This window comes from Kitasatospora sp. NPDC023385 (assembly GCF_055664045.1).
The window spans coordinates 169657-226845 of record NZ_JBVOOL010000008.1 but is presented as its reverse complement, the minus strand read 5'-3'; the positions used below and the strand labels follow the sequence as shown (position 1 = coordinate 226845).

48 protein-coding genes, 1 tRNA gene, 1 pseudogene and 1 riboswitch (2 of these 51 cut by a window edge) are annotated in these 57189 nt (G+C 72.9%); of the genes and pseudogenes, 25 read left to right on the top strand and 25 right to left on the bottom strand.

Annotation, left to right across the window (positions count from 1 at the left end; translation table 11 throughout):
- The 5 genes from AC0B61_RS15800 to AC0B61_RS15780 all read right to left on the bottom strand — a co-directional run.
- Nucleotides 1-1161, bottom strand: partial view of an extracellular solute-binding protein gene (locus AC0B61_RS15800; protein ID WP_471741227.1) — the 5' portion only. It extends 153 nt beyond the left edge of the window; 1161 of the gene's 1314 nt are visible here — the first part of the coding sequence; its start codon is at nt 1159-1161; the stop codon falls past the left edge of the window.
- A gap of 491 nt (nt 1162-1652) precedes the next feature.
- Nucleotides 1653-3206, bottom strand: a complete 1554-nt coding sequence (locus AC0B61_RS15795) for a glycoside hydrolase family 3 protein (RefSeq protein WP_471741226.1) — start codon at nt 3204-3206, stop codon at nt 1653-1655.
- Nucleotides 3207-3212: 6 nt separating this feature from the next.
- Complete coding sequence (locus AC0B61_RS15790) at nt 3213-4040, bottom strand: carbohydrate ABC transporter permease (protein ID WP_471741225.1); 828 nt, start codon at nt 4038-4040, stop codon at nt 3213-3215.
- A complete protein-coding gene (locus AC0B61_RS15785; RefSeq protein ID WP_471741224.1) occupies nt 4037-5065 on the bottom strand; it encodes a carbohydrate ABC transporter permease in 1029 nt (342 codons plus the stop codon). Before AC0B61_RS15785 ends, AC0B61_RS15790 begins: the two co-directional genes overlap by 4 nt.
- 90 nt (nt 5066-5155) lie before the next feature.
- On the bottom strand, nt 5156-6445 hold the full coding sequence (locus tag AC0B61_RS15780; RefSeq protein ID WP_471741223.1) for an extracellular solute-binding protein: 1290 nt from the start codon (nt 6443-6445) through the stop codon (nt 5156-5158).
- Between the two features lie 336 nt (nt 6446-6781).
- On the opposite strand from AC0B61_RS15780, the gene AC0B61_RS15775 reads away from it, so the two are divergent.
- The 4 genes from AC0B61_RS15775 (at nt 6782) to AC0B61_RS15760 (ending at nt 10759) form a co-directional block, all read left to right on the top strand.
- Complete coding sequence (locus AC0B61_RS15775; protein ID WP_471741222.1) at nt 6782-7573, top strand: GntR family transcriptional regulator; 792 nt, start codon at nt 6782-6784, stop codon at nt 7571-7573.
- A 300-nt stretch (nt 7574-7873) separates the two neighbouring features.
- Nucleotides 7874-8137, top strand: a complete 264-nt coding sequence (locus AC0B61_RS15770) for a DUF3311 domain-containing protein (protein WP_471741220.1) — start codon at nt 7874-7876, stop codon at nt 8135-8137.
- Nucleotides 8134-9747 carry a monocarboxylate uptake permease MctP gene (gene mctP, locus AC0B61_RS15765; protein ID WP_471741219.1) on the top strand — a complete coding sequence of 538 codons (1614 nt, stop codon included), beginning with the start codon at nt 8134-8136 and terminating at the stop codon, nt 9745-9747. The genes AC0B61_RS15770 and mctP overlap by 4 nt, the downstream gene beginning before the upstream one ends.
- A 154-nt stretch (nt 9748-9901) precedes the next feature.
- Complete coding sequence (locus AC0B61_RS15760; RefSeq protein WP_471741218.1) at nt 9902-10759, top strand: histidine phosphatase family protein; 858 nt, start codon at nt 9902-9904, stop codon at nt 10757-10759.
- Between the two features lie 7 nt (nt 10760-10766).
- On the opposite strand, the gene AC0B61_RS15755 is transcribed toward AC0B61_RS15760, so the two are convergent.
- Entirely contained in the window at nt 10767-11723 is a 957-nt protein-coding gene (locus AC0B61_RS15755) for a helix-turn-helix domain-containing protein (RefSeq protein ID WP_471741217.1), read from the bottom strand.
- A 398-nt stretch (nt 11724-12121) separates the two neighbouring features.
- On the opposite strand from AC0B61_RS15755, the gene AC0B61_RS15750 reads away from it, so the two are divergent.
- The 9 genes from AC0B61_RS15750 to AC0B61_RS15710 all read left to right on the top strand — a co-directional run bounded on the left by AC0B61_RS15750 (nt 12122) and on the right by AC0B61_RS15710 (nt 24520).
- Nucleotides 12122-12616, top strand: coding sequence for a GNAT family N-acetyltransferase (locus AC0B61_RS15750; RefSeq protein ID WP_471741216.1), 495 nt, complete (start codon nt 12122-12124; stop codon nt 12614-12616).
- A gap of 74 nt (nt 12617-12690) precedes the next feature.
- Nucleotides 12691-13788, top strand: coding sequence for a DUF2510 domain-containing protein (locus tag AC0B61_RS15745; protein WP_471741215.1), 1098 nt, complete (start codon nt 12691-12693; stop codon nt 13786-13788).
- Between the two features lie 253 nt (nt 13789-14041).
- Nucleotides 14042-16150 carry a glycosyltransferase family 2 protein gene (locus AC0B61_RS15740; protein WP_471741214.1) on the top strand — a complete coding sequence of 703 codons (2109 nt, stop codon included), beginning with the start codon at nt 14042-14044 and terminating at the stop codon, nt 16148-16150.
- Nucleotides 16150-17472, top strand: a complete 1323-nt coding sequence (locus AC0B61_RS15735; RefSeq protein ID WP_471741213.1) for a glycoside hydrolase family 26 protein — start codon at nt 16150-16152, stop codon at nt 17470-17472. Before AC0B61_RS15740 ends, AC0B61_RS15735 begins: the two co-directional genes overlap by 1 nt.
- 62 nt (nt 17473-17534) lie before the next feature.
- Nucleotides 17535-18839 carry a GH12 family glycosyl hydrolase domain-containing protein gene (locus tag AC0B61_RS15730; RefSeq protein ID WP_471741212.1) on the top strand — a complete coding sequence of 435 codons (1305 nt, stop codon included), beginning with the start codon at nt 17535-17537 and terminating at the stop codon, nt 18837-18839.
- Nucleotides 18840-18927: 88 nt separating this feature from the next.
- Nucleotides 18928-19057: riboswitch (cobalamin riboswitch) on the top strand.
- Nucleotides 19058-19246: 189 nt separating this feature from the next.
- Complete coding sequence (locus AC0B61_RS15725; protein ID WP_471741283.1) at nt 19247-21652, top strand: ribonucleoside-diphosphate reductase subunit alpha; 2406 nt, start codon at nt 19247-19249, stop codon at nt 21650-21652.
- A gap of 20 nt (nt 21653-21672) precedes the next feature.
- The gene (locus AC0B61_RS15720) at nt 21673-22668 is read left to right on the top strand and encodes a ribonucleotide-diphosphate reductase subunit beta (protein ID WP_471741282.1); all 996 of its coding nucleotides are present in this window, start codon (nt 21673-21675) and stop codon (nt 22666-22668) included.
- Nucleotides 22669-22794: 126 nt separating this feature from the next.
- Nucleotides 22795-23304 carry a hypothetical protein gene (locus tag AC0B61_RS15715; protein WP_471741211.1) on the top strand — a complete coding sequence of 170 codons (510 nt, stop codon included), beginning with the start codon at nt 22795-22797 and terminating at the stop codon, nt 23302-23304.
- A 160-nt stretch (nt 23305-23464) separates the two neighbouring features.
- Nucleotides 23465-24520, top strand: coding sequence for a ferritin-like domain-containing protein (locus tag AC0B61_RS15710; RefSeq protein ID WP_471741210.1), 1056 nt, complete (start codon nt 23465-23467; stop codon nt 24518-24520).
- Between the two features lie 42 nt (nt 24521-24562).
- Here AC0B61_RS15710 and AC0B61_RS15705 read toward each other — a convergent pair whose 3' ends face one another.
- From AC0B61_RS15705 to AC0B61_RS15665, 9 genes are all read right to left on the bottom strand, one after another.
- Nucleotides 24563-25060: a flavodoxin family protein gene (locus AC0B61_RS15705; RefSeq protein WP_471741209.1), complete on the bottom strand. Its 498-nt coding sequence runs from the start codon at nt 25058-25060 to the stop codon at nt 24563-24565.
- A gap of 136 nt (nt 25061-25196) precedes the next feature.
- Nucleotides 25197-25838, bottom strand: a complete 642-nt coding sequence (def, locus tag AC0B61_RS15700) for a peptide deformylase (RefSeq protein ID WP_471741208.1) — start codon at nt 25836-25838, stop codon at nt 25197-25199.
- Between the two features lie 57 nt (nt 25839-25895).
- Entirely contained in the window at nt 25896-26888 is a 993-nt protein-coding gene (locus AC0B61_RS15695; protein WP_471741207.1) for a tetratricopeptide repeat protein, read from the bottom strand.
- A gap of 289 nt (nt 26889-27177) precedes the next feature.
- Nucleotides 27178-28494, bottom strand: coding sequence for an HD-GYP domain-containing protein (locus AC0B61_RS15690; RefSeq protein ID WP_471741281.1), 1317 nt, complete (start codon nt 28492-28494; stop codon nt 27178-27180).
- Nucleotides 28495-28568: 74 nt separating this feature from the next.
- Nucleotides 28569-29990: an HD-GYP domain-containing protein gene (locus AC0B61_RS15685; protein WP_471741206.1), complete on the bottom strand. Its 1422-nt coding sequence runs from the start codon at nt 29988-29990 to the stop codon at nt 28569-28571.
- Between the two features lie 428 nt (nt 29991-30418).
- The gene (gene rsrA / locus AC0B61_RS15680; RefSeq protein WP_471741205.1) at nt 30419-30829 is read right to left on the bottom strand and encodes a mycothiol system anti-sigma-R factor; all 411 of its coding nucleotides are present in this window, start codon (nt 30827-30829) and stop codon (nt 30419-30421) included.
- Nucleotides 30826-31569, bottom strand: a complete 744-nt coding sequence (locus AC0B61_RS15675) for a sigma-70 family RNA polymerase sigma factor (RefSeq protein WP_030247025.1) — start codon at nt 31567-31569, stop codon at nt 30826-30828. The genes rsrA and AC0B61_RS15675 overlap by 4 nt, the downstream gene beginning before the upstream one ends.
- A gap of 291 nt (nt 31570-31860) precedes the next feature.
- Nucleotides 31861-32499, bottom strand: a complete 639-nt coding sequence (locus tag AC0B61_RS15670; RefSeq protein WP_471741204.1) for an alpha/beta hydrolase family protein — start codon at nt 32497-32499, stop codon at nt 31861-31863.
- 75 nt (nt 32500-32574) lie between these two features.
- Complete coding sequence (locus AC0B61_RS15665) at nt 32575-33327, bottom strand: SOS response-associated peptidase (protein WP_471741203.1); 753 nt, start codon at nt 33325-33327, stop codon at nt 32575-32577.
- 138 nt (nt 33328-33465) lie between these two features.
- On the opposite strand from AC0B61_RS15665, the gene AC0B61_RS15660 reads away from it, so the two are divergent.
- The 5 genes from AC0B61_RS15660 to hisN all read left to right on the top strand — a co-directional run bounded on the left by AC0B61_RS15660 (nt 33466) and on the right by hisN (nt 37967).
- Complete coding sequence (locus AC0B61_RS15660) at nt 33466-34191, top strand: M50 family metallopeptidase (RefSeq protein WP_471741202.1); 726 nt, start codon at nt 33466-33468, stop codon at nt 34189-34191.
- Between the two features lie 66 nt (nt 34192-34257).
- Nucleotides 34258-35589, top strand: coding sequence for a 3-phosphoshikimate 1-carboxyvinyltransferase (gene aroA / locus AC0B61_RS15655; RefSeq protein WP_471741201.1), 1332 nt, complete (start codon nt 34258-34260; stop codon nt 35587-35589).
- A 15-nt stretch (nt 35590-35604) separates the two neighbouring features.
- Entirely contained in the window at nt 35605-36660 is a 1056-nt protein-coding gene (gene rsgA, locus AC0B61_RS15650; RefSeq protein ID WP_471741200.1) for a ribosome small subunit-dependent GTPase A, read from the top strand.
- A gap of 118 nt (nt 36661-36778) precedes the next feature.
- Nucleotides 36779-37102, top strand: coding sequence for a DMT family transporter (locus AC0B61_RS15645; protein WP_471741199.1), 324 nt, complete (start codon nt 36779-36781; stop codon nt 37100-37102).
- Between the two features lie 67 nt (nt 37103-37169).
- Entirely contained in the window at nt 37170-37967 is a 798-nt protein-coding gene (hisN, locus tag AC0B61_RS15640; protein WP_471741198.1) for a histidinol-phosphatase, read from the top strand.
- 79 nt (nt 37968-38046) lie between these two features.
- On the opposite strand, the gene AC0B61_RS15635 is transcribed toward hisN, so the two are convergent.
- Complete coding sequence (locus AC0B61_RS15635; RefSeq protein WP_471741197.1) at nt 38047-39525, bottom strand: catalase; 1479 nt, start codon at nt 39523-39525, stop codon at nt 38047-38049.
- A 104-nt stretch (nt 39526-39629) separates the two neighbouring features.
- On the opposite strand from AC0B61_RS15635, the gene AC0B61_RS15630 reads away from it, so the two are divergent.
- Nucleotides 39630-40043: a Fur family transcriptional regulator gene (locus AC0B61_RS15630; RefSeq protein ID WP_471741196.1), complete on the top strand. Its 414-nt coding sequence runs from the start codon at nt 39630-39632 to the stop codon at nt 40041-40043.
- A 33-nt stretch (nt 40044-40076) separates the two neighbouring features.
- Here the strand turns inward: AC0B61_RS15630 and AC0B61_RS15625 are convergent, their stop codons facing one another.
- The 3 genes from AC0B61_RS15625 to AC0B61_RS15615 form a co-directional block, all read right to left on the bottom strand.
- Nucleotides 40077-42050, bottom strand: coding sequence for a tetratricopeptide repeat protein (locus tag AC0B61_RS15625; RefSeq protein ID WP_471741195.1), 1974 nt, complete (start codon nt 42048-42050; stop codon nt 40077-40079).
- 366 nt (nt 42051-42416) lie between these two features.
- Nucleotides 42417-42490: transfer RNA gene (locus AC0B61_RS15620), tRNA-Met, on the bottom strand.
- A gap of 100 nt (nt 42491-42590) precedes the next feature.
- Nucleotides 42591-45599: a UPF0182 family membrane protein gene (locus AC0B61_RS15615; protein ID WP_471741194.1), complete on the bottom strand. Its 3009-nt coding sequence runs from the start codon at nt 45597-45599 to the stop codon at nt 42591-42593.
- A 218-nt stretch (nt 45600-45817) separates the two neighbouring features.
- Here AC0B61_RS15615 and AC0B61_RS15610 point away from each other — a divergent pair, with 218 nt between their 5' ends.
- Entirely contained in the window at nt 45818-46390 is a 573-nt protein-coding gene (locus AC0B61_RS15610; RefSeq protein WP_471741193.1) for a PPA1309 family protein, read from the top strand.
- Between the two features lie 36 nt (nt 46391-46426).
- Here the strand turns inward: AC0B61_RS15610 and AC0B61_RS15605 are convergent, their stop codons facing one another.
- From AC0B61_RS15605 to AC0B61_RS15590, 4 genes are all read right to left on the bottom strand, one after another.
- Complete coding sequence (locus AC0B61_RS15605) at nt 46427-47539, bottom strand: YlbL family protein (protein WP_471741192.1); 1113 nt, start codon at nt 47537-47539, stop codon at nt 46427-46429.
- A 42-nt stretch (nt 47540-47581) separates the two neighbouring features.
- Entirely contained in the window at nt 47582-47773 is a 192-nt protein-coding gene (locus AC0B61_RS15600; protein WP_471741191.1) for a hypothetical protein, read from the bottom strand.
- A gap of 211 nt (nt 47774-47984) precedes the next feature.
- Nucleotides 47985-48425, bottom strand: a complete 441-nt coding sequence (locus AC0B61_RS15595) for a molybdenum cofactor biosynthesis protein MoaE (RefSeq protein WP_471741190.1) — start codon at nt 48423-48425, stop codon at nt 47985-47987.
- A 109-nt stretch (nt 48426-48534) separates the two neighbouring features.
- Entirely contained in the window at nt 48535-49683 is a 1149-nt protein-coding gene (locus tag AC0B61_RS15590) for an NAD-dependent epimerase/dehydratase family protein (RefSeq protein ID WP_471741189.1), read from the bottom strand.
- Nucleotides 49684-49883: 200 nt separating this feature from the next.
- Between AC0B61_RS15590 and AC0B61_RS15585 the strand changes: the two genes are divergently transcribed.
- The gene (locus tag AC0B61_RS15585; RefSeq protein WP_471741188.1) at nt 49884-51446 is read left to right on the top strand and encodes a zinc-dependent metalloprotease; all 1563 of its coding nucleotides are present in this window, start codon (nt 49884-49886) and stop codon (nt 51444-51446) included.
- Complete coding sequence (locus AC0B61_RS15580; protein ID WP_471741187.1) at nt 51443-52024, top strand: NUDIX hydrolase; 582 nt, start codon at nt 51443-51445, stop codon at nt 52022-52024. The genes AC0B61_RS15585 and AC0B61_RS15580 overlap by 4 nt, the downstream gene beginning before the upstream one ends.
- A 105-nt stretch (nt 52025-52129) precedes the next feature.
- Here the strand turns inward: AC0B61_RS15580 and AC0B61_RS15575 are convergent.
- Nucleotides 52130-52681, bottom strand: a pseudogene (locus AC0B61_RS15575) (M48 metallopeptidase family protein); the annotation flags it as partial.
- A gap of 432 nt (nt 52682-53113) precedes the next feature.
- Here AC0B61_RS15575 and AC0B61_RS15570 point away from each other — a divergent pair.
- The gene (locus AC0B61_RS15570) at nt 53114-54202 is read left to right on the top strand and encodes a TOMM precursor leader peptide-binding protein (RefSeq protein WP_471741186.1); all 1089 of its coding nucleotides are present in this window, start codon (nt 53114-53116) and stop codon (nt 54200-54202) included.
- A 293-nt stretch (nt 54203-54495) separates the two neighbouring features.
- On the opposite strand, the gene AC0B61_RS15565 is transcribed toward AC0B61_RS15570, so the two are convergent.
- Nucleotides 54496-56070 (bottom strand): MFS transporter, encoded by a 1575-nt coding sequence (locus AC0B61_RS15565; RefSeq protein WP_471741185.1) that lies wholly within the window; start codon nt 56068-56070, stop codon nt 54496-54498.
- 156 nt (nt 56071-56226) lie between these two features.
- Here AC0B61_RS15565 and AC0B61_RS15560 point away from each other — a divergent pair, with 156 nt between their 5' ends.
- Nucleotides 56227-56952 carry a TetR/AcrR family transcriptional regulator gene (locus AC0B61_RS15560; protein ID WP_471741184.1) on the top strand — a complete coding sequence of 242 codons (726 nt, stop codon included), beginning with the start codon at nt 56227-56229 and terminating at the stop codon, nt 56950-56952.
- A gap of 213 nt (nt 56953-57165) precedes the next feature.
- Nucleotides 57166-57189, top strand: partial view of an ABC1 kinase family protein gene (locus AC0B61_RS15555; protein ID WP_471741183.1) — the beginning only. 1344 nt of this gene lie beyond the right edge of the window; only the first 24 of its 1368 coding nucleotides appear in the window; it begins with the start codon at nt 57166-57168; its stop codon lies beyond the right edge, outside the window.

Genomic DNA, 57189 nt, shown 5'->3' with positions numbered 1-57189 from the left:
GGCGTCCGGGACGGCGTTGGCCGCGGCGGCGGTGGACGGCTTGCTCTTCAGCGGGTTCAGCTGGGTCAGGTTGTTCGGCAGGATGTCCTTGTCCGCCAGCGCCTGCTCGGACTTGGAGGCGGTGAACATCCGGACCCAGTCGGTCGCCGCCGCCACCGACGCGGACTTGGCGGTGACGGCGAGGTCGGAGCCGCCGATGAAGGTCGGCAGCGGCTTGCCGTCCGGGCCGGGCATGGTGGCCACCCTGACGGCGTCCTTGATGCTCGGGTCGCCGGTGACCGGCGCGGTGACGCTGGCCGCCTCGTAGCCGTTGCCGTAGAAGGACGCGGCGTGGCCGCGGGCCATCGACTCGAACTGGTTCTGCTCGTTGACCGCCAGGTCGCCCTTGTTGTACTTGCGCACCAGGTCGGCGAAGTGGCTGATGCCCTCCTGGGACCTGGCGTCGTGCAGGGTGCCGTGCCAGTTCCCGGCGCTGTCGAACTTGGCGATGCTGCCGCCGGACGCGGCGACGTAGCTCATCGCGGCGTACCAGTACGGGCCGGGCAGGTAGAGCGGCGAGAAGGTCCTGTCCGCCTTGTTCTTGTCCGCGATCCGGTCCAGGGCGGTCAGCAGCTCCGCCTCGGTCCTCGGGAACTCGGCGCTGCCGGTGGCCTGTTGGAAGGTCGAGGAGTTGTAGACGGCGACCCGGGCACCCGCGTAGTAGGGCACGCACCAGAGCTTGTCCTGGTAGGTGCAGGTGTTGGCGAGCGCCTTGATCCAGCTGTCGGCGTTGTCGAAGGTGGTCCGGTCCACCGGGGCCAGCGCGCCGGAGAGCACGTACTTCATGGTCTCGGTGTTGCCCAGTTCGACCACGTCGGGGGCGGTGCCGTCGGCGATCGCCCGGTCGAGCCTGCCGACCTTGTCCGCCCAGCCCTGGTAGGCGAGTTTGAGGGTGATGTTCGGGTACTTCGCCGCGAACTCGTCGTTGACCCGCTGGACCAGGTCCGGCCAGTTCTTCTGGGCGTCGTCCATCAGCCAGACGGTGACGGTGCCGGTGGCCGCCTTGGGGTCGGCGGGACCGTTCCTGCCGTCGCCCGCGGGCGAGCCCGACGAGGAGCAGGCCGTCAGGCCCACCGCCAGGGCCGTGATGACGAGCTTCGGGACGAGCTGACGCGTCTTCACGCCGTCCTCCGAGGGTGCTAGAGCCGTGATGCCCGCCGGCAGCGTGATTGGCGCCCGCCGCGGAGAGTCCGGACAGGGGGCGGCGAAGAGCTTCGGGGTGGGCCGATACCACATCCGGCGAGGTGAACGCTCGAACCGGATGACTGGACTCTGGCCTAGACCAATGGCGGTGTCAACGGCCAAAAGCGCCTGTACGCACGGCCGTTGCAGAGCCGTTGTACCGCGTGGCGATCAGTCGCCGCCCCGTCACCGTCAGTGGATCTTAAGGCGGATTTAAGCCCCACTTGAGGGAGCACGGTCACCCGGCGAATCCGCAGGTCGGCGCGGGGATGTGACGCGGGGAGAACGCGGGGAAAAGCGTGGGGAAATGACGAAGGGAAATGACGCAGGGAAAGGCGCGGGAAAACGAACGGGCCCGCCACGCGCCATGCGCATGACGAGCCCGTCGGCCGACGCCCCCGGACACCGCCGGTGACGGTCCGCCAGTCGGTTCAGCCGATCGCTCCCGGCTGCCCGGTGAGCACCTCCACGGCCGCCAGCCCGCAGACCCGGGCGGCGCCGTGGGTGGCGATGTACAGCGCGCCGACCGGCTCGGACTGGGGCAGGCCCATCTCGACCACGGCCGCGTCCGGCCGGGCCGCCACCAGGCGGCTCAGCACGGCGGACATCCACCCGTAGCGGTGCGCGTCCCGGACCACCAGCACCAGGCGACGGCCCTCGGCCTCGGCCGCCAGCCCGTCGACCAGGGCGTCCAGCAGCTCCGGGGTCGCCTCGGCTGCCGACACCTCCCGGGTGCGGGTGCCGGGGAAGCGGTCGGCCAGCATCCCGGCCACGCCCCACGGGGTGACGTCGCCGACGGCGATGTTCGGCTCGTCCGAGAACGAGGCCACGTACGGGCGTTCGCTCACCGGGGGCGTCACCCGGCCCGGCGCCCGGACCACCTTCAGGGCCCGGCGCGCGGCCCGCAGGCCCACCGCCAGGTCCGGCTGGGGGCGCTCGCCCTGCGCCGAGATCCGGCCCCAGCTGCCCAGCGCCCGGACCCGCGCGGCGGCGTCCGCCAGCCGCTCCTCGTCGAGCCCGCCGGCCCGCACGCCCGCGACGATGGCGTCGCGGAGCATCAGCACGGTCTCCTCGTCGGCCAGGCCGCCGCCGACGCAGATCGCGTCCGCGCCGGCCGCCAGGGCCAGCACGGTGCCCTCGCCCATCCCGAAGGTGTCGGCGATGGCGCCCATCTCGATCGCGTCGCTGACGATCAGGCCCTGGTAGCCGAGGCCGCCGTCGGCCGGGGCGGCGCGCAGCAGGTCGCGCAGCACGGTGGGGCTCAGGGTGGCCGGCAGCTTCGGGTCCAGCGCCGGGATCATGATGTGGGCGGTCATCACGGCCTTGGTGCCGGCCGCGATCGCCGCCTGGAACGGGATCAGGTCGCGGGCCCGCAGCACGTCCAGGTCGACGTCGATGACCGGCAGGCCGTGGTGCGAGTCGACCGCGGTGTCGCCGTGGCCGGGGAAGTGCTTGGAGCAGGCGGCCACGCCGGCCGACTGCAGGCCCTCGACCCAGGCGGCGGTGTGCCGGGCGCACAGCTCGGGGTCGGCGCCGAAGGAGCGGACGCCGATGACCGGGTTGCGCGGGTTGGAGTTGACGTCCGCGGTGGGCGCCCAGTTGTAGTTGACGCCGGCCGCGGCCAGCGCCCGGCCCAGCTCGCGGGCGACGTCCCGGGTCAGCGCCGGGTCGTCGATCGCGCCGAGGGCGAGGTTGCCGGGCCAGGACGAGCCGGAGCCCGCCTCCAGCCGGGTGACGTCGCCGCTCTCCTCGTCGATGGCGATCAGCAGGTCGGGGTTCTCGGCGCGCAGCGCCCGGGTGAGCGCGGCGAGCTGGTCGAGGTCGACCACGTTGCGGTCGAACAGCGCGACGGAGCCGAGCCCGGCGGCGAGGTGGCGCAGCAGCCACCGCGGCGGCTCGGTGCCGACGAAGCCGGGCTGCAGGACGGTCAGGGCATCGCGGTGCAGCTGGTCGCTGTCCGCGGCGGTGGGTACGAGGATGCTCACGGTGGCTCAGCCCTTCACGGCGCCGTCGGTCAGACCGCCGACCGCCTTGCGCTGCAGGAAGATGAACAGGATCAGCACGGGGACGGCGAACATCGTGGACGCGGCCATGGTGGCGCCCCAGTCGTTGCCGAAGGCGGTCTTGAAGGACGACAGCCACAGCGGGAGGGTCTTGCCCTCGTCCTTGTTGAGGATCAGGACGAGCGGGAACTCGTTCCACGCCGTGATGAAGCCGAACAGCGAGGTCGACATCAGGCCGGGGGCGAGCAGCGGGAAGATCACCCGGACGAAGGCCTGGGTGCGGGTGCAGCCGTCCACCATGGCCGACTCCTCCAGCTCCTTCGGCACGGCGGCGATGAAGCTGCGCAGCGTCCAGATGGTGAAGGGCAGGACCATCATCATGTAGAAGAGGGTCAGCGGGACCAGGCTGTTCAGCAGGTCGTTGTCGCGGGAGATCATGTAGACCGCGATGGTCATGACCTCCCAGGGCGCCATCTGCGCCATCATGATCACCAGCACGAAGGCCTTGCGGCCGCGGAACTTCATCCGGGCGATGGCGAAGGACGCCAGGGTCGCGATCACCAGCGAGAGCAGCACCGCGCTGACGGTGACGGTGACGCTGTTGGTGACGTACGTCCAGAAGTTCGGCGCGTGGACCGCGGTGACGAAGTGGTCGAAGGTCCCGTCGAGCGGGATGAAGACCGGCGTCTTGCTGATGATGTCCTGGTCCCGCTTGAAGGACGTCGCGAACATCCAGTAGACCGGGAAGACGAAGAAGACGAAGAGGACGACCGCGATCACGTTCGGCCAGGTACGTCCGAAGAGAGAGCGCCTCACAGCTCGTCCTCCTGCTTGATCATGATGCGGAAGTAGTACGCCATCAGCGCGCCCAGCATCAGAATGGTGAGCACGGCGATCGCGGAGCCGATGCCGTAGTGCTGGCCGGAGGAGCCCTCCAGGAAGGCGTGCACGGGCAGGGTTCGGGTCAGCTTCTCGGGGCCGCCGGCGTTGACCGCGTAGACCTGGGTGAACGACTTGAACACCCAGATGACCTCGAGGAAGGTCGTGGCCAGGAAGAACGGCTTCAGGTTGGGGAAGATCACCGAGCTGAAGATCTTGAGCGAGCCCGCACCGTCCATCCGGGCGGCCTCGTAGAGCTCCTTGGGGATGGTGGTCAGGGCGGCGTACATGTTGAACGCCACGAACGGGACCGACATCCACACGATCAGCAGGATGATGACGAAGAAGGTCGTGTACTCGTCGCTCAGCCAGTTGTAGTCGGCCATCGAGTGCCAGCCCAGCTGGTCCAGGACCCAGTTGACGACGCCCCACTGGGAGTCGAACAGCCAGGTGTAGACCGTGGTCGCGGCGACCACCGGCATGGCCCAGGCCATCAGCAGCCCGATCTGCAGCACCAGGCGCATCTTCTTGCCGAGGTGGTTCAGGAGCAGGCCGATCAGGGTGCCGCCGACCATGATGACCACGACGTTGATCGCGGTGAAGGCGACGGTGCGCCCGGTGACCGCCCAGAAGTCCGGGTCGGTCAGCTGCTCCTTGTAGTTGTCGAAGCCGTTCCACTCGGTGATGTGCATGACCAGCTGGCGCCGGTTGAGGTTCTGGAACGACAGCAGCACCGTCTTGAGCAGCGGCCAGCCCAGCAGGGCGACGGTCGCCACGGTGGCCGGCAGCAGCAGCAGGTACGGGGCGAGGCGGGAGCCCAGGCCGGGGCCGCCCGCGGATCTGGCGCCCTTCGGCACGGCGGCCGCGGGCCCGCCGCCCGCGGCGCCCGTCTCGATACTGGCCGCAACGGCCTTCCCTGGATCCGGGGACTGCGTCTGCACCCGCTCCGAATGCACAGCCATCGTTCTCACTTCCTCACAACCCTGGCCACGACGGACAGGCGCCGCCCACCGGCCCCCCGCCGGGGGCCGGTGAGCGACGCCGCTCAGTGCTTACTGCTTCTGGTTGAGGCGCTTCGCGATCTCGTCGTCGTACTTCTTGGCCGTGGCGGCGTAGTCGCCGCCCTGCAGGGCGGCGGTCAGGAAGTCCTTGATCGGGTTCGGCTTGTCCTCGACGCTGGCCCAGTTCGGGGTGTTCGGGGTGATCGCGCCGACCGCGGCGGCCGACTGGGCGGCCTTGGCGAAGTCGCCGGTGATCTGGCCGTTCAGCGAGGCCTTGTTCGGGATGCTGCCGGCCGCGGCGACCGCGCCCTCGTTCTTGTCGTTGAGGGCGATCTTCAGGAAGTCCTTCGCCATGTCGGTGTTCTTGCTCTGCGACGCGATCGCCAGGTTCGAGCCGCCGAGGAACACGCCGGAGGGCTTGTCGGCGGTCTTGCCGGGGAGCGGGAAGAAGCCGATCTTGCTGGCCGGCAGGACCTCCTCCTTCGGCAGCTCCCAGCCGAGGCCGATCATGGTGCCGACGTTGCCGGCGCCGAAGACGTCCTTCTGCTGCGGGGTGGCCTCGTCCTTGTCCTTCGGACCGGTGGCCGAGTAGCCCTGCAGCTTCTTGTAGGTCTCGAAGGCCTTCTGCGCCTCGGGCGAGGACAGGCCGCCGACCCACTTGTCGCCGTCCTTCTTGGCGATCTTGCCGCCCTCGCTGGTCAGCAGGCCGAAGTAGACGTACCACTCCTGACCGGGCATGTAGATCGGGTCGGCGACGCCGGGGACGGCCTTCAGCTTCTCCAGGTCGGCGTAGAACTCGTCCAGGGTCTTCGGCGCGTCGGTCAGGTTGGCCTTGGCCCACAGGTCCTTGTTGTAGGCGACCACGCGGTTGGTCACGAACCACGGGGCGGCGTACTGCTTGCCGTCCAGGACCGCGGCCTCGTTCTGGTTGGCGGCCCAGTTGTCGCCGCCCAGGGCGGACTTGTCCTTGGTGATGTCGAGCAGGCCGCCCGAGGCCGCGTAGCCCGCGGTCTGGGTGTTGCCGACCTCCAGGACGTCGACCGAACCCTCGGACAGGGCGGCGGTGACCTTCGGGCCGATGTCGGTCCACTCCTGGGCCTGGAAGTCGACCTTCGAGCCCGGGTAGGTGGTCTCGAACTCGGTCTTGACCGCGTCGGTCCAGCCCTTCGGGGCGGAGCCGGTCATGGTCCACACCTTCAGCGTCTTGCCCTTGTACTTGTCGGCCGCCGAGGCGGACGACGACTTCGAGTCGCCGTCGCTCTTCTTGCCGTCCGAGCCACAGGCCGCCAGGCCGACGACCATTGCTGCGACGCCGACCGCCGCGATGAGCTGACGCTTCACGCCATCCTCCTGAGGGATGCCTGGATTACCCCCGTCGGGCGGCAGCGGCAGACCCGCACAAAGCGGGGGCAATGGCGCCGCGGTCCCCTTCGAACGGGTGGGGGGATTCGTAGTAACCGGCCTAGTGGTGTAGACCAGATGCCTGGAGCTTGGCCTAGACCAATGGGCCTGTCAACGGCTGTCCGACCGAACTCGACCACCCGTTATCAAGCCGACACCGCACATCGTTCATCGCGTGATGAGGTATTCGTTCCAAGCCATACATGCAACGATGTGACCCGTTGACGATGTGGCGGGGCCTGTGAAGGCCTTGCGAGAAGCGGGAGAACAGGTCCGATGAGCAGCGACGGGGGAACCACCGCCCAGGCCGACGACCCCGGGGTGAAGAACCTCCCCCCGCAGACCGGTGCCGACCCGACCGCGCGCGTCCCCAAGTACTACGGCCTCAAGCGCCACCTGCTGCAGCTCACCGAGACCCAGCCCGCCGGCACCCCGGTCCCGCCCGAGCGCGCGCTGGCCGCCCAGTTCGACACCTCGCGCACCACCGTCCGCCAGGCCCTGCAGGAGCTGGTCGTCGAAGGCCGGCTGGAGCGCATCCAGGGCAAGGGCACCTTCGTCGCCAAGCCCAAGGTCGCCCAGGCCCTCCAACTCACCTCCTACACCGAGGACATGCGGGCCCAGGGCCTGGAGCCCGCCTCCCGGCTGATCGAGATCGGCTACATCACCGCCGACGACCGGCTCGCCCCGCTGCTCGACATCAAGCCGGGCGGCCGCGTGCTGCGGATCGAGCGGCTGCGCCTGGCCAACGGCGACCCGATGGCCATCGAGGTCGCCCACCTGTCCGCCAAGCGCTTCCCCGCCCTGCGTCGCAACCTGGCCAAGCACAACTCGCTGTACGCGGCGCTGCGCGAGGTGTACGGGGTCACCGTGGCCGAGGCCGAGGAGACCATCGAGACCACCCTGGCCGACCCGCGCGAGGCCGGGCTGCTCGGCTCCGACCTCGGCCTGCCGATGCTGCAGCTGTCCCGGCACTCCTTCGACGCCGACGGCGACCCGGTCGAGTGGGTCCGCTCCATCTACCGGGGCGACCGCTACAAGTTCATCACCCGCCTGAAGCGACCGGAGTAGTCCAGGCGTTCGCAGCGGCCCGGGCGTTCGCAGTGGGCACCGGCGCGCGCGACCTGCGCGCCGGTGCCTTTCGCGTCCCGGCCCCCGATGCGTCCGGATGGCGGGAAGTTGCGCCGATCCCGGTGACATGGATCACCCCATGCTCTAGATTGCGCAGCCAATACTGACTGCCGATCACCGATGGTGCTGCTCGGCGGGCTCGCGGGGGCGTGCGACGCCGCCCGGGCTGCGGCGCCGACGGGGAGAACCCTCCGGAGCGGAGCCGAAATGCCGTCTGATCCCGATGCCTTCGACGATGTCATGACCGAGCCACCCGGGGCGCCCGTCCCGGCGGTGACGCCCGAGCGGGTGCTGGCCGGCGTCGCCCTGCTCGTGCCGATCGTCGCGATGCTGTGGGTGCCGTCCTACGACAAGGGCGACCCGGCCGTGGGCGGGGTGCCGTTCTTCTACTGGTACCAGCTGCTCTGGGTGCCGGTGTCGGCGGTCTTCACCGTCGCCGCCTACCTGCTGATCAACCGGGACGAGAAGGCCCGCAAGGCGGCCCGGACGGGCGGTGCGCGATGAAGGACGTCAACGTGCCGGCCCTCGGGGTCTTCGTCCTCTTCTTCGGCCTGGTCACCGTGATGGGCTTCCTCGCCTCGCGCTGGCGCCGCGCGGGCGACGCGGCGCACCTGGACGAGTGGGGCCTGGGCGGGCGCAGCTTCGGCACCTGGGTGACCTGGTTCCTGCTCGGCGGCGACCTCTACACCGCGTACACCTTCGTCGCCGTCCCCGCGGCGGTGTACGCGAGCGGCTCGGCGGGCTTCTTCGCGGTGCCGTACACGATCATCGCCTACCCGCTGGTCTTCCTCTTCCTGCCCCGGCTCTGGTCGGTGTCCCGGGTGCACGGCTACGTGACCCCGGCCGACTTCGTGCGCGGCCGGTACGGCTCGCGGCCGCTGTCGCTGGTGGTCGCGCTGACCGGGATCCTGGCCACCATGCCGTACATCGCCCTGCAGCTCGTCGGCATCCAGGCCGTCCTGGACGTGCTGGGCGTCGGCGGCGGGGCCAACGCCAACTGGTTCGTCCGGGACCTGCCGCTGTTCATCGCGTTCGGCGTCCTGGCCGCCTACACCTACTCCTCCGGGCTGCGCGCCCCGGCGCTGATCGCCTTCGTCAAGGACGCCCTGGTCTACATCGTGATCATCGTCGCGGTGATCTACATCCCGATCCGGCTCGGCGGCTACGGGCACATCTTCGACGCGGCCGCCCAGCACTTCAAGGCGGCCAAGGCCGGCTCGCTGACCGTCCCGGACAACAAGCAGTGGACGTACGCCACGCTGGGCCTCGGTTCGGCGATGGCGCTGTTCATGTACCCGCACTCGGTGACCGGCGTGCTGGCCTCCAAGTCCCGCAACACCGTCCGCCGCAACATGGCGATCATGCCGGCGTACTCGCTGATGCTGGGCCTGCTGGCGCTGCTCGGCTTCATGGCGATCGCGGCGGGCGTGGGCAAGGGCGTCAAGGGCTACAACGCGCAGCTCTCGGTGCCGCAGCTGTTCGCGGACATGTTCCCGGACTGGTTCACCGGCGTGGCCTTCGCCGCGATCGGCATCGGCGCGCTGGTGCCGGCCGCCATCATGTCCATCGCCGCGGCCAACCTGTTCACCCGCAACGTCTACAAGGAGTGGCTCAAGCCCGCCGCCACCCCCGCCGACGAGACCAGGATCGCCAAGATCGTCTCGCTGCTGGTGAAGGTCGGCGCGCTGGTCTTCGTGCTCGGCATGGACAAGCAGGCCGCGATCAACCTCCAGCTGCTCGGCGGCCTGTGGATCCTGCAGACCTTCGTGGCGATCGTCGGCGGCCTGTTCACCCGCTGGTTCCACCACTGGGCGCTGTTCGCCGGCTGGGCGGCCGGCATGGTCTACGGCACCTGGAAGGCGTACGGGATCGCCAGCCCGGCCACCAAGCACTTCGGCGGCAACGCGGCCGAGATCCCCGGCATCGGCGAGATCGGCTACATCGGCCTGACCGCCTTCGCGCTGAACCTGATCGTCGCGGTGGCGCTCACCCTGGTGCTGCGGGCGGTCAAGGCGCCCGACGGCCCGGACGAGACCAGGCCCTCCGACTACAGCGCCGAAGCCGGCGACGAGGGCGAGCCCAAGAGCGCGCCGGAGCCCGTAGCGGCGCACTGATTCGCGTGGTACGCGCCCTGTGATCGCGCCGCCTTCTCCGTGAACACTGGAGGAGGCGGCGCGATCATATGTATGAACAGGCGTGCACGCCGGGCACCACCAGACCGGACCGGCAACCGCCCGGAACCTGATCGACCACGGGGAGCTCGCGGCCATGGCAGAACTCGGCACCACCCTCAACGGCCAACACCAGTCCGCCCAGGACCAGCACCAGCACGGCACCGGCCAGCACCAGCACGGCAGCGCCCAGGGCCCGCACGCCACCACCCAGGGCCACCACGTCACCGCCCACCGCCCGGCGACGGCCACCCGGCTGCCGTCCGTGCTGATCGCCACCCGGCACGGCGAGTCCACCGCCAACGTCGAGTTCCGCCGGGCCGAGGCCGCCGGCGCGCTCAGCGTCCCGATCAGCTGCCGCGACGCCGACATCCCGCTGTCGCCGCACGGCCGGCGCCAGGCCAAGGCGCTCGGCCGCTGGTGGGCCGCCCTGCCCGGCGCCGACCGCCCGCGCAGCCTCTGGTGCTCGCCGTACGTGCGCACCACCGAGACCGCCCGGATCGCCCTCGCCCAGGCCACCGCGCTCGGCGCCGTCCCGGTCCCGCCGGCCGTCCGCTACGACGAGCGGCTGCGCGACCGCGAACTCGGCATCCTGGAGATGCTGCCGAAGGCCGCCATCGAGGCCGAGCACCCGCAGGAGGCGGCCCGGCGGCGCAAGATGGGCGAGCTCTACTACCGCCCGCCCGGCGGCGAGTCCTGGGCCGACGTCGCGCTGCGGGTGCGCAGCCTGCTCCGGGACGTCTGCGAGGAGGAGGCCGGCCGGCCCGTCCTGCTGGTCGCGCACGACTGCACGGTGCTGATGCTGCGCTACGCGCTGGACAGACTCACCGAACCGCAGCTCACCGCGCTCGGGCCGGTACACAACTGCTCCACCAGCCTCTGGCGCGCCCAGGACGGGCGACTGCGCCCGGACCGCTGGAACGGCGTCGACCACCTGCCGCTCGACCAGGACTGACGGTCCGTCAGCCCACGCCCGGACCGGCGAAACAGCGCCGGTACGCCAGCGGCGTGGTGCCCAGCCGACGGCCGAAGTGGTGCCGCAGGGCCGCCGCGTTGCCGAAGCCGCAGCGGGCGGCGATCGCGTCCACCGGCTCGGTGGTGGACTCCAGCAGCCGCTGCGCGAGCAGCACCCGCTGCCCGGTCAGCCAGCGGTGCGGGGTGGTGCCCGTCTCCTGCCGGAAGCGGCGGGCGAAGGTGCGCGGCGACATCAGCGCCCGGGCGGCCAACTGCTCGACGGTGGCCTCCTCGTCCAGGTGGTGGCGCATCCAGTCGAGCAGCGGCGCCAGCGACTCGCCGTCGCACTCCGGCAGCGGCCGGTTCACGAACTGCGCCTGCCCGCCCTCCCGGTGCGGCGCCACCACCATCCGGCGGGCGATCTCCCGGGCCACCTCGGCGCCCTGCACCTTGCGCACCAGGTGCAGGCAGGCGTCGATGCCGGCCGCCGTCCCGGCCGAGGTGACCACCGGGTCGTCGTCCACGTACAGCACGTCCGGCTCGACGGTGGTCAGCGGGAAACGCGCGGCCAGCTCCGCGCCGTGCCGCCAGTGCGTCGCGCTGCGGCGGCCGTCCAGCAGCCCGGCGGCGCCCAGCACGAACGCGCCGCTGCAGATCGACAGCACCCGCCCGCCGGCCGCCACCACCGCGCGCAGCGCCTCCAGCAGCGGCTCGGGGTACTGCGGGCGGACCGCCGCCGCGGTGACCACCGCGAGGTCGGCGCCGGCCAGGCGCTCGGGACCGTACGGGACGTCCACCGCGAAGCCGGCGTGGGTGGCGTGCGGGCCCGGACGGGCGCCGGCGATCGCGAAGTCGTAGCCGGGCAGCCCGTCGGCGGTGCGGTCGAGGCCGAACACCTCGCAGGCCACCCCCAGTTCGAAGGGGTGGACCTCCTCCAGCACCACCGCGACCACGTTCTTCAGCATGCCGTCCAGGATGCCCCGCCGCGGCGCCCCTGCGGAAGGCGCCGGGTGGCAGGATTTCGAGGCAATCGGTCATTCCTGCCACTCGTGGGCACCGGGCCGCCCGGCCAGAGTGGACCCATGGACAGCGACACCCTCGCCGGCGCACTCGCCCTGGCCGGAATCGTCGGCGGCTTCGGCCTGCTCGGCGTCCTGATCGGCCGCGAGGTCTCCCGCGGCCCGGCAGCCGGCCGCGACAACCACCACCGCCCCGGCGGCTACCCGGCCGACACCGCCCGCCCGGAGCGGCTTTACGGCACCCTGCCAGCCGCCTCGCTGCGCCCCTCCGCCGACCCGGCCACCCTCCCCGTCCGCTCGACCCCCGAGATCCGCACCGCGCACGGCTCCGGCACACTGACCGCATGGACTACCTCATCCGGCAAGCCCTCCCGGAGGACCTCGAGGACGCCGGCCGCGTCACCGTCGAGGCCTTCGTCGGCGGCGGCTTCACCTCGCCCGGGAGCGGCTACGTCGAGCAGCTGCGCGACGCCGGGCGCCGGGCCCGGGAGGCCGAACTCCTCGTCGCGGTCGACCCGGCCGAAGGACGGGTCCTCGGCTGCGTGACCTTCGCGGTCGGCGGCACCGCGTGGGCCGACATCGCCACCCCGCGGGAGGGCGAGATCCGGATGCTCGCCACCGCCGCCGCCTCCCGCGGCCGGGGCGTCGGCGAGGCGCTGGTGCGCGCCTCCCTCGCCCGCAGCCGCGAACTGCGCCTGGCCGGCATGGCGTTCTCCACCCGCCCGACGATGACCGCCGCCCACCGGGTCTACGAGCGGGTCGGTTTCCGGCGCACCCCCGAGCGGGACTGGGCGCCGTACCCGGGGATGGACCTGATGGTCTACGCCCTGGCGTTCTGAGGCGGCGTCGGACGGTGCGCCCGCCCCCGGACGTGAAATGACCATCCGATCGGCTCGCTGCTAGGATCCGCCGCATGACGACGGGGAGTCCGCCTAGCGGCTGGTACGAGGACCCTTCCGGGCAGCCCAACACGCTGCGCTGGTGGGATGGTTCGACCTGGACCGAGAAGGTCCAGGCCAAGCCGGGGGGCAGCGGCGCGCCCGCGAGCCCGTTCCCCGGCCATGCCGCCCAGAACGCCGCCGCGCCGACGGCCGTCAGCCCGGCCGTGCAGGTCCCGGCGCCCGCGACGCCCAGTTCGGCCGCCGCGACGCTGCCGTTGCCGCCGGCCCAGGCCGCCGCGACGCTGCCCCTGCCGCCGGCCCAGGCCGCCGGGCCGGCTCCGCAACCGCCCGGCATGCCCACTCCCAAGCCGGTCCCCACCTCGGTGGTGTTCGAGACCGTCGAGCCGGACCGCGGCAAGCGCCGGGTGCTCCTGGCCGTCGGCGCCGTGGTGCTGTCGGTCGTCATGGCCGGCGGCGGCTACTTCCTCGGCCACAAGACGGCCAAGTCCGGCCCGGCGAACGCCGGTCCGACCGCGGCGCCGAGCGCCGCCGGCGACCCCAAGAGCCCGAACGGCTTCATGGGCACCGCCCTGACCGGCGGCCAGCAGCTCCCCGGCGGGCGGCAGATCACCGGCCAGGACTCGAAGATGAACTTCATGCTGCCGCAGGACTGGCAGGTCCAGGTCGACGCCAAGGCCCCGAACGAGATCCGCTACGCGGTCAACCCGTACGCCTGCGTGGGCCACGGCAACGGGGCCTGCACCCGCGGCCTGGTCGTCCAGAACCTCCGGGTGTTCAACGGCGGCTGGTCCGACTCGAAGTCCCTGGTGCTCGGCATGGGCCAGCTGCTCTACAACGCCCGCTACGGCGCGGACGCGCCGGCCCCGCCGGAGCCGGTGAAGCAGTCGGCCGTCAAGATCCAGGGCCTGGACGGCTACCTCGCGCTGTGGCACGTCCCGATGTCCAGCGGCTCCTCCACGCCGGACGCCTACTGCGGCGTCCTGGAGGTCACGCCCGCCGCCGGGGCGACCACCGTCCCGGTGCTCCAGATCTGCCTCGACCAGGCGGCGGAGGCTCCCCCGCTGACGCTGATGGACCAGATCGCGAACTCCGTCAAGATCACTCCCTGACGCCCGGCCCTCCCGCAGGCCCCGCCCTCGCGCGGGGCCTGCGGGAGCCTTGGCGTTTCCGGCCCCGGGCCGAGCCCGCTGGGCCCCGGCCCGTATGCTGACCGCTTGAACGACTATCAGCCAAGCCCATGAGGGGCGCCGCCACGCCGTACAACCGTCGAACCGACGGCCGGGTGACGGCCGCCGACGGGCGGTGACAGAGCAGGGAACCAGCCGCTCCGGTGCGACCGGGCGGCTGTACGGGGGTTGACCGGTGGACTCCACCAACGAACACACGGCGAAGCGGACCGGCCGGAGCCGCGCGCGCCACGGGCGCGTCCTGCCCCGGGCCCGCGGCGAGCGGCGGATCGTCCGCAGGGACCTGCGCAACAGCGCCGCCCAGCGCGCCTACGTGGCGTGCGCCGAGACCGCCGGCCCACTGGCCCCCGGCGAGGCCGGCGCCGCCGTCCGCTACCGCTCGGTCTCCTCCCGCGGCGTCAAGTTCGTCATGACCCTCCTCGTGACGGCCAACGCGCTCGCCGGCCTCGTCTTCGTCGGCTGGCTGCTCCTGCCCGAACACATTCCCGGCTCCCACGTCGGCTGGTCCCCGGACTGGCGGATCAACCTCGCCCGGATCTGCTTCTGTTCAGTCATAACGGTGGAAGTGATCCGGCTGGTTCAGAACCTCGCCGTCTGGGTCTTCGCGTTCCGCGCCAAGGACCCGGTGCCGGTCACCCCGCCCCCCGGCCTGCGGGTCGCGGTGCTGACCACGATCGTGCCCTCCAAGGAGCCGATCGAGATCGTCGAACGCACCCTCGCCGCCATGCTGCGGATCGAGTACGACGGCCGGATCGACGTCTGGATCCTCGACGAGGGCGACGACGACCGGGTCAAGGAGATGGCCGCCCGGCTCGGCGTCCACCACTTCAGCCGCAAGGGCCGACCCGAGTACAACCAGGCCGAGGGCGAGTTCCGGGCCAAGACCAAGTCCGGCAACCACAACTCCTGGCGCGCCGAGCACGAGCACGGCTACGACGTGGTGGCCCAGATGGACCCGGACCACGTCCCGCTGCCCTGCTTCCTGCAGCGCACCCTCGGCTACTTCCACGACCCCGACGTCGCCTTCGTGGTCGCCCCCCAGGTCTACGGCAACATGTACGACAACTGGGTCGCCCACGGCGCCTCCGTGCAGCAGTACCTGTTCTCCGGCCTGGTCGAGCGCGGCGGCAACGGCATGGACGCGCCGCTGCTGATCGGCACCAACCACCTGTACCGGCCCACCGCCTGGCAGCAGATCGGCGGCTACCAGGACTCGATCATCGAGGACCACCTCACCAGCATGCGGATCCAGGCCTCCGTCAACCCGGAAACCGGCCGCCACTGGAAGGGCGTCTACACCCCCGACGTCCTCGCCGTCGGCGAGGGCCCGACCTCCTGGACCGACTACTTCAACCAGCAGAAGCGCTGGGCGTACGGCATCTGGGAGATCCTGCTCAAGGGCCGGCTGCGCTCCGGCATCAAACTGCGGCTGCGCCAGCGGGTGCTCTACGGCCTGGTCCAGTTCTACTACCCGAGCGTGGCGATCAACACCGTCCTCGGCAGCCTCGCCACGTCCCTCTACCTGGCCCTCGGCGTCACCTCCATCCACCTCAACAGCACCCACTGGATGGCCCTGTGGGGCGCCAGCATGGGCAGCTGGTTCGTGCTGTGGCTGTGGCTGCGCCGGTTCAACCTGGCCGCGCACGAGCGGCGCGAGATCGGCGTGGCCGGCATGGGCCTCGCCCTGTTCGCCGGCCCGGTCTACGTCGCCGCCGCGATCGCGGCGCTGCTGCGCCGCCCGCTCGCCTACGCCGTCACCGCCAAGGGCGACCTGCGCAGCGCCGAGTCGCTGTCGACGTTCCGGCTGCACCTGCTGTGGGCGGCGGTCTCGGGCGGGCTGCTCGGCGCGAGCTTCACGCTCCACCACGACATCTGGATCCTGCGGTTCTGGGCCGGGGTCAGCCTGTTCACCGGTCTCGCGCCGCTGGTGATCTCCTTCGTCAGCGGACGCCGTGAGGCCCGGGCCCAGCGGGCCGCCGCCGCCAGGGCCGCCGCCGAGACCGCCGTCACGGGCCACCTGCCCGGCCAGCGGACCGAACCGCCGCGCGCCGAACCGCCGCGCACCGAACCGCCGCGCACCGGGGCACCCGCCGGACGAGCCGTCGGGGAGGCCTTCGAAGAGGCCGTCGCCGAGGACGAGTTCGAGGAGTTGCTGGAGCCCGCCCAGGCCGGTTCCCAGGCCGGTTCCCGGACCGGCTCACGAACCGGCTCACGGACCGGCTCACGGACCGGCTCACGGACCGGCTCCCGGGCCGGCTCCCGGGCCGGGCGGGGGGCCCGCTGATGCTGCGGATCACCGTCCCCCGGATCGCCGCCCTGCTCGCCCTGGCCCTGATGGTCGGCTACACCTTCGTCCTCGCCCCCCGGCTCTCCCGTGCCCACGACCAGGACCCGTACAGCTTCGCCGGCGCGGCCCCGACCGCGATGCCGGGCTGGCTGACCAGCGCCCTGGCCGCCTCACCGGCCGCCACCGCCGGCCAGGCCGCCCCGGGCACGCCGGCGGCCACCACGCCCGCCGCGACGCCCGCCGCGACGCCCCCGCCGCCGCAGTTCCCGCCCGCCGGCGGCGCGTTCACCGGCATCATGACCAAGCCCGGCCCCTACGACCTCGGCCCGCTCGACGAGTTCACCGCCGCCGTCAAGCACCAGCCGAACGTCCTGGAGTTCTCGGTCGGCTGGTGGGACCGGAAGTTCGACCGCCGGGTCTTCGACACCGTCGCCGAACGCGGCATCATGCCGATGGTCGCCTGGGAGCCCTGGGACTACCGCAAGGAGGCGAAGGACGACAAGCTCCGCGGCGAGCAGCCGGAGTACGCCCTCTCCAACATCATCGACGGCAGGTTCGACGACTACATCAGGACCTGGGCCGAAGGCATCAAGGGCCTCGGCTACCCCGTCGCCCTGCGCTTCGCCCACGAGATGAACGGCTACTGGTACCCGTGGGCCGAGCAGGCCAACGGCAACAGGAAGGGCCAGTACGTCCAGGCCTGGAAGCACGTGCACGACCTCTTCAAGCAGGTCGGCGCCACCCGGGTCACCTGGGTGTGGAGCCCCAACGTCGACTACGAGAACGCCACCAGCCTCAACTCGCTCTACCCCGGCGACGACTACGTCGACTGGGTCGGCCTGTCCGGCTACTACGGCACCACCGGCGTCGAGAAGTACAAGTCGTTCGACCAGATCTTCCAGCCGACCATCGGGCAGATCCGCGGGTTCACCCGCAAGCCCGTGGTGATCACCGAGACCGGCGCCACCGACACCTCGGGGCTGAAGGCCCAGTGGATCACCGAGATGTTCGCGCAGCTCCCCCAGCACCCCGACATCATCGGCGTGATCTGGTACGAGGCCAGGAAGGAGGTCGACTGGCGGGTGGCCGGATCCGGCGCCGCCTCCGAGGCGTTCGCCGCCGGGGTCGCCGCGCCCCGCTACGACACGCCCTGGACCGTCCGCTCCGAGCCGGCCCTGACCGTCGCCCAGCCCGCCCCCGTGCCCACCCCCGACCCGCCGGCCTCCGCCAGCCCCCCGGCCACCAGCCCCAAGCCCCCGGCGAAGAAGCCGACCTCCCCCGCGACCCGGCCCCGGTCGAGTTCCACGCCCGCCGGGTGAGCGCGCCACCGCCCCGGCCCGCGTACCGGCCGACGACACCGCAGCAGGGAGGCGAGAGCTTCGTGACCCACCCCGTCATGCCCCGGACCTGGCGCCGCCGCCCCCGCCCGTGGTGGTGGCTCGCGCCGGCCGTCGCGATCGCCCTGGCCCTGTGCGCGGTCCTGCTCCCGCAGGACCCGCGGCAGCCCGCCCGGGCGACCACCGCCGTCACCCCGCTGCCCGCCGCCACCGCCGGGGAGATCTGCTCCACCGGGGAGAACCGCTACCCGTCGCAGGCCGTCGACTCCGGCCGCTACCTGATCAACCCCAACGAGTGGAACGCCACCGGCGGCCTCTGCATCAGCAGCACCGGCGCCGGCACCGACTTCCGGGTGACCCGCAGCGGCATCAGCCCCGCCAGCCTCACCGACCCGGACCGCGGCCCCGGCGCCTACCCGCACATCAGCACCCAGCTCCAGCCCGGCACCGGCCCGCTGCCCATCCCGGTCGGCAACCTGCGGTACGCGACCAGCAGCTGGCACACCACCCAGGTCGACAGCGGCGTCTACAACGTCTCGTACGACGTCTGGTACAGCAACAGCCGGACCAGCTGCTCCTTCACCGAGAGCGCCGAGCTGATGATCTGGCTGCGCGGCAACGGCAAGACCCCGTTCGGCCAACGCACCGGCGACCTGCAGGTCGGCGGCGCCTCCTACCGCGTGTACGAGGCGCCGAAGAAGAGCAGCCACACCCTGATCACCTACGAGACGGCCACCGGCACGACCTCCGTCACCGACCTCGACCTGCGGGCCTTCACCCGCGACGCCGTCCAGCGCGGCTACGTCCCCGCCGGGTCCTACCTGTGCGCCGTCCAGGCCGGGTTCGAGATCTGGGACGGCGGCGCCGGGCTCAGCAGCGACTCGTTCACGTTCCAGGCCGCCGCCGGCGCGCCCAGCGGCGCGATCACCTCGGCCCTGCCCGGCCTCTGCCTGGACAGCCGGGTGACGGGCGACCCCTCCGCGGTCGGCGCCGGCACCTGCGACGGCTCCGCCCAGCAGACCTGGACCATGGGGGACGACGGCTCGATCGGCCAGTCCGGGCGCTGCGTCGAGGACCCCGCCATCGGTTTCCCCGTCCTCACCGGCTGCACCTCGCGCCCCGACCAACGGTGGCGGGTGACCCCCACGGGGCAGCTCGTGAACCAGGACACCGGGCGCTGCGTCGAGAACCCGGCGGCCGCCGCGGGCACCGCCCCGGGCACCGCCGCAACGGGCGCGCCAGGGGCCGCCGCGGGGGCCTCCACGGCCCCCGGCACGGGCGCCCGGGCCCAGGTGTCGATGCGCCCCTGCGAGGCCCGTACGGCCCAGGAATGGCACCCCCCGACCTGAGCGGAGCACCGGCCAGGCCGGAGGGACCATGCCGCCGAGCGTGCCGCGCGACACAACATGTGGGGCTGCATCGGACTCACAGCACTACATGTATGCTCACTCCTGCTGTCGAAGCAGGGGAACCCGGTGCGAATCCGGGACTGCCCCGCAGCGGTGAGCGGGCGGCTCCACGAGCCCCACCCGCGAGTCCGAGTACCTGCCGACGGCGTGCGCCACGGCCCTCCCGCAGAGGCCGCGCCAGCACCAGCAGTACCCCCTCCGGGCCTCGCGGGCGGGCCGGGGAGACACCGTCGCGCGACGCCGCCTGCGTTCGTGCCGTGCTCCCCTGCCCCGATCGCCCGGTGCCCCGATCACGCCGCCGATCGCCGCCAGGAGAGAGCGCCTTGACCACCGCTGCCTCAGCCACCCTGCCCGCCCAGGGCTCCGGTACCGCCTTCACCGACCCGAAGGTCTCCGACCCCGGCGGCGCGCTGCTGCGGCTGCTCACCGACCGCAGCGCCGACCTCCCCGAGGTCGACCCCGGCCATGTCGCCGCCGCCGCACTGCGCGGCCGCCACGCCGGCTCGGACTTCGCCGAACTGCGCGGGCTGGCCGTCGACGCCGCCGCGTCGATGATCGCCGAGGACCCCCAGTACTCGAAGCTGGCAGCCCGCCTGCTCGCCCTCGAGATCGTCGACGAGGCGAACAGCCAGGGCTCCACGACCTTCGCCGCCTCGATCGCCGTCGGCCACACCGAGGGCCTGATCGGCGACACCACCGCGGAGTTCGTCGCCAAGCACGCCCCCGCCCTGGACGCGCTCATCGACACCGCGGGCGACGACCGCTTCGAGTACTTCGGCCTGCGCACCGTGCAGTCCCGCTACCTGCTGCGCCACCCGATCACCCGCAAGGTGATCGAGACCCCGCAGCACTTCCTGCTCCGCGTCGCCTGTGGCCTGGCGGTCGGCGACAACGAGCAGTCCGTGCGCGAAGTCGCCGAGCTGTACGGCCTGATGAGCCGCCTGGAGTACCTGACCTCCTCGCCGACGCTCTTCAACTCCGGCACCCGCCACCCCCAGATGTCGAGCTGCTACCTGCTCGACTCGCCGCTGGACAACCTGGACTCGATCTACAACCGCTACGCGCAGATCGCCCGCCTGTCCAAGCACGCCGGCGGCATCGGCCTGTCCTACTCGCGCATCCGCTCGCGCGGCAGCCTGATCCGCGGCACCAACGGCAAGTCCAACGGCATCGTGCCGTTCCTGCGCACCCTCGACTCCTCCGTCGCCGCCGTCAACCAGGGCGGCCGCCGCAAGGGCGCGGCCTGCGTCTACCTGGAGACCTGGCACGCCGACATCGAGGAGTTCCTGGAACTCCGCGACAACACCGGCGAAGAGGCCCGGCGCACCCACAACCTCAACCTGGCGCACTGGATCCCGGACGAGTTCATGCGCCGGGTCAACGCCAACGAGGACTGGTCGCTGTTCTCCCCGGCCGACGTGCCCGAACTGGTCGACCTGTGGGGCTCCGACTTCGACGAGGCCTACCGCAAGGCCGAGCTGGCCGGCAAGGCCGTGCGCACCATCCCCGCGCAGACCCTGTACGCCCGCATGATGCGCACCCTGGCGCAGACCGGCAACGGCTGGATGACCTTCAAGGACGCCTCCAACCGCGCCGCCAACCAGACCGCCCTGCCCGGCCGCACGGTGCACTCCTCCAACCTGTGCACCGAGATCCTGGAGGTCACGGACGACTCCGAGACCGCCGTCTGCAACCTCGGGTCGGTCAACCTCGGCGCCCACGTCGCCCCCGGCGCCACCGCCGACGACCTGCTGAACGCCATGGACTGGGACCGGCTGGACGCCACCGTGCGCACCGCCGTCACCTTCCTCGACCGCGTCGTGGACATCAACTTCTACCCGACGTCCGAAGCCGGCACGTCCAACTCCCGCTGGCGCCCGGTCGGCCTCGGCGTGATGGGCCTGCAGGACGTCTTCTTCAAGCTGCGCCTCGACTTCGACTCGGCCGCGGCCGAGCAGCTGTCGACGATGATCGCCGAGCGGATCATGCTCACCGCCTACGAGCGCTCCGCCGACCTGGCCGAACGGCTCGGCCGCCACGAGGCCTACGGCGAGACCCGCGCCGCCCGCGGCGAACTGCACATCGACCACTTCCCGACGGCCGCCCCGCAGTGGGCCGACCGCTGGACGGCACTGCGCGCCCGGATCGCCGAGACCGGCCTGCGCAACTCGCTGCTGCTGGCCATCGCCCCGACCGCGACCATCGCGTCCATCGCCGGCGTGTACGAGTGCATCGAGCCGCAGGTCTCCAACCTGTTCAAGCGCGAGACGCTGAGCGGCGAGTTCCTGCAGGTCAACCCGTACCTGGTGCGCGAGCTCAAGGACCTCGGCGTCTGGGACCAGCAGACCCGCGACTCGCTGCGCGACGCCAACGGCTCCGTCCAGGAGCTGAACTGGCTGCCCGCCGAGGTCCGTTCGCTCTACCGCACCGCGTGGGAGCTGCCGCAGCGCGCGCTGATCGACCTCGCCGCGGCCCGCATGCCGTACCTCGACCAGAGCCAGTCGCTGAACCTGTTCATGGCCGCGCCGACCATCGGCAAGCTCAGCTCGATGTACGCGTACGCGTGGAAGGTCGGCCTGAAGACCACCTACTACCTGCGCTCGCGCCCGGCGACCCGGATCGCCCAGGCCGCGTCCGGCACGGCCCGCACCGCCGCCCCGGTGCCGGTCGACACCCCGACCCTCACGCCGGAGGAGGAGGCCGCACTGGCCTGCTCCCTGGAGAACCCCGAGTCCTGCGAGGCCTGCCAGTGAGCACCCCCGAAGACCGCAAGATGCTGCTCGACCCCGGCTTCGAGCTGACCCTGCGCCCCATGCGGTACCCGTCGTTCTACGACCGGTACCGGGACGCCATCAAGAACACCTGGACCGTCGAGGAGGTGGACCTGCACTCCGACGTCGCCGACCTGGCGAAGCTCAGCGAGGGCGAGCGCCACCTCATCGGCCGGCTGGTCGCGTTCTTCGCCACGGGCGACTCGATCGTCGCGAACAACGTGGTGCTGAGCCTCTACAAGCACATCAACTCCCCGGAGGCGCGGCTCTACCTGTCGCGCCAGCTGTTCGAGGAGGCCGTGCACGTCCAGTTCTACCTGACGCTGCTCGACACCTACCTTCCGGACCCGGAGGACCGCAACGCGGCCTTCGCCGCGGTGGAGAACATCCCCTCCATCCACCAGAAGGCCCAGTTCTGCTTCAAGTACATGAACGCGGTCGACCACATCGACTCGCTGCAGACGAAGCAGGACAGGCGGGCGTTCCTGCTCAACCTGATCTGCTTCGCGGCGTGTGTCGAGGGCCTGTTCTTCTACGGCGCGTTCGCGTACGTGTACTGGTTCCGCTCGCGCGGCCTGCTGCACGGCCTGGCCACCGGCACCAACTGGGTGTTCCGCGACGAGTCCATGCACATGGACTTCGCGATGTCGGTCGTCGACACCGTCCGCGAGGAGGAGCCCGACCTCTTCGACGACGAGATGGCCAAGCAGGTCACCGAGATGCTGGAGGAGGCCGTCGAGGCCGAGCTCCAGTTCGCCCAGGACCTGTGCGGCGACGGCCTCGCCGGCATGAACACCGACTCCATGCGCCAGTACCTGGAGGCCGTGGCCGACCAGCGCCTGGCCCGCCTCGGCATGCCGATCCGCTACGGGTCCACCAACCCGTTCGGCTTCATGGAGCTCCAGAACGTCCAGGAGCTGACCAACTTCTTCGAGCGCCGGGTGTCGGCGTACCAGGTCGCCGTCGAGGGCTCGGTCTCCTTCGACGACGAGTTCTAGGACGAGTTCTCAGTCGAGTTCTGAGAAGCAACGCCGTTCAGCACATCAGCGGAGCTGCCGTGGGGAGGACGTCCTCCCCACGGCAGCTCCGCTGTCGGATCCCCGGTGTCCAGGAGTAGCCCAGGCATGTCCCGCAAGGTTTCCCTGTCACAACAGCACGTGGCCGACGGCCCGTTCGGCCCGATACGGATCGACCACGACCGCTGGCCGTCCGTCGTCGCCCGGGTGCACGGTGCCGGCCTGCCGACCGTCACGGTGGCACCCGACCGCGACCACGGCGCCATGAACATCAACGGCCGGCCCGTCCCGACGACCCGCGACAGCAGCGGCTGGGCCCCCCGCCGGAAGTCCCGCACCCGCACCGCCCTCGTCGGGGACCGCACCTACGAGCTGAGGCCGACCGCACTGCGCCGGGCCGAACTGCGGCGCAACGGCGTGCTCATCGCCCACGCCCGCGGCACCCTCCGCTCGTACTCCCCGGGCCGCACCATCCCCGGCCTGGACGCCCGGGTGACCTGGACGCACGGCGTCGACCCCACCGATGTCGCGGTCGGCCAGGCCATGGTCGTCGCCTTCGGCGCCGGCGCCCCGGGCGCGCTGCAGCGGATCCTCCTGTTCTGGATCGACAACCTCTGACTCAGCTGCCTCAACGGTGGTGCCCCGCACGGCCGCAGCCCGTGCGGGGCCGCACGCTCCGCCCGTCCGGATGAACTCCCGGGCCACACCGGCTTCACGTGCGTTCGGAGCATCTGCCCCCGGCTACGGTCCGCGCACAGCCGAACGAAAGGGGCACGCCGTGACGCGCGGAATCCTGGACTACGAGAGCGACGCCATCGTCCAGCTCATGAACATCGCAGAGAAGGACTGGACCGAGCAGGAACTCAAGGACGCGCTCCAGCGGGCGATCATGCTGGAGCTCTCCACCATCCCGCCGTACGCCACCGCCCTGTGGTCGATCTCCGACCCGGACGGCAGCAAGCCGGTCCGCCACACCATCCGCGAGATCGTCTTCGACGAGATGTCGCACTTCGGCCTGGTCTGCAACATGCTCACCACCATCGGCGGCACGGTCGTCCTCACCGACCCCGCCACCGTGCCCAAGTACCCGGGCGAGCTGCCCGGCGGCGTCAACCCCGGGCTGGAGGTCTACCTCAGCGGGCTGTCCCGCGAATCGGCCGGGCTGTTCGCCGACATCGAGAAGCCCGAGAACCCGCTCGCCTTCGCCGTCGACGGCAACACCATCGGCGCCTTCTACCAGCGCATCGCCGATGTCTTCCCCACCTTCGCCCACCTGATCACCGGCCGGCACCAGGTCAGCTTCCCGCTCGGGTCGAGCCACGGCGCCGGCAACGACATCGTCCCGATGAACACGCTCGACGACGTCCTGAAGGCGCTCGACGTCATCCGCTCCCAGGGCGAGGGCACCACGGCCTCCCCCGACAACCCGTTCCCCGGCGCCCCGGGCGAACTGGCCCACTACTACGCGTTCAAGGAGATCGCCGTCGGCAAGAAGCTCGTGCAGGACCCCGCCACGGGGAGGTTCGATTTCACCGGCCCCGACGTCCCCCTCCCGGACACCGCGCCCGTCGCCCGCGTCCCCCGGGGCGGCTGGGCCGGCTCGCCCGGCAACGAGCCCGACCAGACCACCGCCGCCCTGCTGCACGACTTCGACACCGCCTACAGCGACATGCTGCGCGCCCTCGAATCGGCCTGGGCCGGCGACGGCTCCTCGCTCTTCGACGCGATCGGGCACATGGGCGCTCTGCGCGGCACCGCAGAGCAGTTGAACGCCATCAAGCTGCCCGCCGACCCTCGCTTCACCTACGGCCCGGAGTGGCGCTTCGTCCCGTAGCCCGGCCCGCGGGCCGGTGCGGTCCGCCCGCACCGGCCCCGCTCACCGCCCGCCGTCGGCGCCGCGGGCCCGCAGTTCCTCGGCGAACGCGCCGGCCGCCGCCAGGTCGCCGCCGTCGGGCCGCGCCTTGTGGATGCCGCCGACGAGTTTGAAGGGCAGCCAGGTGTCGTGGCCCCGGCAGCAGAAGGTGTCGGCCACCTCGAAGCCCTTGCGTTCGAGCTGCCGCACGAGGGGCCGGGTGAAGGGCCGGATCCGCAGTTCCGGCAGGCCGCTGGTGGCGAACACGAACGCCCTGCCGCCCTGCCCGGCCGGAACCGCCGGGACCGCCTGGACGAAGTCGCGCAGCCGCGCGTGGAACTGCCCCGTGAAGATCCCCGATCCGAACCCCACCAGGTCGTAGCCGGCCAGCTCCGCCGGGTCGAACCGTTCCGGCTCGACCACCTGGGCGTCGAGCACCCGGCCCATCGCCTCGGCGATCCTCCGAGTGTTGCCGTGGGACACCGACGCACACACGATGACGGTCTTCATGACGGCCTCCATGACGGTTCTCCTTCCGTTCGGTCACTCCCGGCAGGTGGACCGGACAGGGCGCGGGAACGTGACATCGTCGGCCGGGTACGCCGAAGGCCGGCGCGGACAACGTCCCCGCCGGCCTTCGGCAACTACCGCTCCACCGTCACTCGTTGGGCGCGGTGGCGTACTTCGGCGTGCCCTCGGCCATCTGCTTCAGCGCGTCCTTGCGGTCCCGCTTGGACAGCTTGTCGATGTAGAGCGTCCCGTACAGGTGGTCGGTCTCGTGCTGCAGGCAGCGGGCGAAGAAGCCGGTGCCCTCGACGCGGATCGGCTCGCCGTCCTTGTCGACGCCGGTCACCGCGGCGTAGTCCGGGCGCGGCAGTTCGGCGTACGCGGTCGGAACGGACAGGCAGCCCTCGTTGCCGTCGTCCAGGACGCGGCGGCGGTCGGCCGGGTACTCCTCCAGGACCGGGTTGATCACGTGGCCGATGTGGCGCACGCCCTCGTCGTCCGGGCAGTCGTAGACGAAGACCTTCAGGTCCACGCCGATCTGGTTGGCGGCGAGGCCGACGCCCTCGGCGGCGTACATCGACTGGAACATGTCGTCGATCAGTGCGGAGAGTTCGCCGTCGAAGGCGGTGACGTCCTTGACCTCGCGGTGCAGGACCGGGTTGCCGACGACGGTGATCGGACGGGCGGTGCCCCTGGTGAGGTCGGGCTCCTCACCGATCACCTTGACGGGGGCCTCGGGCGCCGCCCCCTCCACGTCGTGCTCGTGCTGGTGCTGCTCGGCCTGCTCCGCCATGTCTTCGTCTTCCGCTTCCATAGGTCTACACGTACCTGACCAGGGTACTCAGCGGGTTCAGCAGACCTCTTCGAGATCCCGGTACGCCCGGGTCGCCGGGGCCGCCGCGACCCAGCGGTCCAGCAGCATCCGCACCAGGTGGGCGGGGGCGGCGATCCCGCACTCGCGCTCCACCAGCCAGGACATCCCGGCCGCGCCGCCCTGGCTGAGGTGGCTGAGGTGGCCGGGGTGCGCGGCGTCGCCGTCGTCGTGCGGGTCGTGGTGGGCGGCGATGCCGTCGTCGGAGGCCATCCGGCTCTCCGAGCAGGCGCGGCAGAGCAGCCGCACGGAGGAGGTCCAGTCCTCGGCGGCGTACCCGGCGTCGGCGACCAGCCGCTCCAGCGCGTCCCGGTCCCCGGCCGTGGCGGCCTGCAGCAGCACGACGTAGGTGGGCACCGGCGAGGGCGCCCACAGCTCGATCTCGTCGAACACGGGGTAGGCGACGCCGTCGGTGACCCTCTCGCCGTGCGGGGCGCCGTCGTGCAGGACGACCTCGCCCCAGCGGCGGCCGGAGGAGGGCAGCGGGATGGAGAGGACCTCGATCCGGGCCGGGTCCAGCCGACGGCCCCAGACCACCTCGGATTCGCCGTCCGGGGAGAGCCGTACCGGGGTGGTGCCGAGGTCCAGGCTGACCGGGCCGTCGGGGGGCCCGCCGGGGCCGCCGGGCAGCTTCAGCCCGTACGCCTGCCAGGCGCGGCGGGCCAGCGGCCAGTCCTGCAGGGCGGTCGCGGTGATGCCGAGGTTCCACCAGTCCGGGGCGCCGTGCTCGCGGTCCAGCAGGGCGACGGCGCGCAGGCCGGCCGAGCGCGCCTGTTCCCAGTCCCGGCGGAACTTGTGGAGGAGCGCGAGGTTGAACCAGGAGTCGGAGAGCCACGGCTCCAGGTCGGCGGCCATCACCAGCAGCGCGCCGGCGTCCTCGTAGCGGCCGTCGCCGATCAGCGTGAAGGCCCGGTCGGTCGTCTGCCGCCAGGTGGCGGACGGCCGGTGCCGTGCCCGGTGGAAGATCCTCACGTTCGTCCCTGCCGTCGTCGTCCGCTCAAGTCCCGTGCCACCGTGCCCGTACCGCCTGGGACGGCGTACGAAGCCAGGTGCCCCGGGTCGGTGTTCCACGCTACGACCGCATCCAACCACGCCCGCCCCCGCCCGCGCTCCCCACCGTCGAGGTTGGGGTCCGCCCCTCCCCAGCCTGCCCGCCCGAGCGCACCCGCTCAACCCCTGGCGGGGCGGGGCGGGGTTCCCGCGCCGGACGAGAGCCGCGCGGCCCGGCCGGCCGACCCCGACCGGCCCCGGCCCCGCGGCCTCAGGCCCGGGCCTGCCCGCCGACCCGGGCCAGGGCGTCCACCACCCGGGCGTCGTAGACCCGGCCGCGCCCGAGCCGCAGCACCTCCAGCGCCTCCAGCCGCCCCACCGCCTCGCCGACGCCCCGGCCCCGGGCGGCCGTGAGCAGGTCGTCATGGGCGTTGGCGACCCGGATGATCCGGGCCGCGAGCGGCACCGGGCCCTCGCCGCCGGCCGGTCCTGCGCACGGGTCGGCCAACCGGGCGACCTGCTCGGCGACCTGCCGGGGCACCCCGGTGCGGCTGATCACCTCGCTGCCCAGCCGGGCGATCCGCTGCTGCTCGGCGTACGGCAGCAGCGCGGTGGCGCCGTCCGGCACCGGTTCGACCAGGGACAGCTGGCCGACGTCGTGCATCAGTGCGGCGTACTCCAACAGGGCGAGCTCCCGGGTGCCCAGGCCCAGCTCGCGACCCAGCGCGCACGCCGTGTCCGCGACCCGGCGCGCGTGCCCGTGCGGGGTGTAGCCGGCGACCTCGGTGGCCCTGGCGAGGCTGGCGATGGTCTGCCCGGTGGTGGCGCGTACCGCGGCGGCCCGCCGGAAGGACACCTGGGCGAGCAGCAGCGGGGTGCAGAACAGCGGCAGCGCCCACAGCCCGACCTCGCCGGCGGCGAGGCTGACCAGCATCCCGGTGGCGACGATCGCCGAGCCGATGCCGAACAGCGAGCGCAGTTCGTCCTCCAGTGCGGCCGGGAACCGCGGTCCGCGGTGCGGGCCCGCCGCCAGGTCGCACCGCAGCAGCGCCGCCAGGGTCGCGTCGCAGAGCGCGGCCAGTGCGGCGACGGCGGTCAGGAACGCCCCGTACGCCGGGCCTTCGGGTGAGAAGCGGTCGACCAGGCCGGCGTTGTAGAGCGGTTGGAAGACGGCGGCGGCGAAGCCGACGGCGAGCAGTCGGCGGGCGGCGCTGTCGCGGCGGGCCTGGTCGGCCCAGGGCGGGCGGCGGTGCAGGCGGCGGTATGGGCGGCGGTGTGGGCGGCCGGGTCGGCGCGGCAGGGCGAGCCCGGGCAGCCAGGCCAGCAGCAGGCCGACGCCGGTCACCGCGACCACCTGGACCGTGCCGTGCGCGGTCGGCACTCCGCGCAGCGGCCCGAGCAGGGCGTACGCCAGCGCGCCGGCCGCGCCGATGGGCGCCTGTTCGCGATCCCCCGGAAGGGTGATCCGGACGCATTCGCCGAGCGCGATCAGCACGGTGAACGCCAGCGCGACCTTGGGCTCCGCGACCCCGCGCAGCGCGACCGCGCCCAGCGCGAACGCCAGCAACGCGGCGGCCGCCGCGTGCACCGCGCGGTCGGTGCGCCGCCCCCAAGCCGTCCGGTCGGAGCCCGTGTCGGCGCGGGCCCGGCGGCCGGGCGCCGTCACGGCTGACCGGCCGCGGGAACGCTCCCGCCCTGGACGGGCACCCGCCCGGGCGCCGCCCTGGCCGGTTCGGGAACCCCGAGCGGGATGTCCGGGACGGCCTGGATGCAGTCCTCGGAGTGCACCACCGGCTGCCAGTCGTGCACGGCCAGCGCGTCGATCAGCGCCCGGACCATCACCGGGTCGAACTGGCTGCCCGAGCAGCGCTCCAGTTCGGCCACCGCCTCGGCGACCGGGCGGCCGCGCCGGTAGGAGCGGGTGGAGGTCATCGAGTCGAAGGCGTCGGCGACGGAGATGATCCGGGCGAACTCGGGGATCTGCCCGCCGGCCAGCCCGCTGGGGTAGCCGCGGCCGTCGACCCGCTCGTGGTGGTGCAGGATCCCGGCGTGCGCCTCGCCGAGGAAGTCGATCCCGCGCACCAGCTCGTACCCGTACACCGGGTGGATCTCGACGGCCCGGCGCTCCGCCTCGGTGAGGGGACCGTTTCTGCGCAGCAGTTCGGTGGCCACCCCGAGCTTGCCGACGTCGTGCAGGATCCCCGCGAAGCGCAGGGTGCGCAGCCGCTCGGCCTCCATGCCGAGCTGAGTGGCGATCAGCACCGAGGCCCGGCCGACGCGTTCGCTGTGCCCGCGGGTGTAGGAGTCCTTGATCTCCACGGCCTGGACCAGCGACTGCACGGTGGCCTGGTGGGCGTCGAGCTCGCGCTGCCCCTGGGCGAACACCCAGGCGGAGATGGACAGCGGCAGCAGCGCCAGCAACGCCGCGAACGCGCCGTACGGGCCCTGCCAGAGCACCGCGACCATCAGGCCGCCGGCCGCGTGCACCAGCACCGGCAGCCCGCACACCGCGCAGGCCCCGCGCAGCAGCACCCCGGCCCGGCGGCCGTCGCTGAGCACCAGCATGACGCCCACCACGATGCCGTTGACCAGGCAGAACGCGGCGACGGCGGCGAAGCCGGGCAGCAGCGCGGCCGGGAAGCGGGAGCCCAGCAGCAGTTGGGGGCCGCGCAGCAGGTGGAAGACGACCGAGGAGGCGAAGGCGCACAGCGCGAGCTGGGAGCCGTTGAACAGCTGGCGGCGGCGGCAGCCGGGCCCGTTCGGGCCGCCGAGCACCGCGGCGGGGGCGGCGACGAGCGCGGCGGCGGCCGGCGGCAGCATCAGCACTCCGGCGAACAGCACCGGGAAGAAGGTGTTCACACCGGGCCGGGCGGGCGCCCGCTCGGGCAGCGCCGGGCGGCGCAGCAGCCGGCGCACCAGGACCAGGCAGGGGGTCGGCAGGCCCTGGGCCAGCGACTCCCAGCAGCCGTGCAGGAAGGCGAGCAGCCCGACCTTGGGCCAGTCCACCGGCGCGCCGAGCCAGCGCGGCACCCCGGGGACGGCCGCGGCGGGCAGCAGCGGCACCAGGCAGCACAGCGCCGCCACCGGGACGGCCAGCAGGTAGCGCGCCGCGCCCGGCGGCAGGGTCGCTCCTCCACTGTCGGTAGCGATCTCGACCTCCCCGCCGTCCGGGCCCCGTGTTCCTCAGCACGCCGGGCGGACCGGCGGTGAGCGTCCGTCAGGAGGATAGGCCGCCGCCCGGGCGCGGGGACGCATGATCGCGCGATGGCGCAGTTGGCGCACCGCCAACTCACCCGAACGAGTGAGGGCGCATGCGGGCAGAACGGGAGCGGCCCCGGAAGCGTGTGCTCCCGGGGCCACTGGACTCCCCTGCCCGGAACCGTCCGGCCCGCCCTCGCGGACGGATCGGCGCACGGACGGACCGGCGGACTACAACGTCGGACCGGCGGCCGTACGGGCGGCCCCGTGACGGTCGGTGACGACGCGTCCGACCATGCCGTCGGCCCGGCCGGTCACTCCGCCTGGGCGCCGGCCTCGACCGGCGCGCCCGGCCGCCCGGCCGGCTCCCCGGCCCCGCCCTTCGCCGGCTTCGGCGCCGGCCGGGCGGACTCGGCGTGCACCTCGACGGCGGGCTCCACCGCGACCACCACCGGCTCGCCCGAGCGCTGCCCGGCCCGGATCGAGTCGATCCTGGCCAGGACCTTGCTGCGCAGGTCGGCCGGGGTGTCGTCGCAGCCGCAGGAGCGCTTGATCAGCGCCTTGATCGCCTGCTCCAGCCCGTACTGCTTCAGGCACGGCGAGCACTCCTCGAAGTGCACGCGCAACTTGGCGCAGTCGCCCTCGGCCATCTCGTTGTCGAGGAATTCGTAGAGGTGGTCGAGGACCTCGCCACACTCGGTGTCGTGCGGATCGCCGCAGCTCATGAACCCGAGCCCTTCGCTTCCTGCCCTGCCCCGCTGCCGGCCGGGACCAGCCCGCGCTCACGGGCGTAGTCCTCCAGCATGCCGCGCAGCTGACGGCGGCCACGGTGCAGCCGGGACATCACCGTACCGATGGGAGTACCCATGATGTCCGCGATCTCCTTGTACGCAAAGCCCTCTACGTCCGCGAGGTAGACGGCGATCCGGAACTCCTCCGGGATGGCCTGGAGGGCGTCCTTCACGTCGCTGTCGGGGAGGTGGTCGAGGGCCTGGGTCTCGGCCGAGCGCAGACCGGTCGACATGTGCGACTCGGCGCGGGCCAGCTGCCAGTCCTCGATCTCCTCCGCCGCGGTGCGCTGGGGCTCACGCTGCTTCTTGCGGTACGAGTTGATGAACGTGTTGGTGAGGATGCGGTACAGCCAGGCCTTGAGGTTGGTGCCCTCACGGAACTGGTGGAAGGACGCGTACGCCTTGGCGAACGCCTCCTGGAGCAGGTCCTCCGCATCCGCCGGGTTGCGCGTCATGCGCAGCGCCGCCGAGTACATCGGATCCAGGAAGCCCAGGGCGTCGCGCTCGAAGCGCTCCCGCCGGGCCTCCTCGCCCTCCTCGGCCGACACCCGGTAGGTGTCCTCACCGATCGCCTCGGCGAGTTCCTCACCGGTGAGCGCCTCGCCCGCAGGCCGGACCTCGTCCGGGCCACGGCCCGGCTCGGCCTCGTGCTCGGTCCCGACGACCGGACCCACCTCCTCGGCATGACGGGCACGGCCCACGGCGGGCCGCCCAGAAATGGAGGATATCGGGCTGACGGGCTTCTCGCCCACGTCCAGCCATTCCGACCAGGAGGGGCCGAGCGCCGTCGCGGCCTCGCGCTCCTCAGGCCGTTCCGGGCACGCGATCGAACCCATCTGCCCTGCCTCTCACCGGTGACTCGTACTGACGAGGGTGTCAACCACCCCGGGGCCGCCCGCATTCCCGTCCGGCGCACGGCCTTCACCCGCCCGGGTAGTCGCCCGGGAACGCCCTGTTCCCGGGCCTCACACGAGGTCCAGCAGCCAGTCCCCCACCGCCGCGCAGATCAGGTCCAGCACCTCGTCCTGCCCGACCGGCGCCCGCTTGGGCACCTCGAAGCCGTGGCTGCCGTACGGCACCGCGACCAGTTCGTGCCCCGCCGGCAGCGCCGGGAACTCCGCGGGCCCGCCGAACGGGTCGGCCGCGCCCTGCACCACCAGCGTCGGCAGCCCCGACTCCAGCAGCTCCTGCGCCCGGCTCTTCTCCGGCCTGCCCGGGGGGTGCAGCGGGAACGCCAGCGCCACCACCCCCACCGCCCCGGTCGCCGCGCCGGTCCGGCAGGCCACCCGCGCCCCGGCGCTGCGCCCGCCCACCACCAGCGGCAGTCCCTGCCCGGCCAGCAGCTCGGCGACCGGCCGCCAGCCGAGGTCCAGCGTCTTCGGTGCCGGGGCCACCCGCCGGCCCGCCACCCGCCAGGGCTGCTCGACCAGCGCCACCGAGATCCCGCGCGCCGGCAGCCGCCCGGCCAGCGCCGCCAGGTCCCGGGCCTCGATCCCGCCGCCCGCGCCGTGCCCCAGCGCGAGGACGGCCTTCGGCGCGGCCGCCCGGTGGTGGGTGATCCGGGCCTGCCCGGCCTCGGTGGGGACGAGTTCGGTGGTGCTCATCGCGGCGGCTCCAGGAACGTTCAGTACGGGGTACGGCAGATCAGGGCAGGTCAGGCCGGTTCAGGCCGGTTCGGATCAGAACAGCGTGGTCTCGTACTCGACCTCGTCCCACGGCTCCTTGAGCTCCGGGCCGTTGTTGCGGATGCTGCCGACCGCCGGCGACACCGGGGTGGCCAGCAGCGCACCGGGCGGCGGGGGTATCAGCAGCCGGCGCAGCTCGTCCGGGTCGCTGCGCCGCGGGTCCAGCCACTCGTCCCAGGAGTCCCGGTCGAGGAACAGCGGCATCCGCTCGTGGATCGGCGCCAGCGCCTCCTCGGCGTCGGTGGTGACGACCGTGAACGTCACCAGCCACGCCTGCGGGTCGCCGGGCGGCACCGCCCGGTTGCGCCAGAACTCGTACAGCCCGGCCAGCGCCAGCGGGGCGCCGTCCGCGCGGGAGACGAAGAACGGCTTCTTGCGCGCCCTGCCCCGCTCGCCCGGCAGCGTCTGCCACTCGTAGTAGCCGTCCACCGGCAGGAGGCAGCGGCGCGCGGCGAACGCCTGCCGGTAGGAGGGCTTCTCGTGCACCGTGTCCGACCGGGCGTTGATCATCTTCACCGCCGTCTCGGCGGAGTCCGACCACTGCGGCACCAGCCCCCAGCGCAGCACCCGCAGCTGCCGCACCGCCCGCGGCCGGTCCCGGCCGGTCCGCTCCAGCACCACGAAGGCGCTGTCGGTCGGCGCGACGTTCCAGTTCGGGTGCAGGGTCTCCTCGGGATCCCACTGCTCCACGTCGAACAGCTCGACGATGTCCTCGGGCTTGCTGCTGGCTGCGAACCGACCGCACATGCGGGCCAGCTTGCCATGCCGCCCGTCCTCATCACTTGTTCACGCCCGGAGCAGAACCGCCCGCTGCCGGCCGCCCGTCCCCGCATGGGAGGCTGCCCCGAACGGCCCAACGCAGCGAACGGAGGCGGGGAACATCCCATGAGCACCAACGACCAGAACCTCGGCGCCCTGTGGGACCAGGTCACCGGCGCCCAGCCCGCCCCGCCCGGCTGGCTGGTGCTCGCCACCGGCGCCGCCGCCCTGCTCGCCGTCCTCGCCCGCCCGCTGTGGCACGTCACCCGCAACGCCGTCACCATCGCCCACGAAGGCGGCCACGGCCTGATCGCCCTCGTCACCGGCCGCAAGCTCGCCGGCATCCGGCTGCACTCCGACACCTCCGGCCTCACCCTCTCCTACGGCCGCCCCACCGGCCCCGGCATGGTCCTCACCGCCGCCGCCGGCTACAGCGCCCCCGCCCTGCTCGGCCTCGGCTGCGCCGCCCTGCTCGCCGCCGACCGGATCACCCTGCTGCTCTGGCTGGCGATCGCCCTGCTGCTCGCCCTGCTCCTGCGCATCCGCAACGCCTTCGGCCTCTTCACCGTGCTGGTCGCCGGCGGCGCGTTCTTCCTGGTCTCCTGGCTCGGCAGTGCCGAGGTCCAGGCCGGCTTCGCCTACCTCGGCTGCTGGTTCCTGCTGTTCGGCGCCGTCCGCCCCGTCCTGGAGCTCCAGCACCAGCGCCGCACCGGCTGGGCCCGCGACTCCGACGCCGACCAGCTCGCCCGGCTCACCCACGTCCCCGCCCTCGCCTGGGTCACCGTCTTCCTGCTCACCGCCCTCGCCTGCCTCGCCCTGGGCGCGAGCTGGCTGCTCCAGCCGCTGCACTGAGCCGGCCCCGCGCGACCGCGCCGTCCAGGATCCGGACGGTCGCGGTACGGCCCCTAGACTTGCCACATGACCGAGACCCCGTGGCCCGCTCCCGTCGCCACCAGCCCCGTCGACGCCACCGTCACCATCCCCGGCTCCAAGTCGGTCACCAACCGGGCCCTGGTGCTGGCGGCACTCGCCGAGAAGCCCGGCTGGGTGCGCCGCCCGCTGCGCAGCCGCGACTCCCAGCTGATGGCCGACGGCCTGCGCGCCCTCGGGGTCACCATCGAGGAGACGGTCAACAACGACACCGGCGGCACCGGCGGCGGCGAGGCCTGGCGGGTCATCCCCGCCCCCGCGCTGAGCGGCCCCGCCTCCGTCGACGTCGGCAACGCCGGCACGGTCATGCGCTTCCTGCCGCCGCTCGCCGTCCTCGCCGACGGCCCCGTGCACTTCGACGGCGACCCGCGCTGCTACGAGCGCCCCCAGCACGGCGTGATCGACGCCCTGCGCGCGCTCGGCGCCCGCATCGACGACGGCGGCCGCGGCGCCTTCCCGCTCACCGTCCACGGCACCGGCTCCCTCGACGGCGGCCCGGTCGAGCTGGACGCCTCCTCCTCGTCCCAGTTCGTCTCCGCTCTGCTGCTCTCCGGCGCCCGCTACAACCAGGGCATCGAGGTCCGGCACGTCGGCGGCCCGGTGCCGTCGCTGCCGCACATCCGGATGACCGTCGAGATGCTGCGCCTGGCCGGGGCCCAGGTCGACGCGCCCGAGGACGGCGGCGAGAAGGACGTCTGGCGGGTCACCCCGGGCGCGCTGATCGGCCGCGACCTGGTGGTCGAGCCGGACCTGTCCAACGCCGCGCCGTTCTTCGCCGCCGCCCTGGTCACCGGCGGCCGCGTCACCGTGCGCGACTGGCCCAAGCACACCTCCCAGCCCGGCGACCAGCTCCGCGAGATCTACACTCGGATGGGCGGCGCCTGCGAGTTCACCGACGAGGGGCTGCAGTTCACCGGCACCGGCCGGATCCACGGCATCGAGGCCGACCTGCACGACGTCGGCGAGCTCACCCCGGTGATCGCCGCCGTCGCCGCGCTCGCCGACTCCGAGTCCCACCTGTACGGCATCGCCCACCTGCGCCTGCACGAGACCGACCGGCTCGCCGCGCTCGCCAAGGAGATCAACGACCTCGGCGGCGACGTCACCGAGACCGAGGACGGCCTGCGGATCCGCCCGCGCCCGCTGCGCGGCGGCACCTTCCACACCTACGAGGACCACCGGCTGGCCACCGCCGCCGCCGTGCTCGGCCTCGCCGTGCCCGGCGTGGGGGTGGAGAACGTCGCCACCACCGCCAAGACGCTGCCCGACTTCCCCGGGATGTGGGCCGAGTTGCTCGGCGAAGCGGCGGCGGACGCCTGAGCGGAGAGTTGAGCCATGCGCCGCTACGGCAAGGACGCCGACGAGGACGACATCCGCAACCGCCCCGCCCGCCGGGGCTCCCGGCCGCGGACCAGGATCCGGCCCAAGCACGATGACGCCGCCGAGGCGATGGTGCTGACCGTCGACCGCGGCCGGGTGACCTGCCTGGTCGACCCGGGCACCAAGCAGGAACGCCAGATCGTCGCCATGAAGGCCCGCGAGCTGGGCCGCAAGGGCGTCGTCGTCGGCGACGTCGTCGACATCGTCGGCGACCTCTCCGGGGACGCCGACACCCTCGCCCGGATCGTCCGGGTCGAGGAGCGCAGCTCGGTGCTGCGCCGCACCGCCGACGACGACGACCCGTACGAGCGGATCGTCGTCGCCAACGCCCAGCAGCTGGCCATCGTCACCGCCCTGGCCGACCCGGAGCCGCGCCCCCGGCTGATCGACCGCTGCCTGGTGGCCGCCTACGACGCGGGCATGGAGCCGCTGCTGGTGCTCACCAAGGCCGACCTCGCCCCCGCCGCCCCGCTGCTGGACTCCTACGCCCCGCTCGGCATCCAGTACGTGGTCACCCGCCACGACGAGCTGGAGACCGCCGGCGCCGAGGCCGTCCGCGAGCACCTGCGCGGGCTCTCCACCGTGTTCATCGGCCACTCCGGCGTCGGCAAGACCACCCTGGTCAACGCCCTCGTCCCGAACCGCCAGCGGCAGACCGGGCACGTCAACGCGGTCACCGGCCGCGGCCGGCACACCACCGTCTCCGCGCTGGCGCTGCGGCTGCCCCCGCCGCCGGGCGCCAAGCCGGGCTCCAAGAAGGCCCTGGACCCGGGCTGGGTGATCGACACCCCGGGTTTCCGCTCCTTCGGCCTCTCGCACATCGACCCGTCCCGGGTCATCCTCGCCTTCCCCGACCTGGAGCCCGGCACCGCCGACTGCCCGCGCGCCTGCAGCCACGACGAACCGGACTGCGCGCTGGACGCCTGGGTCGCCGACGGCCACGCCGAGGCCGCCCGGCTCTACTCGCTGCGCCGCCTGCTGGCCAGCAAGGAGACCCGCGAGGACGACTGAGCCGGGGCGGGTTCCCGGTGTCCGTGGCCCGTTCGAGGTGTCGGACCGCGCCCACCTGGTGATCATAGGAAAACCGGGCCGGGCACGGTCCGGCCGTCGATCGACTGGGAGGCACGCGATGGCATGGGCCCTGGTGGTCCTGGCCGGCCTGCTGGAGACCGGCTTCGCGATCAACCTCAAGCTCAGCGAGGGCTTCACCAGGCTCTGGCCCACCGTCAGCTTCTGCGCGTTCGCCCTCGGCAGCTTCGGCCTGCTCACCCTCTCCCTGAAGACCCTGCCGGTCGGCCCCGCCTACGCGGTCTGGACGGGCATCGGCGCGGCCGGCACCGCGATCTACGGCATGGTCTTCCTGGACGAGACCACCTCGGTGCTCAAGCTGGTCTCGATCTCCCTGGTGATCGCCGGCGTCATCGGCCTCCAGCTCAGCGGCACGGCGCACTAGGCTCGCGCCCGTCCCGCCCAGCGAGCCCGGCTGTGCCGATCGGGGCGGGCTCGCTAGGGTTTCGGACATGGCCGACTACCACGACGACCTCCGACTCGCCCACGTCCTCGCCGACTCGGCCGACTCGGTCACCCTGGACCGCTTCCGCGCCCTCGACCTGGCCGTGGAGACCAAGCCCGACCTCACGCCGGTGAGCGACGCCGACAAGGCCGCCGAGGAGCTCGTGCGCAGCGTGCTCCAGCGCGCCCGCCCGCGCGACGCCGTCCTCGGCGAGGAGTTCGGCCTCCAGGGCTCCGGCCCGCGCCGCTGGGTGATCGACCCGATCGACGGCACCAAGAACTACATCCGGGGCGTCCCGGTCTGGGCCACCCTGATCGCCCTGCTGGAGGACGGCCCGGACGGCGTCGAGCGCCCGGTGGTCGGCATCGTCTCGGCCCCCGCGCTGCAGCGCCGCTGGTGGGCGGCCAAGGGCCTCGGCGCGTTCGCCGGCCGCAGCCTGACCAAGGCCTCCCGGATCCACGTCTCCGGCGTCTCCCGGATCGAGGACGCCTCCTTCTCGTACTCCTCGCTCACCGGCTGGGAGGAGCGCGGCCGCCTCGACCCGTTCCTGGACCTCACCCGCGCCTGCTGGCGCACCCGCGCCTACGGCGACTTCTGGTCCTACATGATGGTCGCCGAGGGCGCCGTCGACATCGCCGCCGAGCCCGAGCTGTCGCTGTGGGACATGGCGGCCAACGCCGTCATCGTCGAGGAGGCCGGCGGCCGCTTCACCGGTCTGGACGGTGTCCCGGGCCCCGGCGGCGCCGACGCCGTCGCCTCGAACGGCCTGCTGCACGACGAGGCGCTGCGCCGGCTGAGCGTCTGACGGCCCACCTCGTGGATGCAGGCCCGGTGACCGGTGGGAGCCGGTCACCGGGCCTGCGGCTCTGCCGGCCCGGCCGCGCCTACTGCTTCTTGCGCAGTTCCCGGACCGCCGTCTCCAGCCGCTGCCCGTAGTCGGCGTCGGCCTGGCGGAAGTTGTCGATCGCCCGTTCCACGATGTCCTCGCGGTCGGCCGAGACCTTGGCGATGAAGCCGGCCAGGTTGGCGATCAGCCGCTGCTTCTCCTCCGCCGAGTACAGCCGGTACAGGGCGCCGGCCTGCACGAAGTCGTCGTCCTCGGCGTGCGAGGGCGCGGCGTGGCTGCCGGTGGTGCCGTCGACGGCGGTCGCGGCCCACAGCGGCCGGCCGGTCTGCACGGGGCCGCCGAAGCTGTTCGGCTCGTAGTTCTTCTGCCGCCCGTGGCGCCCGTCGTACAGGTGGCCGTCGCGGCTGTTGGTGCGGGCCTCGGTGGCGTGCGGGCGGTTGACCGGCAGGTGGTCGGCGTTGATGCCGACCCGGTAGCGGTGGGCGTCGGCGTACGCGAACAGGCGGCCCTGCAGCATCTTGTCCGGGGAGGGGCCGATACCGGGCACGAAGTGCGCCGGGGAGAAGACCGACTGCTCGACCTCGGCGAAGACGTTGTCGGGGTTGCGGTTGAGCTCCAGCCGGCCGATCTCGATCGGCGGGTAGTCGGCGTGCGGCCAGACCTTGGTCAGGTCGAAGGGGTTGAAGCGGTAGGCCGCCGCGTCGGCCGCCGGCATGATCTGGACCTGCACGGTCCAGCCGGGGTGCTCGCCGCGCTCGATCGCCTGGCGCAGGTCGCGCTGGTGGCTGTCCGGGTCCTCGCCGGCGAGGGTGTTGGCCTCGGCCTGGGTGAGGTTGCGGATGCCCTGCTCGGTCTTGAAGTGGTACTTGACCCAGAAGTGCTCGCCGGCCTCGTTCTGCCACTGGTAGGTGTGCGAGCCGTAGCCGTTCATGTGCCGGTACGAGGCCGGGATGCCGCGGTCGCCGAACAGCCAGGTGACCTGGTGGGTGGCCTCGGGTGACAGGCCCCAGAAGTCCCAGACGTTGTCGGCCTCCTGGGAGCCGGTGTACGGGTCGCGCTTCTGGGTGTGGATGAAGTCGGGGAACTTGACGGCGTCCTTGATGAAGAACACCGGGGTGTTGTTGCCGACGAGGTCGTAGTTGCCCTCCTCGGTGTAGAACTTCAGCGCGAAGCCGCGCGGGTCGCGCACCGCGTCGGCCGCGCCGAGGTTGCCCGCGACGGTGGAGAAGCGCAGGAAGACCTCGGTCTGCCTGCCGATCCCGGACAGGAAGGCCGCCCGGGTCCAGGGCGTCACGTCGGCGGTGACCGTGAAGGTGCCGTACGCCCCGGCGCCGCGGGCGTGCACCACGCGCTCCGGGATCCGCTCGCGGTTGAAGTGCGCGAGTTTCTCGAACAGCAGCTGGTCCTGGATCAGGGCCGGGCCGCCGATGCCGGCGGTCTCGGTGTTCTGGTTGTCGGCGACGGGGGCACCCGCCTCGGTGGTGAGGGTCGGGCGCAGTTCGTCCTGCGTGGTCATGACGGGTGCCTCCACGGGGTCCGGTCGGGATGACACGATCCTAACTTGGACTTTGTCCAAGTCAACACTGGCACCAATACCGGACCTGACTTAGGCTGGATGCCATGAGCGATCTGCTGGAGAGACTGCGCGGACGCGGCTGGCGGCTGACCTCGCAGCGCCGCGTCGTGGCCGAGGTCCTCGACGGCGAGCACGTGCACCTCACCGCCGACGAGGTGCACGCCCGGGCCGCGGCCCGGCTGCCCGAGATCAGCCGCGCCACCGTCTACAACACGCTCGGCGAACTGGTCTCCCTCGGCGAGGTCCTGGAGGTCGCCACCGACGGCCGCGCCCGGCGCTACGACCCCAACGCGCACCGCGCCCACCAGCACCTGGTCTGCTCCGGCTGCGGCGCCGTCCGCGACGTCCACCCGTACGGCGACCCGCTCGCCGCGCTGCCCGCCGCCGAGCGCTACGGCTTCGCCGTCACCACCGCCGAGGTCACCTACCGCGGCCTGTGCCCCGACTGCCGCCCCTGACCGGCCGGGCAGGTTCGCCCACACCCGGGCTCGCTACGCGCTCAGCTCCGCGTGCAGCGCGCCCAGCAGCCGCCCGGCCCGCTCCGCGACCTCGGCCGGCCCGTAGTCGATCGCCCGCCGGCACCAGTTCTCCGCCTGCACCGGCTCGCCCCGGCGCAGCGCCAGCAGCGCGAGGCGCAGCGCGGCCCGCCCGTGCCCGGCGTCGGCGGCCCGGGTGTACCAGAGCATCGCCTCGGTCTCGCTGTCCTGCCGGGCCAGCAGCAGCCCCAGGTTGAACGCGGCGCTGCGGCTGCCGGCCTCGGCGGCCCGCCGGTACCAGCTCTCGGCGATCTCCAGCGCCCCGCGCTCGGCCGCCCGCACGCCCATCCGCACCTGCGCCCGCCGGTGCCCGGCGTCGGCCGCGAGCGCGTACCAGTGCTCGGCTTCCGCGTCCGCGTCGCCGCGCCGGTCCAGCAGCGAGGCCAGCCGGAACGCCCCCTCGGCCGAACCGCCCGCCGCCGCCTGCCGGTAGCGCTCCAGCGCCCCGGCCAGGTTGCCGCGCTGCTCCTGGACGACGGCCAGCTGCAGCGCCGCCTCGCCGTGCCCCTCGGCGGCGGCCCGCGCGTACCACTCCTGGGCCTGCCGCTGCTCGCCGCGCCCGGCGTGCAGGACGCCGAGGTTGAAGGCGCCGTCCACGCTGCCGGCCTCGGCGGCCTTGGAGAACCACGGCTCGGCGCCGGACTCGTCGCCGCGCTGCAGCAGGACCACGGCCAGCGCGTTGCACGCCTCCCGGTGCCCGGCGTATGCGGCCCGGCGGTACCACTGCTCGGCCTGCTGCTCGCGGCCGGTGCCGGCGCAGAGCAGGCCGAGGTTGAAGGCGCCGTTCTGGTCGCCCGCGTCCAGCGCGGCGCGGTACCAGCGCTCGGCCTCCCCGGGCCGGCCGCGGCTGGCGTGCAGGGCGCCCAGCGCGTTGGCGGCGTTGCCGTCCCCGGCTTCGGCGGCCTCCCGCCACCATTCGGCGGCGGCGGCCACCTCCCCGGAGTCGCGCAGCAGGAAGCCCAGCGCGCAGGCGGCGCGCGGCTCGCCGTTCTGCGCGGCCTGCCGGTACCAGCGGGCCGCCTCCTCCAGCAGGGACCGGTCGGTGCGGGCGCGCTCCTCCAGCAGCACGCCGAGGCGCAGCGCGGCGCGGGCGTGGCTGCGGGCGGCGGCGGTGCGGTACCAGGCCTCGGCGGTCTCCTTGTCCCCGGCGGCCTCGCGCATCCGGGCCAGCCGGTAGGCGGCCTCCCGGTGCCCGGCGTCGGCGGAGACCTTGAACCAGCGTTCGGCGCGCACGTCGCGCCGGTGCTCCATCAGATCGCCCAGGGCGTAGGCGCCCAGCGGGTGCCCGTGGTCGGCGGCGAAGTGCAGCCAGTACTCGGCGGCCTCCTCCTCGCCCTGGTCGCGCAGTTGCAGCCCGAGGGCGTGCGCGGCGGGCGCGCTGCCCGCGACGGCGGCCTGGCGCCACCACTGGCCGGCCTCGGCCCGGTGGCCCTGCTGGTGGAGCAGCACGCCGAGGTTGTTGGCGGCCGCGCGCAGTCCGGCGGCCGCGGCGGCGCGCAGGTACGGCTCGGCGTCCTCCAGGGCGCCGCGGCGCAGCAACAGGGTGCCCAGCCGGCCGGCGGCGTCCGGGTCGCCGCCGTCGGCGGCCTGCCGGTGCCGTGCTTCCAGTGCGGCGGACTCCCGGGCGGCCAGGGCGGTCTCGAAGCTGGTGGGGTCCAGGCCGGCCGGGTCGAGCGCGGCGCCGGAGGCGGGCTCCTCGCCGGCCCGTTCGCCGTACGCGCCGACGGCGGCGGCGAACTGACGGGTGGGCACGTGGATGAGGCTGTCGGGGCCGCAGCCGGGGGCGGGGCGCTCGGACAGACCGCTGGTGCGCTGGGCGGGCAGGGCTCCGGGGCGGCTGTCGGGGTTCTCGGGGCTCTCCGCCCAGGCGTCGGTGTCCGCTTCGGCGGCTGCCGCGGACTTGGCGCCTGACTTGCCGATCAGCCTCATGCCGACTCCCGCTCCCCCAGAGTGTCGCGGCATCGTGTCCCGGTGTGCGGCCGGGGGGACTGCCAGGAGAGGCGCCGGACCCGACGACCGGTCAGCGGCCGTGCACCGTCCCCCATGTGTCCCATCGTCGCATCACCCGCTACCCGCGTGCACCTGCCCCGGCCGAATTCGGGCGGGGCCGACCCGAAGCCGATGACATTGCTTCGACGCTTTGTCGATTTCCCGACACTTCCGCCCCACAAACCCCGATACCGTCCTCCTTGGCGACGGTCGATAGTACCGGAGCGGTTCCCACCGCTTCCGGGCGAGAAGGCCCCGGAAACACCAGAGGCCCGGAGGAAGGATCCTCCGGGCCTCTGGCCTTTGTAGCGGGGACAGGATTTGAACCTGCGACCTCTGGGTTATGAGCCCAGCGAGCTACCGAGCTGCTCCACCCCGCGTCGGTAGTTGAACTGTAGCACGGACGCGGGGTGGAACGGAAAACGGTTGCCGCAGCTCAGCGGGCCGGGGCCGGTGCGACGGCCGGGGCTGCCGCCGGGACTACGGCTGGGGGCTCGGCGATCCGGCGCCGGTGGCCCCCGGGGCGGGGGTGGCGCCCGGGGCCGGAGCCGGGCCGGCGCCCCGGGCGGCGTCCGCCGCCTTCAGCGCGTCGCCGAGGGCCTTCTGGGCGTTGCCGTAGGCCACCCAGTCGCCGTTCTTGAACGCGGTCTGGCTGTCGCCGTACGCCTTCGCCGCGTCCGAGAGCGCCTTCTGCAGCTCCGGCGAGATCGTGCCGCCCGGTGCCGGGGTGGCCGGTGCGGTGGGCGCGGGCGTCGCCGGGGAGGTCGGCGTCGTCGGAGAAGTCGGGGAGGTCGGAGAGGTCGGGGCCGTCCCGCTGCCCGGGTTGGACGCTGCGACCGGCGTCGCCGGCGGCGCCTGCCCGGCGAACAGCTTCTTCAGCGCGTCCTCCAGGGTGTTCTCGAACGCCACGTTGTCGTCCCCGTACACCGCCAGGACCTTCTGCAGCGTCGGGTACTTGGCGCCGCGTCCGCGCACGTACACCGGCTCGACGTTGAGCAGGCCGCCGCCGACCGGGAGGGTCAGCAGGTTGCCGTACTCCAGCTCGGTGTCACCGCCGGTCTTCAGCGCGTAGATCTGCGAGGCCACCTCCTGGCGGGAGTTGAACTTCGACTGCACCAGGCCCGGGCCGGGGGCGCCGGACTCGCCCGTCATCTTCAGGACCCGGATCTTCCCGTAGTCGTCGCCCGGGTCCGCGTTGACGGCCATGAACGCCGCCAGGTTCGGGCGCCCGTTGGGCACGAAGGAGCTGGTCAGCGAGAAGCTCGCGCCGGCGGCGTCCGGCATCCGCACCGTCACGTAGTACGGCGGCTGGACCTGCTTGGTGTCACTGGTCGGGTCCACCGGGACCTGCCAGATGTCGCTGCCGTTGAAGAAGGAGTTGGCGTCGGTCACGTGGTACTGGCCGAGCAGGTCGCGCTGCACCTTGAACATGTCCTGCGGGTAGCGCAGGTGCGGCAGCAGCGACTGCGGGATGTCCGCCTTCGGCTCGACGGTGCCCGGGAAGGCCTTCATCCAGGTCTTCAGCACCGGGTCCTTCTCGTCCCACTGGTAGAGCTTCACCTCGCCGGTGTAGGCGTCCACCGTGGCCTTGACCGAGTTGCGGATGTAGTTGACCTGGTTGGCGACGGTCAGCAGCTCACCGCGCTGGTTGGTCAGCGAGTCCTTGGTCGCGGCGCCCAGCGTCGTCTTCGACGAGAACGGGAAGCCGTCCGAGGTGGTGTAGCCGTCGACGACCCACACCACGTGGCCGTTCTGCACCACCGGGTACGGGTCGGCGTCGATCGACAGCCACGGCGCGACCTTCTCCACCCGCTCCTTCGGCGTCCGGTTGTAGATCACCTTGGCGCCGTCGGTGATCGCCCCCGCGTAGAGGATCTGCGGCTCGGTGAAGTGCACCGCGTACGCGGCCCGGGTGATCGGGTTGTCCAGCGAGACGCCGCCGGCGCCGCCGTACGTGTACTCGACGTTCTGGCCGGTCTTGACGTCGGTGTAGTCGATCTCCTTGTTCGAGCCGCCGACGATCGAGTACGTCGTCGTCTTCTCGCCGTAGTAGATCCGCTGCTCGTAGTCGCCCAGCGCGCCGGTGGCCGGCAGGCCGGACTCGGTGAACACCGGGCCGCCCTTGTCGTCGACCTGGTTGCCCTTGGCGACGGCCGCGCCGTAGCCGTGGGTGTACTTGAAGTGGTCGTTGATCCAGTTGCGCTGCACGCCGTTGAGGTCGAGCTCGCGCAGGCCGATCACGGTGTCCTGCTTGTCCGCGCCCTTGCCGTAGCGGTCCACGTCCAGCGTGCTCGGGAAGGCGTAGTAGTTGCGCTGCTGCTCCAGCGACTGGAACGTCTGCGAGACGATGTTCGGGTCCAGCAGCCGGACGTCCGCGATGGTCTGCGCGTCCGGCTTGAGCGCGTCACCGTTGGTCGAGCCCTGCGGGCTGTACGGCGTGGTCTGCGCGGCCGCGATCCCGTACGCCTGCCGCGTCGCGTCGATGTTCTTCTGGATGTACGGCGTCTCCTTGGCCTGCTCGTTCGGCTTGACCTGGAACTGCTGCACGATCGCCGGGTACAGCCCGCCGATCAGCACCGCCGACAGCACCATCAGCCCCAGCCCGATCAGGGCCGGCGCCCAGGTGCGGCGGATCGGCGTCAGGAAGAACAGCACCGCGCAGATGATCGCGACGAAGAACAGGATGGTCTTCGCCGGCAGGAACGCGTTGGCGTCCACGTAGCGCAGGCCCGTCCAGCCCGAAACCCCCTTGTACGAACCGGTCTTGACCGCCAGCGCGTACCGGTCCAGCCAGTAGGCGACGGCCTTCAGCAGCACGAACACGCCCAGCAGCACCGCCAGGTGCCCCTGCGCGCCCGCGCTCGCCCGCCGGCCCGGCCCCTGCAGCCGCAGCCCGCCGTACAAGTAGTGCACCAGCGCCGAGGTCAGCAGCGAGACGATCACCGCGCTGAACGCGAAGCCCAGCACGAACTCGTAGAACGGCAGGTCGAAGGCGTAGAAGGAGACGTCCATGCCGAACTGGGCGTCCTTCTCACCGAAGGGCGTCGCGTTCGTCCACATCAGCCAGGTCCGCCACTGCCCGGACGCCGCGGCGCCCGCCACCAGGCCGATCACCAGCGAGACGCCGATCAGCGCCCAGCGCTTGAACGGCGCCAGGCCCGCCCGGTAGCGGTCCAGGCTCTGCTGCTCCACCGACATCGCCGACAGCGGCGGCCGAAGCCGGTGCGCCAGCCAGATGTTGACGCCGACGATCACCGCCATCAGCAGGCCGAACACGGCGAACAGCCCGATCTTCGTCCACAGCTGCGTGGTGAACACCGAGGAGTAGTGGACCGACCTGAACCACAGCCAGTCCGTCCAGAACCCCGCGAACATGACGAACAGCAGGAACAGCACCGCGAGTACGCCCAGGGTCAGCAGGGCCACCCGCGCGCGCCGGGAGGGCGGCCCGACCCTTCGCCGGAAACCCGGTCCTGAGCGTTCCGGCATCTGGAATACCACGGTGGCACCTCAGCTGTGTCGTCTGGGAATCGGTCGGTCGTCAGAGCAACTTAACCAGGCTTCGGCCGAGTTCCCACCGTTAGCAGACGGTTACGACGGCTCCCCGGCCCCTCCCCGGCCCCGGCGTCCTCGCCGGGAGCCCGCCCGGCCCGCCCCCGCCGGGCCGCCCGGCGGCCACGCCCGGCCCGGCGTGTGAGGATTGAGGCATGTCCGACGCGCCTGATCTGAACAACTCCCCCGACGACGTCTCCAAGCTCCCGGCCGCCACCCCGCTCACCCGGGCCGCGCTGGAGATCGACGAGTACGCCGCCACCCTCGGCTGGGACCTCCCGGCCCGGCTGTTCGCCCTGGTGGACAGCGCCGCCCTGCGCAAGGCCGACCCCCGGATCGCCGAGCAGCTCGGCCTCTCCGGCACCGACGAGCCCGGCCTCACCCCGGTCGAGCAGGACGAACTGCCGGCCGGCATGGAGCTCGACAAGTTCCTCGGCACCATCGCCTGGCCCGACGCGGTGGCCGGCTGCGCCCTGGTCGTCGAGCGCCTGATGCTGCCGCCGGGCGCCGAGCAGTCCCGCCCGCGAGGCGCCACCGACGCCCAGCTCGCCGACTGGGTGGCCAATCACCCCAAGCGCGAGGAGGTGCGGATCACCGCCGCCGTGCTGCGCGACGGCCGGAAGGAGATCGCCCTGCGGCTGCGCTCCAAGGACGTCGCCCGCGAGGTGCTGACCGGCCCGGACCTGGTGCCCGGTCTGACCGAAGCCCTGCTGGCGACCTTCTCCTGAGGCCCGCGCCGGGTAGGGGCCCGCTGCGGCCGGCCCCTACGCGGCGGGGCAGGAGGGCAGGGCGGAGGTCTGCCCGGAGCGGATCTGCTCCAGCGACTTCAACGCGCCGTCCAGGGTGTCCGTCCTGATCAGGGTCAGCCCGGACGGGATGCTCTTGGTGGCCTCGGCGCAGTTCGAGGACGGGGTGAAGAAGTACTGGGCCCCGGCGTCCCGGGCGGCGATCAGCTTCATCGATATCCCGCCGATCGGGCCGACCTTGCCGTCGTCGTCGATGGTGCCGGTGCCTGCGACGAACCGGCCGCCGGTGAGGTCCCCGCCCGGGGTCAGCTTGTCGATGATGCCGAGCGAGAACATCAGCCCGGCGCTCGGGCCGCCGACGTCCTGCAGGCCGATGTCGATCTGGAACGGGTAGGTGTGCCGGAGCCCGGTGCCGATGCCGACCACCGCGAGCTCGGCCCGCTCGGCCGGGGCCTTCGGGTCGAGGTCCCTGGCCCGTACGGTCGGGACGGTGACGTCGGTCCTGGTGCCCGGGGCGGCGGCCCCGCCGGCGGCGTCCTTGACCCGCGGCACGACGGTGAAGACCACGGACTCGCCCGGCTTGTGCCTGGTGACGGCGGCGACCACCTGGTCGACCGAGCCGACCGGCGCGCCGTCGACGGCCACGATCTGGTCGCCCGCGTGCAGCCTGCCCTCGGCCGGGGCGCCCGCGGTGACCGTCTTGACGATCAGCTCGCTGCCGACCGGGACGCCCAGCTGCTTGAGCGCGGCGGTGCGGGCGCTGTCCTCGGAGGAGGCGAACTCCTCGGCGTTCTGCTTCTTGGCGTCGGCGTCCGTCTGCCCCTTCGGGTAGACGTTGTCGTGCGGTACCACCAGCACGTCGCCGCGCAGCCAGCCGACCACCGCGTTGACCAGGCTGGGCTCGTACTTGGCCCCGGTGACCTGGACGGTCGTCATGTTGAGGTGCCCGGTGGTCGGGTAGGAGTCGTGCCCCGTGACGCTGATCACCGGCTTGCCGCCCTGGTGGCCGAGCGTGTTGTACGTCGGCCCCGGGCTCATCTCCGTGTACGGCACCTTCATCAGCACCGAGACGCAGAGCAGCGCTATGAGCAGGAGGGTGGCAGCGAGCATCGTCGCGGAGCGGCGTGGCATGCGTCGACAGTACGGGACGCGGGCGAAGCGGCGCCCGCCGGGCTACCGGCCGACGTGCTCGCCGGGGGCCGCGGTCCCGGCCGTGGTGCGCTCCATGGCGGCCATGAAGCGCCGGTGCTCGGCGAGTGAGGCCGGATCCCCCGTGGCCCGCGGCGCCCGCTGGGCCCAGCCCGCCCAGAGGGCGGCGAGGAGGACGGCGACTACCGGAATGATCAGCCAGGCGAGCGCACCCATGTCAGTACTCCCAGCTCGTCGTGTCTATGAGCAGACTAACCACTCCGGCGGACAACGCGGCCGGCGCCGTCCGGGTTACGGGACGGCCGATCGGCTCACTTCCAGGGAGTATTCGGGGCACCGCCACGGGCCCGTTCGAGTGAGGCCCCGGCGCGCCTGACCCGACGGATGCCCGCGGTGTGCGGCCGGTCGCGCCGGACCGGCCCCGGGCTCAGCAGCCTCCGGCGCCGACCCACTCCTCGTCGCCGTCGGCGAAGACCTGGTGCTTCCAGATCGGCACCTCGTGCTTGAGGTCGTCGATCAGCCGGCGGGCGGCCGCGAAGGCCTCGCCGCGGTGGGCGCAGGAGACGGCGACGATCACGGCCTTGTCGGTGATCTCCAGCCGGCCGATCCGGTGGACCGCGGCGAGCGCCCGGACCGGGAAGTCCGCGACGACCTTCTCGGCGATCCGCCGCATCTCCTGCTCGGCGGTGGGGTGGCAGCTGTACTCCAGCGCGGCGACCGACTTGCCGCCGTCGTGGTCACGGACCGTCCCGACGAAGACGGTGGTGCCGCCGGCCGCGTCGTCGCCGACCGCCTCGTACACCTCGTCCAGCGAGAGCGGGGTGTCGCGCACGGCGAGCAGGCGGATGGGGTCGTGGTTCTCGGACATGCCCCCATGATTCCTCATCCGACACCCCTGGAGGCAAGGGTCTTCCGCATCACGATGTCGAAATTTCGCATCGTGAGAAACGGACGCCGGCCGGGCGCCCGGCGCCGGATCAGAACCGGCGCCGCTTGCGGGCCCGGCGCACCAGCGCCGCCGTACCGACCAGCGCCACCGTCGCCCCGGCCGCCCCCAGACTGGTCGCCGCCTCCTTCCCGCCCAGCCGGCGCCCCGCCACCGCGTGCTTGCCGGACACCTGCGCCAGCAGCTCGGCCAGCACCTGCTCGTTGGTGTGCGCCGGACGCCAGCCCGCCTCGTACAGCCGGCTGCCGGACACCACCCACGGGTACATCGTGTACGCCAGGTCCCCCGCCGGGGCCGGGGTCAGGCCCAGCCGGTGCAGCCGGGCCGCCGTGCCGAGCGCCAGCGCGGCCGGCAGCTCCATCCGCCGGATCCCCGACAGCCGCTCCACGTCCTCCTGCTCCAGCCAGCCGTCGCAGCCGACCGTCACCTCGCCCTCGACCAGGCCCAGCGCCGCGTACTCCAGCGCCGCCGCCAGGTCGTCCACGTGGCAGAACTGCCAGCACGGGCGCGAGCCGGCCACCACCAGCAGCCGGGGCGCCTCGAAGTGCCGGGTCAGCACGGTGTCCACGCCGGGGCCCACCACCACCGCCGGGCGCAGCACCGTCACCTGCAGCCCCGGGTGGGCGCGCGGAGCCCGGCGGGCCAGCCGCTCGATCTCCAGCAGCTCCCCGACCAGCGAGGCCTCCTCGGTCGCCCGCAGCTCCGAGTCCTCCGCCAGCGGCACCTCGTTGTCCGCCAGCGCGCCGTAGACCATCGCCGAGGTGCACAGCACCACCCGGTGCACCCCGGCGGCCGCGGCCGCGGTCAGCACCGTCTGCGCGCCGCGCACGTTGTAGGCGCTGCGGGCCCGCGGGTCGGACTCCATGCCGAAGTCCATCGCCAGGTGCACCACGACGTCGACCCCGGCCAGCCGCTCGGCCACCGCCGGATCCCGCACGTCCAGCACCCGCCACTGCACGCCCGGCACGTCACCGCGCCGGTCGTCCACCGCCAGGACCTTCCGCACGTGCGGGGAGGCCACCAGCCGCGCCGCGACCCGCTCGCCCAGCACGCCGGCGGCACCCGTCACCGCCACGGTCAGCGGCCGCCCGCCGTAGGCTGGAGGCGGTGACGCCGTGGTGTCCGAGGCGTCCTGTCCTCCGGTCAGCCCAGAGCGAACGTCCGAGGGCGGGGAACTCACCGACCATCCTCCACGGTTAGCTTTATGTGCGTACGGACGTGTGTCACGTACGCCCATCCTGCCCGAGGCGAAGGCCCGGCGGTGCACCCGGCGCGGGCCAGCCGTGCGGGAGCCGCCCCCGAGTCCCCCGCTCCGCCGCCGCCCCGGGCACAGACTTCCCCCGCCACACCCGTATGACGGCCGACCGGATCGAGGACCCCGTGAGCGACCTTCCCTTCGGATTCGGCGTTCCGCCCGAGGAGCCCGAGGACGGCAAGGCCAAGCCTGACGACGCGCAGAACAAGAACCAGGACCAGCCCGGCGGCGACTCCGACGGCGGCCCGCAGCCGTTCGGCTTCGGAGGCGGCAACCCCTTCGGCGCGCTCTTCGGCATGCCCGGTGCCCCGGGCGGCCCCGGCGGCGGCGGAGCCGACAACCCCTTCGCCGCGATGTTCGGCGGCACGAACCCCGGCGACCTCGGCGCCGCCTTCCAGCAGCTCGGGCAGATGCTCTCGTTCGAGGGCGGCCCGGTGAACTGGGAGCTCGCCACCAACATCGCCCGCCAGAGCGTCGTCGCGGAGCCCGCCGAGGGCAAGAGCAAGGACCGCTCGGTCAGCGCCGCCGAGCGCTCCGCCGTCGCCGAGGCCGTCCGCCTGGCCGACCTCTGGCTCGACGGCTCCACCGAGTTCCCCTCCGGTGCCGCCGGCGCCGTCGCCTGGAGCCGCGCCGAGTGGATCGAGGCCACCCTCCCGGTCTGGAAGGACCTGGTCGACCCGGTCGCCGAGCGGGTCGGCAACGCCATGGGCGGCGTCCTGCCCGAGGAGATGCAGGCCATGGCCGGCCCGCTGATGGGCATGATGCGCTCCATGGGCGGCGCCATGTTCGGCACCCAGATCGGCCAGGCGCTCGGCGCGCTCGCCGCCGAGGTGGTCGGCTCCGCCGACATCGGCCTGCCGCTCGCCCCGGCCGGCAAGGCCGCGCTGCTGCCGCAGAACGTCGCCGAGTTCGGCGAGGGCCTGAGCGTGCCCGCCGACGAGGTCCGGCTCTACCTCGCCTTGCGCGAAGCCGCCCACCAGCGCCTCTTCGCCCACGTGCCGTGGCTGCGCGCCCACCTGCTGGGCGCCGTCGAGGCCTACGCCCGCGGCATCAAGGTCGACACCTCCCGCATGGAGGAGCTCGTCGGCCAGCTCGACCCGGGCAACCCCGAAGCACTCCAGGACGCCCTGGCCGGCGGCCTCCTCCAGCCCGAGGACACCCCCGAGCAGAAGGCCGCGCTCGCCCGCCTGGAGACCGCGCTCGCGCTCGTCGAGGGCTGGGTCGACGCCGTCGTGCACGACGCCGCCCGACCGCACCTGCCGCAGGCCGGCGCCCTGCGCGAGACCGTCCGCCGCCGCCGCGCGGCCGGCGGCCCCGCCGAGCAGACCTTCGCCACCCTGGTCGGCCTGGAGCTGCGCCCGCGCCGCCTGCGCGACGCCTCCCGGCTGTGGGCGCTGCTCGCCGACGCCCGCGGCGTCGAGGGCCGCGACGCGCTCTGGCAGCACCCGGACATGCTGCCCACCGCCGCCGACCTGGACGACCCGGACGCCTTCGTGCACCGCGGCTCCGCGGACGGCCTGGAGGGCGGCTTCGACTTCGACGCGCTCGACAAGCTGCTCGGCGAGGCCGCGGCCGGCAAGCCCGACCTCACCAAGGGCGGCGAGAAGCCGAAGACCGACGGCACCGACACCGGCACCGACACTGACACCGGCACTGGCACCGACGGGAAGGGCGAGCCCACCGCATGACGGACACCGCCTCGTCCACCCTGCACACGGACGCTGTCCGCACCCTGACCGCCTGGCAGCCCGCCGACGCGGACCAGGAGCAGCTGCGGCTCGACTACCTGGAGCACCTGGCCGCCCAGCCCGACGGCCTGTACCGGTCCTGCCTGCCCGCACACATCACCGCGAGCGCGGCGGTCGTCGACCCGGCGGCCGGGCGGGTGCTGCTCACCCTGCACCCCAAGGTCGGCATGTGGCTGCAGATGGGCGGCCACTGCGAGCCCGGCGACCGCGACCTCGCCTCGGCCGCGCTGCGCGAGGCCGTCGAGGAGTCCGGCATCCCCGACCTGGTCCTGCTCGCGGCGGACGACGCCCCCGTACCGGCCAAGCTGGACCGCCACCTGGTCCGCTGCACCGGCAAGGACCGGCCGGAGAACACCCACCTGGACGTCCAGTACATCGCCCTCGCCCCGGCCGGCGCGCAGGCGCTGATCAGCGAGGAGTCGCTGGACCTGCGCTGGTTCGACTACGACCGCCTGCCGGAGCTCACCGACCACTCGGTGCGCGACCTGGTGGCGCGGGCACGGCGGCTGACCGGTTGAGGTGAGACCTCGAAGAGGGGCGCTGGCCGATACGGCCCGCGCCCCTCTTTCCTGCCCTTTCCCTACCCTCCGTGGCCGCCGCTCCGCCCTCAGCCTCAGCCGCGCTCAGCCGCAGGACGCGGCCGGGTCCGGCCCGGGCGAGGCGTGCCGGGCGCCGGGGATGTGCGGCAGCCGGGCCGCGGAGACCACGCCCTCCAGGTAGCCGCGGGCCCGCTCCGTCCGGGGGTAGGCCTCCAGCAGCGCCCAGAACGCCGGGCCGTGGTCCGGCACCAGCAGGTGCGCCAGCTCGTGCAGCAGCACGTAGTCGAGCACGTACTCCGGCATGCCCTGGAGCCGGTGGGAGAGGCGGATCGTGCCCTCGCTCGGGGTGCAGGAGCCCCAGCGCGAGTTCTGGTTGGTGACCCAGCGGACGTGGGCGGGGTGGGCGCGACCCTCCAGGTAGACCGCCGACAGCTCACTGGCCCGGGCCATCAGCGCCTCGTCGCCGGGGATCCGCCGGGACTCCTGGGCGGCGAGCTTCTCCAGCATCTGCGCGACCCAGCGCTGCTCCTCGGCGTGCGACATCCGGGCCGGGATCAGCACGACGGTGCGGTCGCCCTCGCGGTACGCGGAGACGGTGCGGCTGCGGCGGGCGCTGCGCCGCACCTCGACCCGGCTGCGGTCGAGCGGCTCAGGGGAGGCGGCCCCCGCCGACGGGTGCTGCTGCGACGCCGGCCTCGGCTGCTGCGGCTGGTCCGGGCGCCCGCGCGTGTTCGGCGTCGCCGTCTGTGACCCGGATGCCGCACGGGCACGCCGACGCGACGCCGGTGGATGGGAGTCCCGCTCGGCTGCCATGGCACACGACGTTACCCGGTACCACGGACAGAAGTCCGCTGCCATGGCCGGAATCTTTCATGGAGTGATCGGGAACGAAAAGTCGACGAGGGGTGTCCGGAAACCGACGTCGGCGCGGATGGCCGGTTATCCACAGGGGGTGCGAACCGATCCTGTGATCATGTGCACGGACCTGTGGATAACTTTCCGCACGCCCTCGGCGCGATGGGGCAAGCTGCGGTCAGCCGTCCGGAAACGATCGGAAGGGAGATCGTCGTGCGCCTCGCGTTGAAGCCCGCTCTGTCCCGCAGCTGGCGGGACTCCGAGACCCTGCAGTTCGGCACCGTCACCCGCTTCGCGGGGGTGCTCGGCAACGCCGACCAGACCCTGTGCGAATTCCTCGGGCTGCTCGACGGCACGCGCGGCCGGCCCGAGCTCCTGGAGGCCGGCGAGCGGATCGGGCTCGGCCGGGAGCCGGCCGACACGCTGCTGACCGAACTGGAGGAGACCGGGCTGCTGGACGACGCGGAGGCGTCCGACACGGCGCTGGCCCGCTTCCCCCAGCCGCATCGGGACCTGCTCGGGCCCGACCTCGCCTCGCTCTCCCTGGTCCACTCCGGCCCGGGCGCCGGCCCAGCGGTGCTGGGCCGCCGGGCCGACGCCCGGATCGAGGTGCGCGGCGCGGGCCGGGTCGGCGCCGCCGTGGCGGCGGTGCTCGCCGCGGGCGGAACGGGCACGGTCACCGTCGCCGACGGCGGCCGGGTGAAACCGGGCGACTGCTCCCCGGCGGGGCTGCCACCCGTCGACATCGGGCGGCTGCGCTCGACGGCGGCGCGGGAGGCGGTGCAGCGCGCCACCGGCCGGCCGGCCGTGCCGGCACCGCGCCGGAAGCCGGGCGATCCACCGCCGGACTTCGTGGTCCTCGCGCCGCGGGACGGAAGCGCCGCCTTCGCCGGCGGGACGTACGAGGCCCGGCTGCTGCTCCGGGCCGGGGTGCCGCACCTGTACGTGGGCGTGGTCGAGGAGTTCGGCATCGTCGGGCCGCTGGTGATCCCCGGAATGTCGGCGTGCGGGCACTGCCTGGTACTGCGCAGGGAGGACGAGGACGCGGCCTGGCCGAGGGTGCTGGCCCAGCTGGCGCACGAGGGCCCGGGGCGGGCCCGCACACCGGCCTGCGACACGGCTCTGGCGACGGCCGTCGCCGGGCTCGCCGCGCTGCAGGTGCAGGTGTACCTGGACGGCGGCCGGCCACCGAGCGTGGACGGGTGGTGCGAGGTGTCGGCGAGCGACGGCATGGCCCGGCGGCTCCGGTTGCGCGGGCACCCGGACTGCGGGTGCCTGTGGCAGCCGCTGCCCCCCGGGTGAGACGCCCCGGGGACAAGCAGGAGCCGGGAGGCGGGAGGCGGGCGGGGGAGGGGGGAGGGGGCCCCGAAGGGGCCGGAAACCAACCCGAAGCAACCCCACCCGGCGCGGAAAGTCGGCCCCGCCGACTCCCGCGCAACGCATCACCACAGGAGAAACGCCGAAGGCCGGCGCCCACCAGGGCGCCGGCCTTCTCGGCTTGTTCGTCGGCCGGATTCGTCCGGCCAGCCAACCGACCGACCGACCGGCCGACCCGCCGACCCGCCAACCCGCCGACCCGCCGACCGGCCCAGGGATCAGGCCGCGATCACCGGCTCCCCCGCGTCCACTCCCGCGGTCCCCCCGGCGTTCTCCGCCGCGTCCGCCCCGCCCTCCGGGCCGGCACCCTCCTCGGCCTTCCGGTCCCGCATCACCAGCGCGGCCAGCAGGGCCGCCGCCAGCACACCGATCGCGCTGACCGTGAAGGTCGTCGTCATCGCCCCGGTGAACGCCTCCCGAGCGGTCCGGACGAGCCCGGCGTCCCCGTCGGCGATCGCCAGCGCCCCGGCGATGGAGTGCTTCGCCTGCTCCGGCGTCCCGGCCGGCATCCCGCTCGCGAAGCCGCTCGACAGCAGCGAGCCCAGGATCGCGATGCCGAGCGCGGTGCCCGCCTGCTGGATGGTGTCGTTCAGCGCCGAGCCGACACCTGCCTGCTCCGGCGGGATCGTGCCCATCAGAGCGCCCACCGCGGCCGGCATCGCCAGGCCCGCCCCGAGGCCGAGCAGTCCGAGCGCGGTCGCCGGGACGGTGAAGCCGGTGTCGGCCGAGACGGTGGTCAGCAGGGCGAACGAGGAGGCCATGCCGATCATCCCCGCGAGGATCAGCAGCCGGTTGCCGATCTTCGCCGCGAGCTTGGCGCCGGCCCCGTTGCCGATCAGCGCGGCGACGGCCAGCGGCAGGAATGCCACGCCCGCCTTGACCGGCGAGTACCCGAGCACGAACTGCAGGTACTGGGTGAGCACCAGCAGCAGGCCGCCGTTGCCGATCTGCACGAGGGTCAGCGACAGCGAGCCGCCGCTGAAGTTGCGGGCCTTGAAGAGCACCAGCGGCACCATCGGCGCGGCGGTGACGTTCTCCCACACCACGAATCCGACGAGCCCGACCACCGCGACGGCCAGGGTGGTCACCGAGCGCCCGGAGAACGCGCCGTGCTGCGGGATCTCGATGATCCACCAGATCAGGGCGGTCATGCCGACGGCCGACAGCACCGCGCCGAGCGGGTCGGGCTTCTGCCACGGCCCCTTGGACTCCGGCATCAGCAGCAGGCCGGCCAGGATCGCCAGCGCCACCACCGGGACGTTGATGAAGAAGATCGAGTGCCACGAGAAGTGGTCGATCAGCACGCCGCCGAGCACCGGGCTGCCGACCAGGCCGAGCATCGCCACCGAACCCCAGGCGGCCATGGCCTTGTTGCGCTCCTCGCCGTCGAAGACGGTGATGAGGATCGACAGGGTCGAGGGCATGATGAGCGCTCCGCCGACGCCCATCGCGATCCGGGCCGCGATCACCTCGCCGGGGTCGGCGCAGAAGGTCGCCGCGAGCGATGCCGCCCCGAAGAGCAGCAACCCGATGATCATGACCTTCCGCCGGCCGAAGCGGTCCCCGAGGCTGCCGGAGGTCAGCAGCAGCCCGGCGAAGACCAGGACGTAGGAGTCGAGGATCCACTGGGTGTCCTGGGCGCTCGCGCCGAGGTCGGCGGTCATCGAGGGCACCGCGACGGTCAGGGCCATGCTGTCGACCACCAGGACGAGCGAGCTCAGGCAGAGCACGATCAGGATCCACCACCGGTGCGGGTTGCGTTCTCCGGCTCCGGCCACGTTGTCGGCTGACATCAGCCACCCCTCCCCATCTGCGCACGACGTTCCCGAGGTGCGCACTGCGTTCCTTCGTTGCGAACACTGTACGCACATCGGAACAGTGTGCGCAATCTCCGACTCCTGTACGCTCGACGCGAACGGTGTACGCAACGCGTAGGAGGAGGAGCCGCCATGGCCGCCCGAACGAACCCGATCCCGTCCGTGTGGGCCCGCCGACAGGCCGCGCCCGACCAGCCCGCCCTGAGCCGGGCCGCGATCGTCCGCGAGGCGATCGCCATGCTGGACGCCGACGGCATCGAGGCCCTGAGCATGCGCAAGCTCGCCACCCGCCTCAACGCGGGCGCCACCTCCCTCTACCGGCACGTGGCGACCAAGGACGAGCTGATGGAGCTCGCGGTGGACGAGGTCTTCGGCGAGATGGCCCTGCCGCCGGCCGACAGCCCCGACTGGCGCGCCGCCGCCACCGAGGCCGCCGAGGCGTTCCGGACGACGGCCCTGCGCCACCGCTGGTTGTCCTCCGTACTGGGCCAGGCCGGCCTCGCCTACCTCGGCCCCAACCTGGCGTCCTACGGTGAGCGGCTGACCGCCTTCTTCGCCGCCGTCGGCTTCCCCGAGCCGGTCCGGGCGATCGACACGCTCATCTCGTACGTCGTCGGGATGAGCACCACCGAGGCGGCCTGGCTCACCACGGTCGCCCGCGCCGGGGAGAGCGAGGCCGACTTCATCGCCCGCCTGATGCCCGCCGCCCAGCAGGCCAGCGCCGGGTACGCCCATCTCAACGACGCCTACGCGGCCGCCGCTGCCACGCTGCCGAACCCGGCCGAGGTCCGGAACGCCAAGTTCGCCTACGGCCTGGAGGTCGTCCTGGACGGCCTCGCCCTGCGCCTCCCCCGCTGACCGACCGCCTACCGCTGACCGCTGTCCGCCGCCCGACGCCCGACGGATCGAGCCGTCGGCCCCACCGGACCAAGCCGCCCAACTCCCCGCAAAGGGACGGCACTCCCCGCCCCACCCCGCGGAATTCCGGCGGGCCCGGGGCGGGGAGCGGGCACAATGGCGTAGTGATGGTCGGCCGTCCGGTGTCGGGGGGCCAGGGAAATGGAGGCCCGGGTGAGCGATCTTCCGCGCAAGGCA

Excerpts from the sequence above, each read along its gene's own strand:
- AC0B61_RS15665 (WP_471741203.1), bottom strand. The coding sequence starts at position 33,327 with ATGTGCGGTCGGTTCGCAGCCAGCAGCAAGCCCGAGGACATCGTCGAG.
- AC0B61_RS15580 (WP_471741187.1), top strand. The coding sequence starts at position 51,443 with ATGACGGACACCGCCTCGTCCACCCTGCACACGGACGCTGTCCGCACC.
- rsrA (WP_471741205.1), bottom strand. The coding sequence starts at position 30,829 with ATGAGCTGCGGCGATCCGCACGACACCGAGTGTGGCGAGGTCCTCGAC.
- AC0B61_RS15670 (WP_471741204.1), bottom strand. The coding sequence starts at position 32,499 with ATGAGCACCACCGAACTCGTCCCCACCGAGGCCGGGCAGGCCCGGATC.
- hisN (WP_471741198.1), top strand. The coding sequence starts at position 37,170 with ATGGCCGACTACCACGACGACCTCCGACTCGCCCACGTCCTCGCCGAC.
- AC0B61_RS15745 (WP_471741215.1), top strand. The coding sequence starts at position 12,691 with ATGACGACGGGGAGTCCGCCTAGCGGCTGGTACGAGGACCCTTCCGGG.
- AC0B61_RS15615 (WP_471741194.1), bottom strand. The coding sequence starts at position 45,599 with ATGCCGGAACGCTCAGGACCGGGTTTCCGGCGAAGGGTCGGGCCGCCC.
- AC0B61_RS15625 (WP_471741195.1), bottom strand. The coding sequence starts at position 42,050 with ATGAGGCTGATCGGCAAGTCAGGCGCCAAGTCCGCGGCAGCCGCCGAA.
- AC0B61_RS15785 (WP_471741224.1), bottom strand. The coding sequence starts at position 5,065 with ATGGCTGTGCATTCGGAGCGGGTGCAGACGCAGTCCCCGGATCCAGGG.
- AC0B61_RS15660 (WP_471741202.1), top strand. The coding sequence starts at position 33,466 with ATGAGCACCAACGACCAGAACCTCGGCGCCCTGTGGGACCAGGTCACC.
- AC0B61_RS15600 (WP_471741191.1), bottom strand. The coding sequence starts at position 47,773 with ATGGGTGCGCTCGCCTGGCTGATCATTCCGGTAGTCGCCGTCCTCCTC.
- AC0B61_RS15770 (WP_471741220.1), top strand. The coding sequence starts at position 7,874 with ATGACCGAGCCACCCGGGGCGCCCGTCCCGGCGGTGACGCCCGAGCGG.
- aroA (WP_471741201.1), top strand. The coding sequence starts at position 34,258 with ATGACCGAGACCCCGTGGCCCGCTCCCGTCGCCACCAGCCCCGTCGAC.
- AC0B61_RS15610 (WP_471741193.1), top strand. The coding sequence starts at position 45,818 with ATGTCCGACGCGCCTGATCTGAACAACTCCCCCGACGACGTCTCCAAG.
- AC0B61_RS15565 (WP_471741185.1), bottom strand. The coding sequence starts at position 56,070 with ATGTCAGCCGACAACGTGGCCGGAGCCGGAGAACGCAACCCGCACCGG.
- AC0B61_RS15630 (WP_471741196.1), top strand. The coding sequence starts at position 39,630 with ATGAGCGATCTGCTGGAGAGACTGCGCGGACGCGGCTGGCGGCTGACC.
- AC0B61_RS15595 (WP_471741190.1), bottom strand. The coding sequence starts at position 48,425 with ATGTCCGAGAACCACGACCCCATCCGCCTGCTCGCCGTGCGCGACACC.
- AC0B61_RS15755 (WP_471741217.1), bottom strand. The coding sequence starts at position 11,723 with ATGCTGAAGAACGTGGTCGCGGTGGTGCTGGAGGAGGTCCACCCCTTC.
- def (WP_471741208.1), bottom strand. The coding sequence starts at position 25,838 with ATGGCGGAGCAGGCCGAGCAGCACCAGCACGAGCACGACGTGGAGGGG.
- AC0B61_RS15605 (WP_471741192.1), bottom strand. The coding sequence starts at position 47,539 with ATGCCACGCCGCTCCGCGACGATGCTCGCTGCCACCCTCCTGCTCATA.
- AC0B61_RS15735 (WP_471741213.1), top strand. The coding sequence starts at position 16,150 with ATGCTGCGGATCACCGTCCCCCGGATCGCCGCCCTGCTCGCCCTGGCC.
- AC0B61_RS15720 (WP_471741282.1), top strand. The coding sequence starts at position 21,673 with ATGCTGCTCGACCCCGGCTTCGAGCTGACCCTGCGCCCCATGCGGTAC.
- AC0B61_RS15715 (WP_471741211.1), top strand. The coding sequence starts at position 22,795 with ATGTCCCGCAAGGTTTCCCTGTCACAACAGCACGTGGCCGACGGCCCG.
- AC0B61_RS15635 (WP_471741197.1), bottom strand. The coding sequence starts at position 39,525 with ATGACCACGCAGGACGAACTGCGCCCGACCCTCACCACCGAGGCGGGT.
- rsgA (WP_471741200.1), top strand. The coding sequence starts at position 35,605 with ATGCGCCGCTACGGCAAGGACGCCGACGAGGACGACATCCGCAACCGC.
- mctP (WP_471741219.1), top strand. The coding sequence starts at position 8,134 with ATGAAGGACGTCAACGTGCCGGCCCTCGGGGTCTTCGTCCTCTTCTTC.
- AC0B61_RS15705 (WP_471741209.1), bottom strand. The coding sequence starts at position 25,060 with ATGGAGGCCGTCATGAAGACCGTCATCGTGTGTGCGTCGGTGTCCCAC.
- AC0B61_RS15645 (WP_471741199.1), top strand. The coding sequence starts at position 36,779 with ATGGCATGGGCCCTGGTGGTCCTGGCCGGCCTGCTGGAGACCGGCTTC.
- AC0B61_RS15560 (WP_471741184.1), top strand. The coding sequence starts at position 56,227 with ATGGCCGCCCGAACGAACCCGATCCCGTCCGTGTGGGCCCGCCGACAG.
- AC0B61_RS15750 (WP_471741216.1), top strand. The coding sequence starts at position 12,122 with ATGGACTACCTCATCCGGCAAGCCCTCCCGGAGGACCTCGAGGACGCC.
- AC0B61_RS15760 (WP_471741218.1), top strand. The coding sequence starts at position 9,902 with ATGGCAGAACTCGGCACCACCCTCAACGGCCAACACCAGTCCGCCCAG.
- AC0B61_RS15775 (WP_471741222.1), top strand. The coding sequence starts at position 6,782 with ATGAGCAGCGACGGGGGAACCACCGCCCAGGCCGACGACCCCGGGGTG.